Source organism: Mesorhizobium sp. M0830 (assembly GCF_040319965.1).
In the GTDB taxonomy this organism is placed as follows: Bacteria; Pseudomonadota; Alphaproteobacteria; order Rhizobiales; family Rhizobiaceae; genus Mesorhizobium.
In genome coordinates, this window is the sequence record NZ_JAMYOR010000001.1 from 171002 (window position 1) to 227482 (window position 56481).

Annotated in this window: 55 protein-coding genes; 19 read left to right on the top strand and 36 right to left on the bottom strand. The window is 62.5% G+C overall.

The window, feature by feature from the left end; translation table 11 throughout:
• Positions 1 to 45: 45 nt before the first annotated feature.
• From NKI20_RS00715 to NKI20_RS00815, 21 genes are all read right to left on the bottom strand, one after another.
• Positions 46 to 2187 carry a sodium-translocating pyrophosphatase gene (locus tag NKI20_RS00715; RefSeq protein ID WP_352605244.1) on the bottom strand — a complete coding sequence of 714 codons (2142 nt, stop codon included), beginning with the start codon at positions 2185 to 2187 and terminating at the stop codon, positions 46 to 48.
• Positions 2188 to 2428: 241 nt separating this feature from the next.
• On the bottom strand, positions 2429 to 3178 hold the full coding sequence (locus NKI20_RS00720) for an ABC transporter permease (RefSeq protein ID WP_352605242.1): 750 nt from the start codon (positions 3176 to 3178) through the stop codon (positions 2429 to 2431).
• Complete coding sequence (locus NKI20_RS00725; protein ID WP_352605240.1) at positions 3175 to 4113, bottom strand: ABC transporter ATP-binding protein; 939 nt, start codon at positions 4111 to 4113, stop codon at positions 3175 to 3177. Before NKI20_RS00725 ends, NKI20_RS00720 begins: the two co-directional genes overlap by 4 nt.
• Positions 4110 to 5273, bottom strand: a complete 1164-nt coding sequence (locus tag NKI20_RS00730; protein ID WP_352605238.1) for an ABC transporter permease — start codon at positions 5271 to 5273, stop codon at positions 4110 to 4112. Before NKI20_RS00730 ends, NKI20_RS00725 begins: the two co-directional genes overlap by 4 nt.
• 313 nt (positions 5274 to 5586) lie before the next feature.
• The gene (gene osmF / locus NKI20_RS00735; RefSeq protein WP_352605236.1) at positions 5587 to 6498 is read right to left on the bottom strand and encodes a glycine betaine ABC transporter substrate-binding protein OsmF; all 912 of its coding nucleotides are present in this window, start codon (positions 6496 to 6498) and stop codon (positions 5587 to 5589) included.
• Between the two features lie 178 nt (positions 6499 to 6676).
• A complete protein-coding gene (locus NKI20_RS00740; protein ID WP_352827414.1) occupies positions 6677 to 7894 on the bottom strand; it encodes an MFS transporter in 1218 nt (405 codons plus the stop codon).
• Positions 7891 to 8391, bottom strand: coding sequence for a transcription antitermination factor NusB (gene nusB / locus NKI20_RS00745; protein WP_023798402.1), 501 nt, complete (start codon positions 8389 to 8391; stop codon positions 7891 to 7893). Before nusB ends, NKI20_RS00740 begins: the two co-directional genes overlap by 4 nt.
• Entirely contained in the window at positions 8388 to 8882 is a 495-nt protein-coding gene (locus NKI20_RS00750; protein WP_023759900.1) for a 6,7-dimethyl-8-ribityllumazine synthase, read from the bottom strand. The genes nusB and NKI20_RS00750 overlap by 4 nt, the downstream gene beginning before the upstream one ends.
• Before the next feature lie 107 nt (positions 8883 to 8989).
• Complete coding sequence (locus NKI20_RS00755) at positions 8990 to 9193, bottom strand: type II toxin -antitoxin system TacA 1-like antitoxin (protein WP_352827416.1); 204 nt, start codon at positions 9191 to 9193, stop codon at positions 8990 to 8992.
• Complete coding sequence (locus tag NKI20_RS00760; RefSeq protein WP_352827418.1) at positions 9193 to 9810, bottom strand: riboflavin synthase; 618 nt, start codon at positions 9808 to 9810, stop codon at positions 9193 to 9195. The genes NKI20_RS00755 and NKI20_RS00760 overlap by 1 nt, the downstream gene beginning before the upstream one ends.
• 11 nt (positions 9811 to 9821) lie before the next feature.
• Complete coding sequence (ribD, locus tag NKI20_RS00765) at positions 9822 to 10937, bottom strand: bifunctional diaminohydroxyphosphoribosylaminopyrimidine deaminase/5-amino-6-(5-phosphoribosylamino)uracil reductase RibD (protein WP_352827421.1); 1116 nt, start codon at positions 10935 to 10937, stop codon at positions 9822 to 9824.
• A gap of 2 nt (positions 10938 to 10939) precedes the next feature.
• Positions 10940 to 11419: a transcriptional regulator NrdR gene (nrdR, locus tag NKI20_RS00770; protein WP_256750776.1), complete on the bottom strand. Its 480-nt coding sequence runs from the start codon at positions 11417 to 11419 to the stop codon at positions 10940 to 10942.
• Between the two features lie 95 nt (positions 11420 to 11514).
• A complete protein-coding gene (locus NKI20_RS00775) occupies positions 11515 to 11844 on the bottom strand; it encodes a GlpM family protein (protein WP_352605228.1) in 330 nt (109 codons plus the stop codon).
• 47 nt (positions 11845 to 11891) lie between these two features.
• Positions 11892 to 12482: a hypothetical protein gene (locus NKI20_RS00780; protein WP_352827624.1), complete on the bottom strand. Its 591-nt coding sequence runs from the start codon at positions 12480 to 12482 to the stop codon at positions 11892 to 11894.
• 81 nt (positions 12483 to 12563) lie between these two features.
• Positions 12564 to 13877, bottom strand: a complete 1314-nt coding sequence (gene glyA, locus NKI20_RS00785) for a serine hydroxymethyltransferase (protein WP_352827424.1) — start codon at positions 13875 to 13877, stop codon at positions 12564 to 12566.
• A 177-nt stretch (positions 13878 to 14054) separates the two neighbouring features.
• Positions 14055 to 15701, bottom strand: a complete 1647-nt coding sequence (locus NKI20_RS00790) for a Na+/H+ antiporter (protein ID WP_352827426.1) — start codon at positions 15699 to 15701, stop codon at positions 14055 to 14057.
• 144 nt (positions 15702 to 15845) lie between these two features.
• Positions 15846 to 17099 carry a L,D-transpeptidase family protein gene (locus tag NKI20_RS00795; protein WP_352605224.1) on the bottom strand — a complete coding sequence of 418 codons (1254 nt, stop codon included), beginning with the start codon at positions 17097 to 17099 and terminating at the stop codon, positions 15846 to 15848.
• Positions 17100 to 17449: 350 nt separating this feature from the next.
• Complete coding sequence (gene ldtR / locus NKI20_RS00800) at positions 17450 to 17965, bottom strand: transcriptional regulator LdtR (RefSeq protein WP_008875359.1); 516 nt, start codon at positions 17963 to 17965, stop codon at positions 17450 to 17452.
• 238 nt (positions 17966 to 18203) lie between these two features.
• Positions 18204 to 18626 (bottom strand): DUF6163 family protein, encoded by a 423-nt coding sequence (locus tag NKI20_RS00805; protein WP_352827428.1) that lies wholly within the window; start codon positions 18624 to 18626, stop codon positions 18204 to 18206.
• Positions 18623 to 19666 (bottom strand): enoyl-CoA hydratase/isomerase family protein, encoded by a 1044-nt coding sequence (locus NKI20_RS00810; RefSeq protein ID WP_352827429.1) that lies wholly within the window; start codon positions 19664 to 19666, stop codon positions 18623 to 18625. Before NKI20_RS00810 ends, NKI20_RS00805 begins: the two co-directional genes overlap by 4 nt.
• Positions 19667 to 19940: 274 nt before the next feature.
• Positions 19941 to 20177, bottom strand: coding sequence for a hypothetical protein (locus tag NKI20_RS00815; protein WP_352827648.1), 237 nt, complete (start codon positions 20175 to 20177; stop codon positions 19941 to 19943).
• Here NKI20_RS00815 and NKI20_RS00820 point away from each other — a divergent pair.
• The 4 genes from NKI20_RS00820 (at position 20091) to NKI20_RS00835 (ending at position 23440) form a co-directional block, all read left to right on the top strand.
• Positions 20091 to 20807: a DUF8605 domain-containing protein gene (locus tag NKI20_RS00820; RefSeq protein ID WP_352827626.1), complete on the top strand. Its 717-nt coding sequence runs from the start codon at positions 20091 to 20093 to the stop codon at positions 20805 to 20807. The two genes, NKI20_RS00815 and NKI20_RS00820, sit on opposite strands and share 87 nt — an antisense overlap.
• Positions 20808 to 20906: 99 nt before the next feature.
• On the top strand, positions 20907 to 21938 hold the full coding sequence (hemB, locus tag NKI20_RS00825; protein ID WP_023759912.1) for a porphobilinogen synthase: 1032 nt from the start codon (positions 20907 to 20909) through the stop codon (positions 21936 to 21938).
• A 48-nt stretch (positions 21939 to 21986) separates the two neighbouring features.
• On the top strand, positions 21987 to 22283 hold the full coding sequence (locus tag NKI20_RS00830; RefSeq protein ID WP_352485760.1) for a nucleotidyltransferase family protein: 297 nt from the start codon (positions 21987 to 21989) through the stop codon (positions 22281 to 22283).
• A 509-nt stretch (positions 22284 to 22792) separates the two neighbouring features.
• Positions 22793 to 23440 carry a dihydrofolate reductase family protein gene (locus NKI20_RS00835; RefSeq protein ID WP_352827432.1) on the top strand — a complete coding sequence of 216 codons (648 nt, stop codon included), beginning with the start codon at positions 22793 to 22795 and terminating at the stop codon, positions 23438 to 23440.
• A 60-nt stretch (positions 23441 to 23500) separates the two neighbouring features.
• Here the strand turns inward: NKI20_RS00835 and ppk2 are convergent, their stop codons facing one another.
• Positions 23501 to 24421 (bottom strand): polyphosphate kinase 2, encoded by a 921-nt coding sequence (gene ppk2, locus NKI20_RS00840; RefSeq protein WP_352827435.1) that lies wholly within the window; start codon positions 24419 to 24421, stop codon positions 23501 to 23503.
• Between the two features lie 280 nt (positions 24422 to 24701).
• Between ppk2 and NKI20_RS00845 the strand changes: the two genes are divergently transcribed.
• Positions 24702 to 25745 (top strand): aldo/keto reductase, encoded by a 1044-nt coding sequence (locus NKI20_RS00845; protein WP_352605214.1) that lies wholly within the window; start codon positions 24702 to 24704, stop codon positions 25743 to 25745.
• 33 nt (positions 25746 to 25778) lie between these two features.
• On the opposite strand, the gene NKI20_RS00850 is transcribed toward NKI20_RS00845, so the two are convergent.
• Positions 25779 to 26750: a glycosyl transferase family 90 gene (locus tag NKI20_RS00850; protein ID WP_352827436.1), complete on the bottom strand. Its 972-nt coding sequence runs from the start codon at positions 26748 to 26750 to the stop codon at positions 25779 to 25781.
• Positions 26751 to 27122: 372 nt separating this feature from the next.
• Between NKI20_RS00850 and NKI20_RS00855 the strand changes: the two genes are divergently transcribed.
• A complete protein-coding gene (locus tag NKI20_RS00855) occupies positions 27123 to 27275 on the top strand; it encodes a hypothetical protein (protein ID WP_023759918.1) in 153 nt (50 codons plus the stop codon).
• Between the two features lie 85 nt (positions 27276 to 27360).
• On the opposite strand, the gene NKI20_RS00860 is transcribed toward NKI20_RS00855, so the two are convergent.
• Positions 27361 to 27621 (bottom strand): DUF982 domain-containing protein, encoded by a 261-nt coding sequence (locus NKI20_RS00860; RefSeq protein WP_023759919.1) that lies wholly within the window; start codon positions 27619 to 27621, stop codon positions 27361 to 27363.
• A 100-nt stretch (positions 27622 to 27721) separates the two neighbouring features.
• Positions 27722 to 28387 carry a GntR family transcriptional regulator gene (locus tag NKI20_RS00865; RefSeq protein WP_352827438.1) on the bottom strand — a complete coding sequence of 222 codons (666 nt, stop codon included), beginning with the start codon at positions 28385 to 28387 and terminating at the stop codon, positions 27722 to 27724.
• A 199-nt stretch (positions 28388 to 28586) separates the two neighbouring features.
• On the opposite strand from NKI20_RS00865, the gene NKI20_RS00870 reads away from it, so the two are divergent.
• Positions 28587 to 29846, top strand: a complete 1260-nt coding sequence (locus tag NKI20_RS00870; RefSeq protein ID WP_352827440.1) for a multidrug efflux MFS transporter — start codon at positions 28587 to 28589, stop codon at positions 29844 to 29846.
• Between the two features lie 30 nt (positions 29847 to 29876).
• Positions 29877 to 30251 (top strand): DUF423 domain-containing protein, encoded by a 375-nt coding sequence (locus NKI20_RS00875; protein WP_352827442.1) that lies wholly within the window; start codon positions 29877 to 29879, stop codon positions 30249 to 30251.
• Positions 30252 to 30311: 60 nt separating this feature from the next.
• Here the strand turns inward: NKI20_RS00875 and NKI20_RS00880 are convergent, their stop codons facing one another.
• Entirely contained in the window at positions 30312 to 30461 is a 150-nt protein-coding gene (locus NKI20_RS00880) for a hypothetical protein (RefSeq protein WP_352827444.1), read from the bottom strand.
• Positions 30462 to 30816: 355 nt separating this feature from the next.
• Between NKI20_RS00880 and NKI20_RS00885 the strand changes: the two genes are divergently transcribed.
• Positions 30817 to 31896, top strand: a complete 1080-nt coding sequence (locus NKI20_RS00885) for a LacI family DNA-binding transcriptional regulator (RefSeq protein WP_352827447.1) — start codon at positions 30817 to 30819, stop codon at positions 31894 to 31896.
• Positions 31897 to 31910: 14 nt separating this feature from the next.
• On the opposite strand, the gene NKI20_RS00890 is transcribed toward NKI20_RS00885, so the two are convergent.
• Complete coding sequence (locus NKI20_RS00890) at positions 31911 to 33122, bottom strand: OpgC family protein (RefSeq protein WP_352827449.1); 1212 nt, start codon at positions 33120 to 33122, stop codon at positions 31911 to 31913.
• Positions 33123 to 33374: 252 nt separating this feature from the next.
• Here NKI20_RS00890 and NKI20_RS00895 point away from each other — a divergent pair, with 252 nt between their 5' ends.
• The gene (locus tag NKI20_RS00895) at positions 33375 to 34043 is read left to right on the top strand and encodes an alpha/beta hydrolase (RefSeq protein WP_352827452.1); all 669 of its coding nucleotides are present in this window, start codon (positions 33375 to 33377) and stop codon (positions 34041 to 34043) included.
• A 25-nt stretch (positions 34044 to 34068) separates the two neighbouring features.
• Here NKI20_RS00895 and sthA read toward each other — a convergent pair whose 3' ends face one another.
• The gene (gene sthA, locus NKI20_RS00900) at positions 34069 to 35457 is read right to left on the bottom strand and encodes a Si-specific NAD(P)(+) transhydrogenase (protein ID WP_352730641.1); all 1389 of its coding nucleotides are present in this window, start codon (positions 35455 to 35457) and stop codon (positions 34069 to 34071) included.
• 199 nt (positions 35458 to 35656) lie between these two features.
• Between sthA and NKI20_RS00905 the strand changes: the two genes are divergently transcribed.
• The 3 genes from NKI20_RS00905 (at position 35657) to NKI20_RS00915 (ending at position 38057) form a co-directional block, all read left to right on the top strand.
• Positions 35657 to 36127, top strand: coding sequence for an RDD family protein (locus NKI20_RS00905; RefSeq protein WP_352827454.1), 471 nt, complete (start codon positions 35657 to 35659; stop codon positions 36125 to 36127).
• A gap of 140 nt (positions 36128 to 36267) precedes the next feature.
• Positions 36268 to 37032 carry an arginyltransferase gene (locus NKI20_RS00910; protein ID WP_352605196.1) on the top strand — a complete coding sequence of 255 codons (765 nt, stop codon included), beginning with the start codon at positions 36268 to 36270 and terminating at the stop codon, positions 37030 to 37032.
• A gap of 128 nt (positions 37033 to 37160) precedes the next feature.
• Entirely contained in the window at positions 37161 to 38057 is an 897-nt protein-coding gene (locus NKI20_RS00915; RefSeq protein WP_352827456.1) for a DMT family transporter, read from the top strand.
• Between the two features lie 19 nt (positions 38058 to 38076).
• On the opposite strand, the gene NKI20_RS00920 is transcribed toward NKI20_RS00915, so the two are convergent.
• Together NKI20_RS00920 and parC are read right to left on the bottom strand one after the other, a co-directional pair.
• The gene (locus tag NKI20_RS00920) at positions 38077 to 39294 is read right to left on the bottom strand and encodes an AI-2E family transporter (protein ID WP_352605192.1); all 1218 of its coding nucleotides are present in this window, start codon (positions 39292 to 39294) and stop codon (positions 38077 to 38079) included.
• Positions 39295 to 39528: 234 nt separating this feature from the next.
• On the bottom strand, positions 39529 to 41781 hold the full coding sequence (gene parC / locus NKI20_RS00925; RefSeq protein WP_352827459.1) for a DNA topoisomerase IV subunit A: 2253 nt from the start codon (positions 41779 to 41781) through the stop codon (positions 39529 to 39531).
• Between the two features lie 325 nt (positions 41782 to 42106).
• Here parC and NKI20_RS00930 point away from each other — a divergent pair, with 325 nt between their 5' ends.
• Positions 42107 to 43297, top strand: coding sequence for an aq_1923 C-terminal domain (locus NKI20_RS00930; protein WP_352827461.1), 1191 nt, complete (start codon positions 42107 to 42109; stop codon positions 43295 to 43297).
• 114 nt (positions 43298 to 43411) lie between these two features.
• Here NKI20_RS00930 and aspS read toward each other — a convergent pair whose 3' ends face one another.
• Positions 43412 to 45202: an aspartate--tRNA ligase gene (aspS, locus tag NKI20_RS00935; RefSeq protein ID WP_352827629.1), complete on the bottom strand. Its 1791-nt coding sequence runs from the start codon at positions 45200 to 45202 to the stop codon at positions 43412 to 43414.
• Between the two features lie 215 nt (positions 45203 to 45417).
• Between aspS and NKI20_RS00940 the strand changes: the two genes are divergently transcribed.
• The 3 genes from NKI20_RS00940 (at position 45418) to rnd (ending at position 48422) form a co-directional block, all read left to right on the top strand.
• Positions 45418 to 45837, top strand: a complete 420-nt coding sequence (locus NKI20_RS00940) for a hemin receptor (protein WP_352608365.1) — start codon at positions 45418 to 45420, stop codon at positions 45835 to 45837.
• A 113-nt stretch (positions 45838 to 45950) separates the two neighbouring features.
• On the top strand, positions 45951 to 47195 hold the full coding sequence (locus NKI20_RS00945; protein ID WP_352827463.1) for an MFS transporter: 1245 nt from the start codon (positions 45951 to 45953) through the stop codon (positions 47193 to 47195).
• 75 nt (positions 47196 to 47270) lie between these two features.
• A complete protein-coding gene (gene rnd / locus NKI20_RS00950) occupies positions 47271 to 48422 on the top strand; it encodes a ribonuclease D (RefSeq protein WP_352827465.1) in 1152 nt (383 codons plus the stop codon).
• 49 nt (positions 48423 to 48471) lie between these two features.
• Here rnd and NKI20_RS00955 read toward each other — a convergent pair whose 3' ends face one another.
• Genes NKI20_RS00955 through guaB form a run of 3 tightly spaced genes read right to left on the bottom strand, consistent with a single transcriptional unit; the run spans position 48472 to position 50993 of the window.
• Entirely contained in the window at positions 48472 to 48891 is a 420-nt protein-coding gene (locus tag NKI20_RS00955; protein ID WP_352827468.1) for an MAPEG family protein, read from the bottom strand.
• 25 nt (positions 48892 to 48916) lie between these two features.
• Positions 48917 to 49540, bottom strand: a complete 624-nt coding sequence (locus NKI20_RS00960) for a hypothetical protein (protein WP_352827471.1) — start codon at positions 49538 to 49540, stop codon at positions 48917 to 48919.
• Positions 49491 to 50993 (bottom strand): IMP dehydrogenase, encoded by a 1503-nt coding sequence (gene guaB / locus NKI20_RS00965; protein ID WP_023762205.1) that lies wholly within the window; start codon positions 50991 to 50993, stop codon positions 49491 to 49493. The genes NKI20_RS00960 and guaB overlap by 50 nt, the downstream gene beginning before the upstream one ends.
• Before the next feature lie 548 nt (positions 50994 to 51541).
• On the opposite strand from guaB, the gene NKI20_RS00970 reads away from it, so the two are divergent.
• Entirely contained in the window at positions 51542 to 52963 is a 1422-nt protein-coding gene (locus tag NKI20_RS00970) for a DHA2 family efflux MFS transporter permease subunit (protein ID WP_352827475.1), read from the top strand.
• 6 nt (positions 52964 to 52969) lie between these two features.
• Here the strand turns inward: NKI20_RS00970 and NKI20_RS00975 are convergent, their stop codons facing one another.
• Positions 52970 to 53716, bottom strand: a complete 747-nt coding sequence (locus tag NKI20_RS00975) for an RlmE family RNA methyltransferase (RefSeq protein ID WP_352827478.1) — start codon at positions 53714 to 53716, stop codon at positions 52970 to 52972.
• Between the two features lie 31 nt (positions 53717 to 53747).
• Entirely contained in the window at positions 53748 to 55103 is a 1356-nt protein-coding gene (locus tag NKI20_RS00980) for a Ppx/GppA phosphatase family protein (protein ID WP_352827480.1), read from the bottom strand.
• 401 nt (positions 55104 to 55504) lie between these two features.
• Between NKI20_RS00980 and NKI20_RS00985 the strand changes: the two genes are divergently transcribed.
• Positions 55505 to 56437 carry a lysylphosphatidylglycerol synthase domain-containing protein gene (locus NKI20_RS00985; protein ID WP_352827482.1) on the top strand — a complete coding sequence of 311 codons (933 nt, stop codon included), beginning with the start codon at positions 55505 to 55507 and terminating at the stop codon, positions 56435 to 56437.
• The last annotated feature ends 44 nt before the right edge of the window (positions 56438 to 56481 follow it).

Genomic DNA, 56481 nt, shown 5'->3' on the forward strand with positions numbered 1-56481 from the left:
CGCGGGATCGCTCCCGCGGGTTTTGTTTCGACCAATGCTCTTCGATCAGCCGTGCGCGAGTACGGCCAGCAGCAGGAGAGCCACGATGTTGGTGATCTTGATCGCCGGGTTGACGGCCGGGCCAGCGGTGTCCTTGTAGGGATCGCCGACCGTGTCGCCGGTCACCGAAGCCTTGTGCGCCTCGGAGCCCTTGCGGTGCTTGACGCCGTCCTTGTCGACGAAGCCGTCCTCGAAGGACTTCTTGGCGTTGTCCCAGGCGCCGCCACCCGAGGTCATCGAGATAGCGACGAACAGGCCGTTGACGATGACGCCGAGCAGCGAGGCTCCCAGCGCTGCAAAGGCGGACGCCTTCGAGCCCGAGATCAGCAGCACGCCGAAATAGACGACGAGCGGCGCCAGCACCGGCAGCAGAGACGGGATGATCATTTCCCGGATCGCCGCCTTTGTCAGAAGATCGACCGCGCGGGCGTAGTTCGGCTTGGAGGTGCCGGCCATGATGCCCGGATCCTCGCGGAACTGCTTGCGCACCTCCTCGACGATGGCGCCGGCCGCACGGCCGACAGCCGTCATGGCGATGCCGCCGAACAGATACGGGATCAGGCCGCCGAAGATCAGACCGGCGACGACGTAAGGGTTGGAGAGATCGAAGGAGATCTCGCCCATGCCCTGGAAGTAGGGATATTTGTCGCCATTGGCGGCAAAGAACTTCAGGTCGTTCGAATAAGCGGCGAACAGCACCAGCGCGCCGAGGCCGGCCGAACCGATGGCGTAGCCCTTGGTCACCGCCTTGGTGGTGTTGCCGACCGCGTCGAGCGCGTCGGTGGAGTGGCGCACTTCCTTGGGCAGGCCGGCCATTTCAGCGATGCCGCCGGCATTGTCGGTGACCGGGCCAAAGGCGTCGAGCGCAACGATCATGCCGGCAAGGCCGAGCATCGTCGTGACCGCGATCGCCGTGCCATAGAGCCCGGCGAGCTGATAGGTCGAGATGATGCCGCCGACGATGACGATCGCCGGCAGTGCCGTCGATTCCAGCGAGACCGCAAGGCCCTGGATGACGTTGGTGCCGTGACCGGTCACCGACGCCTGGGCAATGGAGTTGACCGGGCGCTTGTTGGTGCCGGTGTAGTATTCGGTGATCACGACGATGAGACCGGTCACCGCGAGGCCGATCAGGCCGCAGATGAACAGGTTCTTGCCGGTGATGACCATGCCGGCGACAGTGCCGATCTCGCCCCAGCCAAGGCATACGGAGGTTGCGACGCCGAGACCGACGACGGACAACAGGCCGGTGACGATCAGGCCCTTGTAGAGGGCGCCCATGATCGAGCCGTTGGAGCCGAGCTTGACGAAGAAAGTGCCGACGATCGAGGTCAGGATGCAGGCGCCGCAAATGGCGAGCGGATAGAGCATCGCAGCACCCAGAACGGCGGTGCCGCCAAAGAAGATGGAGCCGAGAACCATGGTGGCGACAACGGTCACCGCATAGGTTTCGAACAGGTCGGCGGCCATGCCGGCGCAGTCGCCGACATTGTCGCCGACATTGTCGGCGATGGTGGCCGGGTTGCGCGGATCATCCTCGGGAATACCGGCTTCGACCTTGCCGACGAGATCGCCGCCGACATCGGCGCCCTTGGTGAAGATGCCGCCGCCGAGACGGGCGAAGATCGAGATCAGCGACGCGCCGAAGCCGAGCGAGACCAGCGAGTCGATGACGATGCGGTCATCGGGCTGAAGGCCCAAGAAGTGAGTCAGGACAAGGTAGTAGATCGACACGCCAAGCAAGGCCAGGCCAGCAACGAGCATGCCGGTGATGGCGCCCGACTTGAACGCGATGTCGAGGCCGGCAGCGAGGCTGTTTGATGCGGCCTGAGCCGTCCGAACGTTGGCGCGAACGGAGACATGCATGCCGATGAAGCCGGCGGAGCCCGAAAGCACTGCACCGATCAGGAAGCCGACCGCGGCAGTGATGGACAGCAACCACCAGGCGAGCACGAGGACGACGACGCCAACGATGGCGATGGTGGTGTACTGACGCGCCAGATAGGCTTGTGCGCCCTCGCGGATGGCCGCGGAGATTTCCTGCATGCGTGCATTGCCCTGATCGGCCGCAAGGACCGAACGTGTCGCCCAGATGGCGTAAAGGATTGAAAGCAGGCCGCAGGCGATGACGGCGGAGATAATTGTCATTGCCGGATTTTCCTCGATTGATGGCCCAAAAGAACCCCTCCCTGGGCCGTTGAGACAAAGATCGGATTCCGCGCACGGAATCCGCCTCTTCGCAGCGGTGTATGCGAAACAGGGCTGCGAACGTCAAGATATTGTTCGGTTTTTGCCCGGCTTTCGCCCAAATGGTTTGGACCAAGCGATGACCTGCCGTCAGTACCCTCCTATTAGATCGATTGAAATTGGCCCCTGACGCAGCACGAGGCTACTCTGCCTCCCGGCCCATGCGGCGCGCCGTGTAACGCTCGATCGCCGACAGGCCGTCATAGATCAGGACGGCCAGGGCCGCCACGATCAGGCCGCCCTGCAGGACGAAGGCGAGGTTGTTCGACAACAGCCCGGCGATGATCACTTCGCCGAGGGTCCTGGCGGCCACCGTCGAGCCGATGGTGGCGGTGGCAAGGCTGATCACCACCGACAGTCTGATGCCGCCGAGGATGATCGGGGCGCTGAGCGGCAGCTCGACCTTGGTGAGCCTTTGCCAGCCGGTCATGCCGGCACCGCGCGCCGCCTCGACGACATTGGCCGGCAGCGTCGTCAGGCCGGTCAGCGCATTTTCGAAGATCGGCAGCAGGCCGTAGAGAAACAGCGCGATCAGGGTCGGCCTCTCGCCGAAGCCGACGGCCGGCACGGCAAGCGCCAGTACCGCCACCGGCGGAAAGGTCTGGCCGATGTTGACCAGGCTGCGCGACAGCGGCAGGAATTCGGCGCCGGCCGGCCTGGTGACCAGGATGGCAAGCGCTACAGCGATGATGGTCGCGGCCACGGTGGCGATCAGGACGGTGCGCAAATGCAGCAATGTCAGCGTCAGCAGGCTGCCCTGGTTGTAGATTACCGGCGCGTTGTTCTCTGTCAGCGGCTTCAGCAGCGGCTCGAACCAGCCGGGATTGGTGACGAAAGCAACGAGCAGCACCACCAAGGCTAGCCTGAGCAGCGATGGAGGCCAGGCCTTCATGCCGGCCTCGCCGCGCGTTTCACCAGACCGTCGACCGTGACGCGGCCAAGCGGCTTGCCGTCGGCGCCTTTGACGGGCAGCGCCGGCCTGCCTGACCACAGCAATTCAGCCAGTGCATCGCGCTGGCTGGCGTCGCCGGGGATCGCTTCGCCTTCGGCGGCGCCTTTCTCCACGGCGTCGCGCACGCGGCCGAGAGACAGCAACCGGAACGGCCGCTCGCTGGCGCCGACCAGGGTTTCGACGAAGGCGCTTGCCGGCTTCGCCAGGATTTCGGCGGGCTTTGCGTATTGCACAAGCTTGCCGGCGTCCATCACCGCAATCTTGTCGCCCAAATGCACGGCCTCTTCCATATCGTGCGTGACGAGGATGATGGTGGTGCCGAAGCGCTTCTGGATCGCCAGCAGATCCTCTTGCGCCTTGGTGCGGATGATCGGGTCCAGCGCGCCGAACGGTTCGTCCATCAACAGCACGTTGGGCTCGGCGGCGAGCGCGCGGGCAACGCCGACGCGCTGCTGCTGGCCGCCGGACAGTTCGTGCGGATAGCGCGGCCCGAAGACTTCGGGATCGAGCTGGTAAAGCGTCATCAGTTCGTCGACGCGGGCCTTGATGCGGTCTTTGTCCCAGCCGAGCAGCACCGGCACGGTGGCAATGTTCTGCGCCACCGTACGATGCGGAAACAGGCCGTGGCCCTGGATCGCGTAGCCGATGCTGCGGCGCAGTTCGTAACCGGGCAGCGAACGATTGTCGGCGCCGTCGAGCTTGATGATGCCCGAGGTCGGTTCGACCAGCCGGTTGATCATGCGCAGGAGCGTCGTCTTGCCCGATCCGGACGTGCCGACGATAACGGCGATGGTGCGCGGCTCGATGACCATCGAGACATCATCGACCACCGTCGTTGCGTCGTAGCGCTTGGTAATGCCTTCGATCTCGATCATGCCGTTTCAACCCTGCGCTTGGTGGCGGTCATTTCGATCACCGCGTCGAGGACGATGGCGGCGGCGAAGGCGAGTGCCACCGTCGGCACCGCGCCGAGCAGCACAAGGTCCATCGCCGTCTGGCCGACACCCTGAAAGACGAACACGCCATAACCGCCGCCACCGATCAGAGCGGCAATGGTGGCAAGGCCGATGTTCTGCACCAAGACGATGCGGATGCCGGTGAGGATGACAGGAAAAGCCAGCGGAAACTCGACGCCGAACAGGCGCTGCCTCTCGGTCATGCCCATGCCGCGCGCGGCGTCGTTGGCGGCCCGCGGCACACCGGCGAGACCGACCACGGTGTTGGCCACAACCGGCAGCAGCGAATAAAGGAAAAGCGCGACGAAGGCGGGCGCGGTGCCGATGCCGCGAATGCCGAGGGCAGCAGCCCCCGGCACATGCGTGGCAACCCAGCCGAGCGGCGCGATCAGCAGGCCGAACAGCGCGATCGAGGGAATGGTCTGGATGATGTTGAGTACGTTGAGCACGCCGGCGCGCAGCCCTTCGACGCGATGGCAGAGGATGCCGAGCGGCAGGCCGACAACCACCGCGGCAAGCAGCGAACCAAGCGCCAGCGTCACGTGCTTGGAACCTTCGATCCAGAAACTGTCGGCGCGGTTGAAATATTCCTTCAGGATCGACAGATTGTCCCAGCTTCCCGAAATCAACAACAGACCGATCGCCAAAGCCGCGACCACGAGCGCGCCAACCCTCGCCCAGGGCGACAGATTCAGCCGTGTCAGCACGTCGGCGAGCAAGAGCGTGAAGGCAAAGATGAGACTCCAGAAACCGGAGGCCGGCGAAATTCTCGCAAAGGTGTTGCCCGCCGGCGTGAGAAATGTGCCGGCGACGCCGATCAGCAGCGCGAGTGCGGCAAGCGCCACCGCGCTGGCTGCCAGGCGCAGCGCGAGCGGTGTCCTGAACAGCGCGACAAGTGCCGCGGCGACTATGATGGCGAGCAGCATCGGCCCGGTCGCTGCCGGCAATGCCTCGATAATCGAGCGCGCCTGACCGGGGACGATGCGGTTGGCACGGAACGTGGCAAAGGGCGCCGCAAAAGCCGCGTAGGCTGATATCGCGGCGATCACCACGCCGAGCTTGTCGAAGCGGAGGGTCATGGCTGCCCCTCATGAGGAGCGATTTGCCACGTCTCGCAGCTCTCTCTGGGGATTAGCGAAAGCCGACGCGATATCCAATCTCCCCCCTTGCGGGGGAGATGGCCGGCAGGCCAGAGGGGGGTGTGAAGGATCGCCAACTTTCGAGCGGCTTGTTCAGAAGCAACCCTGTCGAGGCACGCACCTTTGACGGTTTGAGAGGTCGGCGGGGCAGCACCCCCCTCTGTCCTGCCGGACATCTCCCCCGCAAGTGGGGAGATCAGCAGCTTCCAGAGGGAGGTGCCTTGCACCGGTGTCACTATGAGCTAGGTGCAGACTATTTCAAAAACCCGTTCTTCTTGAGGAAGTCTTCGGCGACTCCCTTGACCGGCTCGCCGCCGACCTGCACGCGCCCGTTCAGTTCCTGCAGCGTGACGAGGTCGAGCTTGGCGAAGACCGGCTTCAGCAGCGTCTCGATCTCGGGGTGTTGTTTCAGCACCGCTTCGCGGATGATCGGCGCCGGCTGGTAGACCGGCTGGACGCCCTTGTCATCGTCGAGCACGACGAGGCCAGACGGCGCGATGCCGCCATCGGTGCCGTAGACCATGGCCGCGTTGGCGCCATTGGTCTGGTTGGCTGCCGCGGCGATGGTCGCCGCCGTGTCGCCGCCGGAGAGCGTGATCAGCTGGTCCGGCTTCAGTGTGAAGCCATAGGTGGTCTGGAACGCCGGAAGTGCTGCCGCCGAATTGACGAACTCGGCGGAAGCCGCCAGCACCACCTGACCGCCGCCCGCGACGTACCTGCCGAAGTCTGAAAGCGTGGCGAGCTTGTTGGTCTCGGCGACCTCCTTGCGCAGCGCAATCGCCCAGGTGTTGTTGGCGGGCGACGGCGACAGCCAGACGATCTTGTTGGCGTCATAGTCAAGCTTCTTGGCCGTCTCATAGGCCTTGGCGGCATCCTTCCACACAGGATCGTCGGCCTTCTCGAAGAAAAAGGCGGCGTTGCCGGTGTATTCGGGATAGATGTCGATCTCACCGGCGGTGATCGCCTTGCGCACCACTGGCGTGCCGCCGAGCTGGATGCGGTCTGATGTCTTGATGTTGTTGGCGTTGAGCACCAGCTGGATGATGTTGCCGAGCACGCCGCCCTCGGTGTCGATCTTCGAGGAGACAACTACCTGGGCACTGGCGGAAGCCGCCGTGATGCCGAGCGCCAATGCCGCGCCGGCCAGAACCTTGACTGAAAGCATCGTGAAAACCCCTTGCTAAGAACCGGAATGCGGTGGCCGCATATGAGCATGGCTTCAACGGCCAGTCGGGGCATACGGTTTCATAACAATACGCGCTGACGCAATATTTTTGTTGCGGTGCGGCAGATGCGGCCGGCCTTATGCTGACAGCGCTGTGTCCGGTGAAGCGACGGAGCGATCAGACTTCGACTTTGCGCAAGCCGGTCAGCTTGAGTGCGCCTAGCGCCACGAAACACAGAACGGTGACCGGGAATATCATCCAGTTCAGCATCTCCCAGCCCCAGGCGTTATAGACCATGCCAGACATCAGCGAGGCGCAGGCGACGGAGCCGAACAGGACGAAGTCGTGGAAGCCTTGCACCTTGCCCTTTTCGGACGGCCGGTAGCTGGCCGACACCATCGCCGTGGCGCCGATAAAGCCAAAATTCCAGCCAAGGCCGAGCAGGATCAGCGACGTCCAGAATTGCCACAACGCCAGGCCCGACAGGGCGACAATGGCGCAGCCAATGAGCAGGATCAGGCCGGTCGCCACAATGCGTTCGGGGCCGAAGCGATGGATCAACGAGCCAGTGAAGAAACTCGGCGCGAACATCGCCATCACATGCCAGGAGATGCCTAGCGTCGCATCGGTCTCCGATAGGCCGCAACCGACCATGGCCAGCGGGGCGCCGGTCATGACGAAGCTCATCAACGCATAGCTGCCGACCGCGCAGAAAAGCGCGGCGACGAAACGTGGTTGCGTCACGATTTCGGCCAATGGCCTGGCGTCGCTGTCGGTGATCTCTACCCTGCTGGATGTCTTCGCCGGCAGCCGTAGGAACGACAGGATGACGGCGCCGGCCGCGGCCAGCGGCAGGATGGCGGCGAACGAACCGGCAAACATCACCGGCGCCAACAATTCGCGGGTGAAGATGACGATCTGCGGCCCGAGGATGGCGGTGACGATGCCCCCGGCCAGCACGAAGGAGATGGCGCGCGCCTTGAATTCCGGCGGCGCATTGTCAGCGGCGGCGAAGCGGAACTGCTGGACGAAGGCGCCACCGACACCGATCGTGAGCAAGCCAAAGGCAAACAGCCAGAAGCTGCCCCGATAAAGCGCCAGCGTGGCGACCAAGCCGCCCAGCGCCGTGACGATCGTGCCGATCATGAAGCCGTCGCGCTGGCCCATGCCGCGGATAATGGCCGCTGCGGGCAGCGCGCCGAGCGCCACGCCGATGTTGAAGCCGGTGATCGGCGCCGTCGCCAATGATTTGTCGGGGCCAAGTAGATATTGCCCGGCCAGCGCCCCCATGGAGATGGCGATGGGGGCCGCCGAGCCGATGATCGCCTGCGAAGCGGCGAGGATCAGCGCGGTGCGACGCGCTTCCTTGCCTGCCTCAACGGCAATTGCCGTCATGATGCGTCCTTGCCGCGCCCCTCGCCTCGCACCCGGCGCGACACGCGGTCGAGCACGGCATTGACCAGCTTCGGCTCGTCTTCCTCGTAAAAAGCCTTTGCGATGTCGACATATTCGGAGACGATGACGGCGACAGGAACATCCTCGCGCTTCATCAGTTCATAGACGCCGGCGCGAAGAATGGCGCGCAGCGTCGAATCGAGCCGAGACAGCGGCCAGTCCTCTGTCAACGCCTGGCGGATGATGGGATCGATGGTCTTCTGGTTCTCGACGACACCCGCCAGGATGGCGCGAAACCATTGCGCATCGGCCTCGCGGTAGAGCGCACCGTCGACTTCCTTGCCGAGGCGAAAAGCCTCATATTCGGCCGTGATCTCGAAGACGCCGCTGCCGGCCACATCCATCTGATAGAGCGCCTGCACGGCGGCCAGACGGGCAGCACCGCGCTTGTTGGCGTGGCGCACCGCGGGCTGGCCGGGCGAAGCGGGTTCGCTCACGATAGCGCTCCCAATTGTTCTTTGAGGGCGATCATGGTCAGCGCCGCACGCGCGGCAAAGCCGCCCTTGTCGCCTTCCGAGCGCTTTGCACGCGTCCAGGCCTGGGCGTCGTTCTCGGTGGTCAGGATGCCGTTGCCGATGCAGACGGAGTCCTGCACGGAGATATCCATAAGAGCACGGCTGGATTCATTGGCGACGATGTCGAAATGATAGGTGTCGCCGCGGATGACGGTGCCAAGCGCAACAAAACCGTCGTAGTTTGTGCCGCCTTCGGCCATGCCGTCGAGCGCGAAGGAAATCACCGCGGGGATTTCGAGCGAACCGGGGACGGTGACAACGTCATAGGTCGCTCCAGCTTCATCGAGCGCGCTTGTCGCGCCATCGAGCAGCGCGTCGGCAAGGTCGTCGTGGAAGCGCGCCTCGATGATCAGAACGCGTGCCTTCTTCTTCGGACGGATAAACGCTTTGCCGTGTTGGGATGTGCCAGCCATAAAAGTCTCCGGGGATCGCCGGTGACTTAGGCCGAAGCCGGATTGATCGCAAGCAGAAGATTGCCCGCGACGCCGAAGGTCCGCAGAACCTATCGGGTTTCCAGTGCTCAGACGCCTGTAGGCTCACGGTAGCGACGCACCGTATCGCGCAGTCGATCGTTCGCCGATCGCGGATTGATCAAGGCCTCAATGAAGAATCTGCTGTCGTTGGGAGACAGATCGAGCCGCTCGTGCTCCTCGGCGTTCATGTCGGCCTGCGCCTCACGCATCAGCTTTTCGTCCTGCGGGGAATTCATTCTGTCCTTAGTCATCAAAGCCCCTCTTTCGCCGCCTCCGCCAGCCGCGCCGCGTAGCGGGCCATGGTGTCGATCTCGAGATTGACGCGGTCGCCGACCTTGCGCTCGCCCCAGGTGGTCACGGTCAGCGAATGGTGGATCAAAAGCACGTCGAAGCGCGTGCCTTCCACCTTGTTGACGGTGAGCGAGGTGCCGTCGAGCGCCACCGAGCCTTTTGGCGCGATGAATTTCGCCAAGTCGCGCGGCGCCTCCAGCGTGAAGCGCACCGCATCGCCCTCATCCTTGCGCTCGACGATCTCGGCCATGCCGTCGACATGGCCCGAAACGATGTGGCCGCCGAGTTCGTCGCCGATCTTCAGCGCCCGCTCCAGATTGATCCGCGTCCCCGATTTCCAGCCTATGGCCGTCGTCAGCCTGAGGGCCTCCTCCCAGGCCTCGACCTCGAACCAGCGCGCGTTCGAGCCGCTGTCGGGCAAGCCCGTGACCGTCAGGCAGACGCCGCCGCAGGAGATCGAGGCGCCGATGGCGATGGTCTCGGGGTCATAGGTGGTGTCGATGCGCAACCCCACCCCTTCCCTGAGCGGCTTGACGGAAGCGACAGTGCCGACATCGGTGACAATTCCGGTAAACATCGATGTTGATCCTAAATGTCTCTTTTCCACTCGGCATAGCTGTCTTCGCCGAAACGCATCTCGCGCAATTTGCGAAATCCTGCCGGGATATGCTCGGCGTCGATCGGCGATGCAATGCCGTCATCACCGATCGCTTCCGGCCCTTGGAACAGCACGATGCGGTCGACCAACCCATCGGCGAGGAAGGCGCTCGCCACCTTGGCGCCGCCCTCGACCAGCACGCTTGCCATGCCGAGCGCGGCGAGATCCTCAAGCAGTTCGGGCAGTGCGACACCGCCTTCATGTGTTTCGGTGCCGATGAAGCGCACCCCGGCGCGTTCCAGCATAGTCCGCCGCTGCGGATCGGCCTCCAGGCTAGCGGCGACATAGAGCGGTACCCGGTCCACGCCCGACACCAGTTTCGAGGCCTCCGGCAACCTGATCTGGCGGTCGAGCAGGATGCGCGCCGGCGAACGGTTCTCCAGCCCCGGCAAGCGTACCGTCAGGGCCGGATCGTCTTCAAGGGCTGTGCCGATGCCGATCAGTATGCCGTCCGCCTCGGCCCGCATCAGATACACCTCGCGGCGCGCGATATCGCCGGTGATCGACACCTGCCCCTCGCCCTCCCTGCCGATCTTGCCGTCGCTGGAAAGCGCAAGCTTGAGAACCACTTCGGGGCGTTTTCTCAGCGATCGAATCAGATAGCCGGCCATCTGCTCGGCAGCTTCCCCGGCCAAGACCTTCTCGACCACCTCGACACCGGCGGCACGCAGGATTGCGTAGCCCCTGCCGGACACGCGCGGATCGGGATCGCTGGCCGCGCCGACGACGCGCGCGACGCCGGCATTGACCAGCGCATTGGCGCAAGGCGGCGTGCGGCCATGGTGGGCGCAAGGTTCCAGCGTGACATAGGCGGTAGCACCACGCGTTAGCTCGCCGGCCTCGGCCAGGGCCTCGGTTTCGGCATGCGGGCGGCCGCCGACCGCGGTGACGCCGGTGCCGACGATCATGGGACCGTTGCCGTCATCGCGCACGATCAGCGTGCCGACAGACGGGTTGGTCGAGGTGCGCCCGGCGTTCTTCCGCGACAGCCTGAGCGCCGCTGCCATGAACCGGCGATCAAGGGCGGCCTGTTCGCTTGCGGTCATGCTCAGCTGGCGTCCTCTTCGCCTTTGACTTCGTCTCCCTTGAGTTCGCCCAGCAATTCGTGGAAATCCTTGGCCTCGCGAAAATTGCGGTAGACCGAGGCGAAGCGGACATAGGCGACATCGTCGAGCGACTTCAGCGCTTCCATGACCAGCCGGCCGACCTCCCCCGAAGCAACCTCCGTCTCGCCGGAGCTTTCGAGCTGGCGCACGATGCCGGTCACCGCGCGGTCGATGCGCTCGGGATCGACATTACGCTTGCGCACGGCGATCTCCACCGAGCGCAGCAGCTTGTCGCGGTCGAACGGCACTTTGCGGCCCGATTTCTTGACCACCACGAGGTCGCGCAACTGCACGCGCTCGAATGTGGTGAAGCGGCCACCGCAATCGGGGCAGACGCGCCGCCTGCGGATCGCCGCGCCATCCTCGGCTGGGCGAGAATCCTTCACCTGCGTATCTTCGGACTGGCAATAGGGACAGCGCATGGAGAGCCTTTGGTTGGCGAATCTGGCGAAGCGAAAGGCTTAGAGCCTTTCCGGCCCGGATTGAAGCATTTCCGTCCCTTCGACGGCCTGCCGCATCAGAGATAGCGAGGCGCGAGGAAGATTGCCAGCGCGGCAATCAGCCAGATGGCGATGCCGCCGGCAACAGCCAGCCGGTAGTCGACACGATCGATGAACAGCCAGCAGGCGCCAAGGAAAGCGAGATAGGCAGGAATGGTCTTCACGCCGGCGAGGCAGGCATCGCGAAAGCCGCCCGGTTCGCCCCTGGCGCCCACGGCGAGCAACGCGATGACGGCAAAGGTCGGTGCCAGCGGCAGGATCCCGGGCAAGATGTTACCGCGTTTGGATGCCCAAACGATCAGCGCCGTCATCAATCCGCCGACCACGCCTTTCCAGACGATATCCATTCAATGCTTCCCTCTAATGCCTGCCCAATGCCTGCCAGACAGCAGCTTCAAGGTGCGACGTCGGCTGTCGCGAAGCCACAGGACATGCCAAGGCTGCGGTAGGCCTTGTAGAAACCGTCCATCGAGATGGTCGCGACCGGCTGTTTGCCGAAGACCACGTCGAGCGTGGTCGCACGGCGCATGGCGCGCAGCAACGCCAGGCTGGTCTTGGGCTTGTTCTCGACCATCCAGGCGAGACGGCCAGCCACGGAATCGTGGGAATAGACGATTGCGGCAACCTGGCCGGCGGCATCGCCGAATTTTGCCGCGATCTTCTTGCCGGTCGGAAGATCCTTGTTGCCTATGGCGATCGTCACCGCCGGGTAAGCATCCGGCGGCAAGGCGTCACCATTCGAGATCGAAAGCGTCAACGTACCCGGATAGCCGCCGCTGTCGACGAAAGCGGTCGAGGCGACGCAGGTTTTGCGCGCATCCTGGCCCGTGTCCAGGACATCGACGATGGTGGCCCATCTGCCGAAGGTGCCGGTAGCAGGTACGTTTGGAGTGGGCTGGGTCTGCGCGAAGGCACTGCCGGACAGTGTCAGGAAAGCGACCAGCCAACCATGGGCCCCAAGGGTGGTGAGGCGGAAATTGCGCATCATCAGATCTCCTGTTCGGCGCGCCACCCAACAATGGGCAGGCGCGCCGCTGGCCGATAAGAGATGACGCCTCGCGTCAGGTCAACCGAGATAGGGATAGAGCGGGAAACGATCGGTCAGCGCCACGACTTTGGCCTTGACCGCCGCTTCGACAGCCGCATTGCCCTCGTCGGAATTGGCGACCTTGAGACCGTCCAGCACTTCGGCGATCAGCTTGCCTATCTCGCGGAATTCGGCCTGGCCGAAGCCGCGCGTGGTGCCGGCCGGGGTGCCGAGGCGCACGCCCGAGGTGACGAAAGGCTTTTCCGGGTCGAACGGGATGCCGTTCTTGTTGCAGGTGATGTTGGCGCGGCCGAGTGCCGCCTCGGCGCGCTTGCCGGTGGCGTTCTTGGGCCGCAGGTCGACCAGCATCAGATGGTTGTCGGTGCCACCGGAGACGATATCGAGACCGGTTTCCTTGAGACTGGAGGCGAGCGCCTTGGCGTTGGCGGCGACGCTTTCGGCATAGACCTTGAAGCTCGGCTTCAGCGCTTCGCCGAAGGCAACCGCCTTGGCGGCGATGACATGCATCAGCGGGCCGCCCTGCAGGCCGGGGAATACCGCCGAATTCATCTTCTTGGCGATGTCCTCGTCATTGCACAGGATCATCCCGCCGCGCGGGCCGCGCAGCGATTTGTGCGTGGTGGTCGTCACGACATGCGCGTGCGGCAGTGGCGACGGATGCACGCCGCCGGCGACCAGGCCAGCAATGTGCGCCATGTCGACCATGAGATAGGCGCCGACCGCATCGGCGATCTCGCGAAAACGCTTCCAGTCCCAGACGCGCGAATAGGCAGTACCGCCGGCCAGGATAAGCTTCGGCTTGGTCTCATGCGCGGTCTTCTCGATGGCGTCCATGTCGAGCAGATGGTCGTCCTTGCGCACGCCATACGACACGACCTTGAACCATTTGCCGCTCATGTTGACCGGCGAACCGTGGGTCAGGTGGCCGCCCGAATTGAGATCGAGGCCCATGAAAGTGTCGCCGGGCTGCAAGAGCGCCAGGAACACGGCCTGGTTCATCTGGCTGCCGGAATTCGGCTGGACGTTGGCGAAGTTGCACCCGAACAGCCTCTTGGCACGCTCGATGGCCAGTTCCTCGGCTACATCGACGAACTGGCAACCGCCATAATAGCGCTTGCCTGGATAGCCCTCGGCATATTTGTTGGTCATGATCGAGCCCTGCGCCTCAAGTACAGCGCGGGAAACGATGTTTTCCGAGGCGATCAGCTCGATCTCGTGGCGCTGGCGGCCAAGTTCGTTGCGGATGGCGCCGAAAATCTCCGGATCGGCATCTTCCAACGTGGTTTCGAAGAAAGATTCGAACTTGTTCGACACTGCCGCTGCTGTTGCCATGGGCTGAAATCCTCGAGGGTTCGGGGGCAATTTTGTCTAGGCATGTCGTTGCCCCATAACCGCTGCACACTTTTGGGCGACATGCATTTGCCGGGCCATTAACACAGTTGTTTTCGCCCCGCCACGTTTACGGCGCGAAATTTGCTGGCCGGTTTGCGCCAGCGAGGCAACAAGAGACTATTTCCTCGCCTTCCGACCTTTCAGCAAGGCTTCGGTGAGTGTGATCTCGGTAAACAGCGCCTGCGACGTATGGTCGTTGATCTCGCCGGCGCGAAACATGTCACGCACGGCCGCGCGCTCGGCATCGATGCCGGCGAGCCGCAGTTCCAGCTCCAGCCTTCCGGATTCGCGGGCCTCGGCGCGGGCTTCATCCGCTTCATCCGAGGCGGCGATGCGACGCCGGTAACCGGCGACGATATTCTCGGCGACGGCAAGCCTGGCGCCGAGCACTTCGCCTTCGCCCTCATCCTCCGCCGCCGCAATGCTCCCGATGCGCGCTATTGCCGCCTTGGCGGCGCCGACACGCGCAAGGCGTTCCTCGGCGGCACCGATATCCTCACCCGGTTGGACCAGCCCCTTGGCGATTGCCGGCAGAGCGAGACTGGCGAAGACCAGCGAGCAGATGATCACGCCGGCGGCGAGGAAGATAACCAGATTGCGCGCCGGAAACGGCGAGCCGTCCGGCATGGCGAGCGGCAGCGACAATATGCCGGCCAGCGTGATCGCGCCGCGCACACCGGCCACGGAACCGGCGAGCCGCACGCGCAGCCCGAACGGCTCCGCCTTGCGCTTGCCCAGACGCGCGGCGATACCGGCCGCGATATCGCCGATCCAAATCCACAGGAAGCGTAGCGCGATCAGGCACAGCGTCAGCGCAATAACAGTCGCGATCGGTTGGATGATCGGATGCAGGCTCATCAGTTCCGGCGGCACATGGCGGATGATGTCGGGAAGCTGCAGGCCGAGCACGATGAAGAGAGCGCCGTTGAAAACGAAGGAAAGCGTCATCCACAGCGACATCGTCTGCATGCGCGCCGAGACGCCGAGGAAGCGGAACACGCCGGAGCCACCGGCGAGCAGGCCGGCGGCGACCGCCGCCAGGATGCCGGACGCTCCGACGTGCTCGGCGCCGAGATAAGCTATGAAGGGCAGCAGGATCATGACCAACACCTGCGCCTCGGCTGGCACGCCGCCGATGCGGTTGAGCACTTGCAGCAGCTTGGCGGCGACGAACAACGCCGCGACGCCGATCAGGATGCCGATCGCCACGGCGTAGAGGAAACTCAGTGATGCCGCGGCAAAGGAAAAGCTGCCGGTCAGTGCTGCTGCCACGGCGAAGCGGAACATGACGAGGCCCGACGCATCGTTGAGCAGCGACTCGCCTTCGAGAATGTGCATCAGCCGCGCCGGAACGACATTCTTGTCGACGATCGAAGACACAGCCACAGCATCGGTCGGCGACAGCACCGCGGCCAGCGCGAAAGCGACAACCAGTGGGATGCTCGGCACCAGCCAGTGCAAGGCGTAGCCGAAGCCGACGATGGTGAAGAAGACGAGCCCGATGGCAAGATCCAGGATCGGTCCGCGCAGAGCCACCAATTCACGCTTCGGCGCGCCATAGGCATCGCCAAACAGCAGCGGCGGGATGAACACCAGCAGGAACAGTTCCGGATCGATCTCGACATGGATGCCGTGCACCGGCCATGCGAGTGCGGCGCCCATGGCAATCTGCAGCACCGGCAGCGGCACCCGAACCAGGCGCACCAACGCGCCGGAAAGCGCGACGAAGGCGAGCACAACCAGAATGAAGACGGCGACTTCCATGTTCCGGTTCCAGACTTTCCCGCCGACCATGCTCAAAGCCGGCTGATCCGTCCAGCCGCGCCTCCCCCGCGAAAAACGCAGTGGGACCCGAGCAACGAAAAGGCCGCCCCGAGCGGCGGCCTTTTTTATAAAAAACTCAACAGTTTAAAGCGAAGACGTGATCTGCAGCTCGTTGGCGCCGTCGAGCGCGTAGACGTCGTCGCGGAACTGCACGACGCCTGGGCCGGTCGACCAGGCCGAGAGATAGAGGAAGTGGACCGGCACCGGGTTGGTGACCTGGATCGGCGTGTTTTCGCCAGTCTTGATCGCCGCCTCGAAATGCTGGCGGTCCCAGCCGGGGGTGTCGCGCAAGATCCAGGTGACGAGATCGCGCACATTCTGCACGCGCACGCAGCCCGAGGAATCGAAACGCATCATCTTGCCAAACAGGCTCTGCTGCGGGGTGTCGTGCATGTAGACGCCGTCGGGGCTCGGGAAATTAATCTTGACCGAAGCCATCGCGTTGCCCGCACCCGGGTCCTGGCGGAAGCGATACTTGGCGGCATCGTCGGTCGACCAGTCGACATTGAGAGGATCGACCTCGCTGCCGTCCGGCGCGAACAGGCGGATATGGCTGTCCTTCAGATAATCGGGATTCTTCCGCATCAGCGGAATGATGTCCTTGCGCACGATCGAAACCGGCGCGTTCCAGTACGGGTTGACGATGATCTCGTTGATCTTGGAATTGACGATCGGCGTCTGGCGATCGATCTTGCCGACGATGGCGGTGTGGCGAAGCACGACGCGGTCGTTCTCGACGGCTTCGATTTGTGCCGCCGGAATGTCGACCAGCACATAGCGGTTGCCCAACGTGCCGGCCTTCTCGCGCAGCCGCTGCAGATTGGTCTGCAACTGGCCAAGCCGGATCTGCGCCGAAACGTTCATCGCCGCGTAGGTGTATTTGCCGAGCGAACCGTCGGCAGGCAGGCCGTGCCGCAACTGGAAACGCTTGACCGCCGAGTCGACATAGGAATCGAAGGCCGTCGAAATGCCGGCGCCTTGTGCCAGGTCGCCGGAAACCATCAACCGCTTGCGCAACGGCACCACATCGGGATCATCGACGCCGAGCTGCAGTTTCTTGGTCGCGGGAACCTCTACCCAGCCGCCCTGCCCGACGATATTCTGATATTGCGCGACCGCCTGTTCGGTGAAGGCGACGGTCTGCAGGCTGAAGATCGGCAGCGTCGAGGCCACCTTGCCGCCCTCGCTGGCGCGGGCATCGAACTGATCGTCCCAATTGCCGCGCGCCGAGGACTTCAGGATATCACCGATCACATCCTGCGCATTGGCGCCGCCGGCAACCAGCGCAGCTGCGAGCGCGGAGGCCCCGGAGAGGAAAAAACGACGGCTGGTCTTCATGGACGTTCCAGACATTTGTAGCAGTTCGATCACTTGCTGCGTTGATCACCGGGCGATCTCGCCCGCACTCTAAAATTGGCAATCTTAACAATTAGCCAACCATGCTCCGCATCACCTTGGTGCAACGCACGAGGCGCGATACGGATTGGGGGTGAACGCAGGGTCTTCACCACAGCATCACTGCCACTCTCGGTTCCATTGGAATATGGCGGCAACGTGGCCTGGCGTCCAAATCCGACCGGCTGGCATCCCGAAAAGAAATGGACCGATGCTTTTCGGCACCGGCCCTGACTGAAGGTCGATATTTCGGCCGCGCTTCTGTGGCGCGGGCCGGATACGATGTTTGCGCCTTACATCCGGTAGGCGATCGTATCATTCCAGAAGCGGTCGAGCCGCTGCAAAGCGCGGTTCATCTGCTTGAACTCGTCGGTGTTGATGCCGCCGACCTGCTCGATCGAGCCGACATGGCGCTCGTAGAGACCGGCGACGACTTCCGCGACCTCGTTGCCCTTCGGGGTCAGCGAGACGCGGACCGAACGGCGGTCGATGCGTGAGCGCTGGTGATTGATGAAGCCGAGATCGACCAGCTTCTTCAGATTGTAGGAGACGTTGGAGCCGAGATAGTAGCCACGCGAGCGCAGCTCTCCGGCTGTCAGTTCGGAATTGCCGATGTTGAACAGCAGCAGCGCCTGGATGGCATTGATGTCGGAACGGCCGTTGCGGTCGAACTCGTCCTTGATGACATCAAGCAGGCGGCGGTGAAGCCGCTCAACAAGCTGCAGCGATTCCATGTACAGGGAACGGATAGCCTCGCGGCGATCGTCGGATACGTTGGCGGTCTTCGCCGCCGGACGCGAATTGATCATTGTCTTTGCCTCTCGTTTGTCGCCCTGGTGATTTTTTGTTTTTCACCTTGATCGCGACACTATCGAATACTCATAAAATTCGACTTAAACGCTAGGGCTAACAAGAGCTTACCGGTAATAGGTTTCGAAAGAGGCTTAACGAACGGTCACCCGAGCAAGGATAATTAACCTAAAGATTTCGGCAGTGATTTCGGGGCTGAATTCAGGCAGCCGCCAGGTCGCCAATGTGCTCAAGGGCTTAGTGGCGGACGGGGCGCTTCTGCAGGTAGATGATGACGCGGAAGACGATGTAAAGCACCGCCACCGCGGCATGCGAGACGACAATCAGCAGGTGGTGGCCGAAAAGCTCGGGAAAGCCGGCATACATCACTGTCTCGGTCGCCGCGCAAATGAACCAGATCACCGGGCCCCAGGACGCCAGCATCCACAGGCCCGCAGCGGCGAAGGGAAAGAAAACGGCGAGGACCACGGCAGCGACTTGCCAGTGCACGGGCATCAGGTCGAAACGCCACAGCGGGCCCGGGTAGAAGCCGATCAGCTTGATCCAGTACAGAATGCCGAACAGCAGGCAGTAAGCTGATATGACCCGCTGAAACCAGGCAAAGATCACCTCCACCCCGGAAGGCTGCAGCACGACGCGTCTCGAGGTCACCTCGCTCAAAGCACGAGCTCCCGTTCCCCGAGCGGAGCGAAATAGGCGTCGACATCCGCCTCGCTGATCGCATCGAGGCTAGCCGGACGCCATTGCGGTTTTGCGTCCTTGTCGATGACGGCGGCGCGGATGCCCTCGTAGAAATCGTGGCCGACAAGCATCCTGTTGAGGATGCGGAACTCCATCTTCATGCAAGCGTCCATCGACAGTGTCAGCCCGGCGCTGATCTGGCGCCAGGCGACGCGCAGGCTGGTCGGCGAGCGAGTGCGGATCGTCGCCAGCGTCTTGGCGGCGAACTCGTCGGTGTCCGCCGCGTGCTCCAGGCTGTCGATGACGCGTTTCAAGGATGGTTGCGAAAAATGGCGAGATATCGCCTCCAGCGTCGGCCCGTCGGTCTCTCGCCTAGCGTGAGAGAAGAAGCCGCGCAGCGCCGGTTCCGGATCGCCGGTCAACGTCAGCCGTTCGAGGAAGCTGCCCTGATCCTCGGCCTTGATGGTGTGGGTGGCCAGCCCCGACCACAGCGCATCGCCATAGCGGATACGATTGCCCGTCAGCGCCAGATACATCCCGAACGAGCCACTGAGATCGGGCAGCAGGTGGCTGGCACCGACATCCGGGAAAAAGCCGATGCCGACCTCCGGCATGGCGAACTGGGCATTTTCGGTCATCACCCGGTGCGAGCCGTGGAACGAGATGCCGACGCCCCCGCCCATGACGATGCCGTCGATGAGCGCGACATAGGGTTTCCTGAAGCTGTTGATGCGGGCGTTGAGCCGGTATTCGTCGGCGAAGAAATCGACCGGCGGTTTTCCCGCCCGGCCGGTCTCATAGATATGCAGTATGTCGCCGCCTGCCGAAAAGGCCCTGCCCTCGGCCTTGACGACGACGATATCGACGCCCTGGTCGGCTTCCCAGGCGGAAAGGGCAGCGTCGAGCGCCCTGATCATGCGATGCGTCAAGGCATTGAGCGCCTGCGGCCGCGTCAACGTAATGACGCCGGCACGGCCCAGATGTTCGAAGCGGATCTCGTCGCCTCCGCCAAAATCCATCGTGAAAGAATCCCTTCTCCCGCGCCGCCGGGATTGAAGTGCTAGAGCGTGGCGCATGGGCGCGTCAATGCCAAGCCCTGCCGGTCGGGGTCAGTTTGGATCTCGAGGGCAGAAAGAGGCCATCCTTTGCGGCCCAGCCAAATCGGTGCGCATCAGCATTGGAACCTCCAACCGACTTCAGGACATTCGTCGAAGACGCAGCCGTGTCCGGATCCAGGATAAAGTTAAAACTGGGCCGCCAGCGCGTCGTCTTGGCCACCGGCGGCAGCCGATGCTAGAGAGTGGCTGACAGCCTCGAACCGGACGGTAAGACATGCGGCCGTTTTTGCGCCTTGCCCTTGTTCTGGGTGGCCTGCTGGCCATCTGCGCCGCCAATGGTCTGGCCAAGGCGGCTGATATCGACGATCTCTATAAATCCCAAACCATCGTCACTGGCCAGGGCGAGCCAAACCGCCAGGCAGGTTTCAAGATCTGCCTCGATGAGGTCCTGGTCCGGGTTTCCGGCGACCAACGCCTGCTGGAAAAACCAGAGATGACGGCACTGCGCGACAAGGCCGGCAGCTTCGTCACCGGCTTCCGTTACCGCGACCGCATGGAAGGCATTCCGGTTCATGACGAGCAAGGTACTCATGACCGGCCGCATGACCTTTATTGCCAGTACACGCCGGCGACGATCGACCCGGTTCTGGCTTCGCTCGGCAGCAAGCCCTGGCTGACCGAACGGCCGACGCTCTCCATCGTCCTGGCTGTAGACGACTCGCGCCGACATTTCGTCCTTGCCAGTGATGGGAACGAAAATCCGTACATGATAGAGTCTTTTCAATCGGCCGCCGGCTCCATGGCGATGTCGATTGTCGTTCCGAACAAGGCCACGCTCGCCAAGGCCGGACTCACTTTCGAAGAGGTGGGTCCTATCTCACCCGAACTGCTAGGCAATGTTGCAAGAAGTATCGGCAGCCGCCAAGTCTTGGCCGGCAGCATCGTGTGGAGCGACAAGGACCTCGGCTGGATCGCCGATTGGCGGCTTAAAGCGGACGGGAAGACCTATCATTGGCAAGTGCGCGGCGTTAGTTTCGATGAAGCGTTTCGTGTCGCCATGCGGGGTGCTGCTCAGATCCTTTCGGGCAATGGATCGCCTTGACAGGCCGTGCTGCCCTCCGGGCGATCTGCTGGCACAAACGTGTCGCATTGGTCAGCGGCAAGGGCTCGTGATAAAAGCCGCCGATCTGGAGTTTTGGCGATGAACAAATTCACCCCCGCAAAGCCAGCCGGCGCTCGCAGCGTCGACGACATCACCGGCAGCCGCCGCTTGCGCCGCATGCGCAAAGCCGACTGGTCGCGCCGTCTGGTGCAGGAGAACAGGCTCTCGGTCGATGATCTGATCTGGCCGATCTTCGTCGTTGACGGCAGACAAGTGCGCGAGCCGATCGCCGCCATGCCGGGCGTCTTCCGGCTGTCGATCGATCTCGCGGTCAAGGAGGCCGAACGCGCGGCAAAGCTCGGTATTCCCGCACTCGCCACCTTCCCGAATGTCGACATCTCGCTGCGCGACCAGACCGGCTCGCACATCCTCGACCCCAACAACGTCATCAACCGCGCCACCCGCGCGATCAAGGACGCGGTGCCGGAGATCGGCATCATCACCGACGCCGCGCTCGACCCGTTCACCAGCCACGGCCATGACGGCATCCTGCGCGACGGCATCGTCGTCAACGACGAGACGGTGGAACAGGTGACCGCCGCGGCCGTCATCCAGGCGGCGGCCGGCGCCGACATCATCGCACCGTCCGACATGATGGACGGCCGCATCGGCGCTATCCGCGACGCGCTGGACGCCAACGGTTTCCAGGACGTGGCGATCATGTCCTACGCGACTAAGTTCGCCTCGGCCTTCTACGGCCCCTATCGCGAGGCGGTCGGCACCGCCGGCCTGCTCAAGGGCGACAAGAAGACCTATTACATCGACCATGCCAATTCCGACGAGGCGGTGCGCGAGGCCGAACAGGACGTCGCGGAAGGCGCCGACATGCTGATGGTCAAGCCCGGCCTGCCCTATCTCGACATCATCCGGCGGCTGAAGGACGAATTCCAGATGCCGACCTTCGCCTACCAGGTGTCCGGCGAATATTCGATGATCAAGGCCGCTGCCGCCAATGGCTGGATCGATGGCGAGAAGGCGATGCTTGAAAGCCTGCTGGCCTTCAAGCGCGCCGGCTGCGACGGCATCCTCACCTACTTCGCCCCCGAAGTGGCGAAGCTGTTGAAGGGATAGACCGCTAAGTCGTTTTGGAATTTTAACGCAATCCGTTAGAATGAATTCATGAGCAGGAATGAGGTCATAGAGCGGTTGCAGAGAAATGCAGATGCCATCAAAGGCATGGGCGCGACTTCGCTTTATCTCTTCGGATCGACTTTGCGGGGCGACGCAGGGCCCGACAGCGATCTCGACCTCTTCATCGATTATGATCCTGCAAGGCACTTTTCGCTGATCGATCTGGTCGGCATCAAGCAATTTCTTGAAGAGAAGATGTCAGCGGAGATCGATATCACCACCCGTGACAGCCTTAATCCCATGTTGAAGGCCGATATCGAACGATCTGCTGTGCGCATATTCTGATGGCAGTGCGCCGGATCGACCGATTCTAGCCGAAATCATAGCCTTGTACGGCATCGCAGCTGCCACCGCAGGCAACATTTTGCGTCACGAATATCACAAGCCCTCCGGAACGATAGTATGGGCTGTAGTGACCGACAGCCTGCCGCCACTACGTCTTGCTGTCGAACGCATGCTCGAAGCATCGCGGCGCCAATAATTGTGGCCAGCAGCCAGGCTGCGGGGGCATCCTGTTTCGAGTCGGGGAAGTGTGAGATTTATCTCGTCATACGCTATCGCATCCAGAAGGAGCATTTTTGCGCAACGTGACCGCCGGATCTTTCTTGTCTGCACATGTAACTACCGCGTGTAACTAGCGCGGCAGCAACGACCGGTTCTCGCCAGCGAGGCCGCTGGCTTGTCTTCAGAGCCGACAGTCCGATCGTCGCCCTAGAATACCACTTGCACTTCACAATCAGTTTGCTATAAGAAACTGATTGTGAAGTGCAACTGGTTATTGAGAGGAGGTTCGCATGCCCAAACTTCGTGTCAACGCTTTCACCCTATCGCTCGACGGTTATGGCGCCGGTCCCGATCAGGATCTGCAAGATCCGCTCGGCGTCGGTGGGGAATCCTTGCACAAGTGGTTTGTCGACACTCGCACCTTCCGTGAGATGGTGCTCGGACAAGATGGCGGCACCACCGATATAAACGAGGCGTTCGCGGCGCGCAGTTTCGAGAATGTCGGCGCATGGATCCTCGGCCGCAACATGTTCGGACCGATCCGCGGCGAATGGCCCGATGACAGCTGGAAGGGCTGGTGGGGCGATAACCCGCCCTACCATGTGCCGGTTTTCGTGTTGACCCATCACAAGCGCGAACCGATCGTCATGGAGGGCGGCACGACCTTCTATTTCATCACCGACGGCATCCATTCGGCACTTGAACAGGCAAAAGCAGCGGCTAATGGCAAGGACGTGCGGGTGGGCGGCGGCGTCGCCACCATCCAGCAATATCTCCAGGAGAAGCTGATCGATGAGATGCATCTGGCGATCGCGCCGGTGCTGCTCGGTACGGGCGAGAACCTTTTTGGCGGCCTGGACATGGTCAAGCTCGGCTATGTCTGCAGCGAGCAGGTTGCGACGCCGCTCGCCACGCACGTCACCATCAAGCGGGCTTAGGTGGAGAGCCAATCTCCCCCCTTGTGGGTCCGCGAGGGGGAGATCGCAGCTTCGTCTATCTCAATACTTCTCCGGCACATAAAGCTCGCGCGGTAGCGTCTGGCGCTCGTATTCGGGGTTGAAGACGCGCTCGGGCAGTGTGATCTCCTCGTGCGGCACCTCCTCATATGGCACCTGCTTGAGCAGGTGGTCGATGCAGTTCAGCCGCGCCCGCTTCTTGTCGTTGCCCTCGACGATGAACCAAGGGGCCTCCGGGATGTTGGTGCGGATGAAAGTTTCTTCCTTGGCCTTGGTGTACTGTTCCCAGCGCACACGCGACTGCAGGTCCATCGGCGACAGTTTCCACTGCTTCATGGGATCGTGGATGCGCATCAGAAAGCGCATCTGCTGTTCCTCGTCGGTGATCGAGAACCAGTATTTGACGACGGTGATACCCGAGCGGACAAGCATGCGCTCGAACTCCGGTACGTCGCGGAAGAATTCTTCGACCTGATCGGGCTGAGCAAAGCCCATCACCCGTTCGACGCCCGAGCGGTTGTACCAGGAGCGGTCGAACAGCACGATTTCGCCGCCGGCCGGCAGATGCGGGACATAGCGCTGGAAATACCATTGCGACTTCTCGCGCTCGGTCGGCGCCGGCAGTGCGACGACACGGCAGATGCGCGGGTTGAGCCGCTGGGTGATGCGCTTGATGACGCCGCCCTTGCCGGCCGAATCGCGGCCCTCGAAAATCACCACCAGCTTTTTCTTGTGGTATGCGACCCAGGACTGCAGCTTGATCAGTTCGGACTGCAAGGTGATCAAGTCGCGAAAATACTGCATGCGTTCGATCGAAGGCGGATGCGCGTTCTTGTAGATCTTGGCGATCTCCATCGACAGCGCCGGCTCCGATATTTCGAGCTCATAGTCCTCGTCTAGCGTGTCGGCGAGCTCGGCTTCAAGCCAGTCCCTGGCTGGAGAATTCTGCTTTAGCTCGGTCATATCAGTTGCTCCGCTTGCAAGCGCTGTCGGTCCACGTCGGCGCCCCTAGTTGCTGGCTTGCGTCTCGGAGCGGCAACACCTGAGCCGACTTCAATATAGGCCGGTAATGACGGTTTTATTGCAGCCTGGAACATGACGTCGCCGCTGCAAACCCCGTGAGGCACGATCGATCCGTTGTCGTGGCATGGCGACAAGCTGCTCAAATTGTCCTACAAATAGCGGCCACATTCGGGGTGGCCTTCCCCAACGCCCCTTCCCTAATGCAATCGCGAGGACTGACATGGAATACCGCACTCTCGGCCGTTCCGGCCTGAAGGTTTCGACGCTGACAATGGGCACCATGACTTTCGGCGGCGCCGGCGCGTTTTCGGCTGTCGGCAAAACCGACCTCGACGAGGCGCGCCGGATGATCGACCTCTGCATCGATGCCGGCATCAACGTCATCGACACCGCCAATGTCTATTCGAACGGCATTTCGGAAGAGATCATCGGCGAAGCCCTCGGCGGCAAGCGCAAGGGCGACGTGTTGATCGCATCGAAGGCACGGATGCGGATCGGCAAAGGTCCCAACGATGAGGGCCTGTCGCGCCATCACCTGATCCGCGAATGCGAAAAGAGCCTGAAGCGGCTCAAGACCGACGTCATCGACATCTACTTCCTGCATGAATGGGATGGCGTAACGCCATTGGAAGAAACCATCGCCGCGCTCGACACGCTGGTTGCCCAGGGCAAGATCCGTTACGTCGGCTGTTCCAACTATTCCGGCTGGCAGGTGATGAAGGCGCTCGGCATCAGCGACAGCCATCACCAGCCGCGCTTCGTCACACAGCAGATCCACTACACGCTGGAAGCGCGCGAGGCGGAGTATGAATTGCTGCCGATTTCCGTCGACCAGGGGCTGGGCGTTCTGGTCTGGAGCCCGCTTGCCGGCGGATTGCTGTCGGGCAAATACCGCCGCGACAGCCCCACCGCCCGCCAGCTCGCCGGCTGGTCCGAACCGCCGATCCGCGACGAGGACCGGCTGTGGCGCATCGTCGACGTGCTTGTCGAGATCGGCACGCAGCGCGGTGTGTCGGCGGCGCAGGTGGCACTGGCCTGGCTGCTCGGCCGGCCGGCGGTCAGTTCGCTGGTGATCGGCGGTAGAACCGAAGCGCAGTTCCAGGACAACATCGCGGCGGCGAGCCTGGTGCTCACCGGCGACGAACGCGGTCGCCTCGACGCGGTCAGCCGGCCGCCCTTGCTCTATCCCTACTGGCACCAGCAGCTGACGGCAAAGGACCGCTTCGGCCCCGCCGATCTGGTGATTGACCGAAGCGGCATCTGACGAGCGAAATTCGGCGCCAAAGCCCGCGACGCTCTAACTCTGGATAAAGCGCCAGACCTCGGGATCAGGCTCGATCTGGCCGCTGAGGACAAAATATTTGTAGAGCACGAGCAGCGAGATCGCCTGCTCGTGCTGCTGGTTGGAGAATTGGCGGCAATAGGCATTTGCCGCTGCGATAATGCGTTGCGCCTCGGCCGGGTGTCGTTCGAAATAACGCACCTTATCGGCGACATCGGCGAAATCCGGGTCGAGCGGCACATAGTGGACACCAGCCTCGAGTTGCCTTTCCGCAAACCATGTCTCGTATGTCGGCGGCGGCATCAGGCAGAGCGAATTCGAATTCAGGATCCATTTGAGGTTGGTCGCCACGTCGTTGCCTTCGATCGAGACAATGTAGCGGTAAAGCAGCTGCTGGCTGACGCTGAGAAAAGGCTTGCTGTATTCGGCCGGCGCGTTCGGCTTGTGCGAACCGGCGTCGCAGAAAGGCAAGTCTCGCACGGCGTCGATAAACCTTGTCCGTTTGGGATTGTTGAGATCGCCGCGCCAGACGACGGTCGGGCGCTTGTCGGCGAATGCTGTTGTATCGGCCGGCATGTGGAAATGCCGGAACTTGTTGAATTTCATGATCACAGCATTTTTGTCGTCAGCGCGGATCGGCCGATCCTTGACGAGCGTCGGCACCTTCGGCACCTCGATGACGTCGCCGAATTCGACGTCGACGAGCAATGCCGGATCGAAATAGCGGGCAAACTCCTTGAGGTCGTAATAGTACATGGTCGGCGTCGAAGGCAGCTTGTCGATCCGCACCGCGGCCGGGCTGGGCGCAAACGTGTCGTACAGCTTGTTGTAATAGTTCAGCCGCCGCTGCACCGCCTCATTCGAGAGCCTGGCCTGTTCGAGACGGCCCGCCAACCGTCGGCGAAAGAGTGCCTGTGGAGCGATGTCGCGCAAGACGTTTCGCGCGTAGTAGAAAACTTTCGCCGTCGTTCGGGGAATCGTAGCCATAGTTCACTTGATCAAAACAAACGGGGCAGCATCAAAACAAACGGGGCAGCGCTCAAAATGTTGGATATCCTGGCACCCAGGCTCACCCTACATCATTGTGCCGCGCATCTTGCAAGTCCCGCATCTTGCAAGCCCCCCGGCTATCATCGACGCGAACGGCGCGGGGACTATCGCTTAAGCTGTTGTGTTTGACGGCTAATGCTCCTAGGCAGGACCAGAGCCGCTAAAAGCAATTCCAGGAAAAGTGTGAAACGGTTTTCCCGGAAAAAGCGTATAGCGCTTTCCCTCAGGGGGATTGCGCCAAACAAAGAGCTGGAGCGATTCTGCGTTTCCGTGAAACGACGAACCGGTCCAGCAGTGAAAGGAGCCGATATGGCGCGACCACCAAATTACGATCAGGAACGCAAGGAACGCGACCGCCAGAAGGCGGCCAAGAAGGCCGAGAAGCTGGCGGCCAAGGTTGCGGCGAGAGAACGTTCGAAGCCCGAGGACGAGACCGAAACCGAGACCGACACCGAAAAGTGACGGCAAGCGGCCCGCGAAAGCGGGCCCCGCCACAGTCCAGATTGTCTGCCTAGATTATCGCGCTCGTATCAGGGGCGCTTGCATATCAGGCTGGCGCCTTGTCGCTGACAAAGACATCCACTTCGCGCGCTGCCGCAATGAAGGCGCGCCTGGCGTTCATGGCCGGCTTGTCGCCGGCCAGCGCATCGTGGCACGCCTGCAGCGCCGCGCGATGCTTGGGGCTGCGCTTGCCGGGCCAGCTGTTGAGGAGGTAGTCGGAAGCCTCACGCACCGTGCGCAAGAGCTGAGTGCTTCCCGCTGCGGCTGACTTCACAGTCACAGGTGTTTCAAATCGATTGTTTTCCATCGCCGCTCCTTACGCCATCGGCGTCTGTGAAGCGAGGCCGAAAGTGCGCACACATCCAGCCGCCGCCTTTTTGCGCGGCAATTCCGGACGGAAAACCGCTTTAGGCGGCGACGACGGCAAAGCCTCTGGCGCGAAGACCGCGGCGATCGTTGGCCAGCGACGTCACCAGCCGGTCGCGGCTGCCGACGATGTGGGTCGAAAGCAGGTGCGCGGCTTGATCGGCATCGCCGAGACGTACCGCCGCCAGGATAGCGCTATGTTCGGCCCAAGCGCGGCTGAGGGCGGCTTCGTCGCGAACCTCCAGCCAGCGCGCCCGCGACAGGCGTGTCATGGCATCGCGGACCGCCCGGAACAGGAATTCGTTGCCCGACAGACGCGCCAGTTCGATGTGAAAATCCATGCCGACACGATGCCATTCCTCGCGCGGCGTTTCGTTGTCGCAGGAGTCGAGCATCGCCTCGATGACATCGACGGCGCTGCGGTCCGCCAAGCCGCATGTCAGGCGAAGTGCCGCAACCTCGACCACCTCCCTGTAGACGGCGATCTGCTCGAGTTCGGCCAGATTGATGGGCGACACCGTCCAGCCACGCCCGTCCCTGCCGACCAGGCCCTCGGTCTCGAGCCGCAACAGGGCTGCCCTGACCGGGGTTCGCGACGCGCCGAAACGGCTTTCGATCCAGCGCTCCGTCAGTTTCTCGCCGGGACCGATCTCGAGGCCCAGGATCATCTGTCGAAGCTGTTTTTCGACGCTCTGCATCTGCGACATTGTCGTTTCCATTTTCGGGCCGTTGCGGCTTTGGACCGTTTGCCCGCGATCGGCTTGCCGGATGCGGTTTCCGTTCACGTTTGAGAGGGTTGCATTGACAGCGGCCAGGCTTGCGTTCATGACGGATACCATCTTGGTATCCCAAATTGGTATCCGCAGCAACCCGCCGAGACGGTATTGCTCGGACAGGACATATGACATGCCGCAGAACGCGCCCCCGGCGACCGACAGCACCTACAACATTCACTGGCGGCGCAATCTGTTCGTGTGTTTTGCCGGTTCGTTCTCGACGCTTGTCGCCATGACGCTGCTTCTGCCGTTCCTGCCGCTGTATATCGAGCAGTTGGGCGCCGAGGGTCACGCGGCAATCGTGCAATGGTCGGGGATCGCCTATGGCGCGACCTTCCTCGCTGCGGCACTGGTAGCGCCGCTCTGGGGACGTCTCGGCGACCGCTACGGCCGCAAGGTGATGCTGGTTCGTGCCAGCTTCGGCATGGCCATATGCATGTCGCTGACTGGCATGGTGCAGACGGTCTGGCAATTGGTGCTGCTGCGGCTGCTGATCGGATTTGCCGGCGGCTATTCCTCGGGATCGACCATCCTCGTCGCCATGCAAACGCCCAAGGAGCGTTCCGGCTGGGCACTGGGCCTGCTGTCGGCCGGCATCACCGGTGGTGCACTGGTCGGCCCGCTGGTTGGCGGCGCCCTGCCGCCGCTGATCGGCATCCGCGCCACCTTTCTCCTGTCGGGCGGCGTCATCTTCCTGGCATTCCTTGCGACCACGTTTCTGATCAAGGAAAATCCCCGGCCGAAATCAGTAGATGCGGCTGCGAAGCAGAAGCCGAAAGGCGGCTGGGCGCAAATACCGGACAAACGTCCTGTTATCGCCATGCTGGCGACCGGCATGCTGTTGAGTTTCGCCACCATGTCGATCGAGCCGATCATCACCGTCTACGTGCAGCAGCTCGTCGAAGACCAAAGCCGCGTGACGTTGATATCAGGCGTCGTCATGTCCGCGGCCGCGCTTGGCGCCATCCTGTCGGCTTCGCGTCTTGGCAAGCTCGCGGACCGCATCGGTCACTGGAACGTCGTCATCGGCGCGCTTGCCGTGTCGGCGCTGCTGCTGATCCCGCAGGCCTTCGTGACGCAGAGCTGGCAACTCATCGGCCTGCGCTTCCTGATGGGCCTGGCGCTGGGCGGCCTTTTACCCTGCATCACCAGCGTCATCCGCCACAATGTTCCCGATGGCGTCGGCGGCAATGTGCTCGGGCTGTCGATCTCCGCCCAGTATGTCGGGCAGGTCGCCGGCCCTTTCCTTGGCGGTTTTGCCGGTGGCCATTTCGGCATGCGCTCGGTGTTTCTGGGCACATCGGTCTTGATGGCCGGCGGTGCGGTGTATAATTGGCTGGCGCAATCGCGCCGCGAGCAGGACATGCTTGCCAACGCCGGCAAGCCCTAACGGGGTTGGCGTATCAAGGGAGCCCTGGACATGAGCACAGCCGAGCAGTTTTCCGGCAACAGCAGCCGTATCCTCGTCCTGGCCGGCGGTCTCTGTGGCGCCGCCGGCGTGGCGCTGTCGGCCGCGGCGGCGCATCTGGGCGGAGCCTTCGTCGGCACTGCCGCATCCTTCCTGCTCATGCATGCGCCGGTCTTCCTCGCCGCCGGATTGCTTGGCGCGAACCGGATCCTGCGAATGGGAAGCCTGACCCTGCTGGTTGGCCTGCTCTTGTTTTGCGGCGATCTGCTGGCCCGTGATTTCCTCGGCTCACGGCTGTTCCCGCTGTCGGCGCCGATCGGCGGCACCTTGCTTATCGTCGGCTGGCTAACGATCGCTGCATCGGCGCTGGCGCGGGCGCGTTCCTGACGCCCCTGGCCCCCTGCCCGATACCAGGTCCTGCGCCAGCCAAACATGTCTGCGGAGCAATTAGTCCTGCCGGCGTTCGGGCTGGATGAGCAATTCGCGAGTTGGGCGTCGCAGCCTCGCCAACCGACGCGCCGCCGGCCGCTCGGACGCCGGCGCGATGCCCCAGTAGTTGCGGTAGATGTCTTCGAACAGATAGCTCACGGGATGCATGATATGCACTCCTTTCAATATTTGAATCGATCCAATCTGGCGCCACGAAAAAGTAGCGCCGATCAGTTCCGCTTGCGCTCCACAAGGAACCGCAGCTCGCGAGTCCATGGGCTGGAGGCGGCACGGCGCCTCCGCCTCGCTGCGTCTGACGAGACGCTCCAGTCGTTGCGGTAGATGTCTTCGAATAGAAAATTGACGGGATGCATGACACACCTTCCTGCTTGAATCGATCCAATCAACAGCGGCATCATTTATTGGATCGATTCAACCATACGCTTCGTCTGGCCTGCCATCAAGCCAAAATTTGAACCGATCCAACGAAAGTGTTAGATGGGGTGAATTCAGGGAGACGGAGATGGCGCCATTGACCTCTGCAAAGACAAGACCGGTGCGGCTGGCAGACATTGCAAAGGCGGCCGGCGTGTCGCACGGCACCGCCTCCAATGTGTTCGCCCGCCCGGAGATAGTGCGCGAGGAGGTTCGCGATCGGGTCAAGGCGGCAGCCGAGGCAATGGGATATGGCGGACCTGACCCCAAGGGTCGGCTGCTGCGCGCCGGCAAGGTGAACGCCATCGGCGTCGCCACCGCGGAACCGTTGTCCTATTTCTTCGAAGACCCTTTCGCCCGGGTGATGATGGCCAGCATCTCGCAGGCCTGTGACGCGACCGGTGCGGGGATCTCGCTGGTCTCGGCCGCCAACAGCGAACAGCTCGCCTGGAACATCCAGAGTGCGCTCGTCGATGGCTTCATCGTCTTCTGCGTCGAGGGCGGTTCAAAGCTGGTCGAACTGGCGCGCGACCGCAAACTCCCCTTTGTCGCACTTGATCTCGATTCAGACGACGACGAGGCGGTCGCGGCGATCGGCGTGGACAATATCGCCGGGGCAAGCCTGGCGGCGCGTCATCTGACCGAGCTCGGGCATCGTCGCTTTGCCGTGCTTGCCCTCCCATGCGCCGATTCCGGCTTCGGTCCGACCACGCAGGAGCAGATGGAGAAGGCCCTCTATTCCGGCACGCGCGACCGCCTGCGTGGCTACTTCGCGGAACTCTCGCGCGTCGGCATCGACGTCTCGCGTGTACCGATCTACGAGACGGAAAATAACGAGGAGAGCGTTTGGGCGGGCCTCGATCATATTTTCGCCGCCGCCGAGACACCGACTGCAATCCTGGCCATGTCGGACAGGATTGCGCTCCATGCACTGGACTGGCTGCGGCAGCATGACATCACTGTGCCGGGTGACGTTTCGATCGTCGGGTTTGACGGCGTCCCGGAAGGAGCCGTTTCCAAGCCGCCCCTGACCACAATCGTCCAGCCGATCGCCGAGATGGGCCGCCTTGCCGTCAAGGCGATCCTTGAAAATGACGGCTCGTTCAGCCGGCAATTGCTGCCGGTGGACCTCGTGGTGCGGGCCTCATCCGGCCCCTCAGCCGCCTGACGCCTCAACGCCCATCACCGGCCCATTCTTGCCGCCATCGACATGCCGAAGGACGGATGGAGGGGCGGTGCCACGTTGCGAACCGGCCTGCTTTTGCCGGACCAGCCAAGGCCCGAAATCCATTCGAGATAGTAGGCGAGCGCGAACTGCATGGCGATGCCGGCTGATATCAGCAGGCAGTCATAGGCAAATCCGCCGGGATTGATCAGTTTGAGCACCTGCGCTGCCATTGCAAGCACCGTGCCGGCAATGAAAACCGGCAGCGATCGTTTGCCCAATATGGCAAGCGGATGATCGCGGCCGGTACGGAAAATGTTCGAAACGGCCGGGAAGGCAACGATCAAATAACTCACCGCCAAAATATGCAGCAACCTCGGCAGTGAAAGAAAGGTCTTGTCGAAGCCGGTCAGCACCGGAGGCAGGCCTAGCCAGGAGATATGGCCCCAGAGAGGGCTGTGCACCCAGACCAGCGCCATGAAAATGTAAGCCAAGGCAGCGCCAACCAGCCAGCGATTGACCGGAATGGCGCCACCGCGACGCACATGCAGCGTGCCTGCCAGGCCGATGTTGAAAAGGAACTGCCACGACAGGGGGTTGAGGAACCAGAAGCCGGGCTCCGGATAGTTCACCGGAGCGATCTGGTAAATTCCCGCGACCAGCCACAGCGCGCCGGATGCGACCAGCGCCAAGACCGGCCGATAGCTGACGCAGAGCAGGAAGACCGGCGCCAGCAAGAGCAGCACCGCATACACCGGCAGGATGTTGTTGTAGCCGAGCTGGTGGCCGAGCGTCACGATGCCGATCAGCACTTGCGGTGCATTCTTGATCAACGGCTCGATGTTGATCATCGTCAAAAGCTCCGGTCGCCTGGCGAACACCGCCGCCGCGCAGAAGATCGCCATCACCACCATGGTGGTGACGATGTGGGCGGTATAGAGCACACCGGCGCGGCGCCACATCTTCAACGTCGCCAGCAGCCGGTTTCCAGGCTGGAACTTCTTGCCATAGGCGAGCGCGACCGCCATGCCGGAGATCAGAACGAAGACCTCTGCCGCATCCGAAAAGCCGAAATTCTTGTAGGTCAGATACTCGAAAGCCGTACCCGGCACATGGTCGACAAAGATGGTCAGCAGCGCGAGAGCGCGGAACACATCGATACGCGTGTCGCGGTCCGAGACACGCAAATCGCGATCTGGGACACGCTCAGCGCGGTCTGGGACACGCATATCGCGGTCCGGGACACGCGTGCCGCGGTCTGGGGATATTGGGGTGGTCATCGACAAAAAGGCCTCAAAGCTGGTTGTTCATTCCGGCAATGCGACCCCCGGCGCACCGCATCGATTCCTCCCGAGGAATGTTATCGGCGAGGAAACGGACTGTAATGCGCCTAGTTCAATCAACTTTCGCGGAACTTGAAAATATTACGTTTTGAAGCCGGCAAACTGACCGAAGTCATCATGAAATCAAAAGGATGAGGCATGACTGAAGAGACCGCACAAGATGGTGCATTACAGCGTGACCTCGCCTTCTCCTATCGCCTTTACTGCCCAGTGGATTCATCTGGCGACTGCTTCTTCCTGCTGCATGGGTCGGGCGTCGACGAGACGACATTGGTAACGCTGGCACAAGAGATATCGCCGCGTGCGATGCTGATCGCCGTGCGTGGCCGCATTGTCCAGGAGGATGGTTTCCGCTGGTTCGCACGCATCACGCCAACCCGTTTCGAGCAGCACAGCATCCGCACCGAGAGCGATGCCTTTGCAAGCTTCGTCACCGACGTGGCCAAGCGCCACCATCTCGACCTCACCCGCACGACATTCCTCGGCTATTCGAACGGCGCCAATCTGATTTCGAGCCTGATGCTGCTGCATCCCGGCTTAGTCGAACGCGCCGCGCTGCTGCGGCCGATGCCGGTGCTCGACGACGTGCCGGCGACGGATCTGTCAAAGGTGCGGGTGCTGATCATCGCCGGTGCCGCTGATCTCACCTATGCGCCCTTCGCCCCTGCTCTGGTGACATTGCTCAGCCAGCATGGCGCCGAGATCGACGCCCGGATTGTCCCATCAGGTCATGAATTCGGCAGCGTCGACGCGGCTATCGTCAGGCAATGGCTGTCGGGATCGGCGGCGGTGGCGCAGGCAGGCTGACGGGCTCACCAGCATGACCAGCCGCCTACCCTCGTCCCATCCGGTTCCAGGCGTCCAGTCCGGCGATCTTGTAGGCTTCGGCGAGCGTCGGATAATTGAAGGTGTTGTTGACGAAAAAGTCGACCGTGCCGGCGAGATTGATCACCGCCTGGCCGATGTGAATGAGCTCGGTGGCGCCCTCGCCGACGATATGCGCGCCGAGCAGGCGGCGCGTTTCGATCGAAAACAACAGTTTCAGGAAGCCGGTGTTGACGCCCATGATGTGGCCGCGCGAGGTCTCACGAAAACGCGCCACGCCGACTTCATAGGCGGCACCGCTCTCGCGCACCTGTTCCTCGGACTGGCCGACGGTCGAAATTTCCGGCACCGCATAGATGCCGTAGGGGAAGGTTTCCGGCGGCGGCGGCAAGGGCACGCCGAAAGCATGGCAGGCCGCCACCCTGCCCTGCTCCATGGAAGTCGAGGCCAGGCTCGGAAAACCGATGACGTCGCCGGCGGCATAGATGTTGGGCACGCTGGTCTGGAAGGATTGCGGATCGACCTTGATACGTCCTCTGGAGTCGGCCTCGATGCCGACTATATCCAGGCCAAGGCTGCCGACATTGCCGGTGCGGCCGGCGGCGTAGAGCACGACCTCGGAACGGATGGTGCGGCCATCGGCCAGTTCGACCTCGGCAGCATCCGGCTTGGAGCGGATTTCCTTGACTGCGCTGCCAAGCCGGATGGTCATGCCGCGATCGCGCATCTGGTGGATGAAATCGTCGACGATCTCGCGGTCGACGAAATCGAGTATGGAGTTGCGCGGCTCGACCAGCGTCACCGGCACATCCAGCGCGGAAAAGATCGTCGCATATTCGACCCCGATGACGCCGGCGCCGATCACCGTCAGCGTGCGCGGCAAACGATCCAGCTCCAGCATCTCGTCGCTGTCGAAGACGCGCGTCTTGTCGAAAGGCACCTCGCGTGGCCGGTGCGGCCTTGTGCCAACCGCGATCAATGCATTGGCAAAACCGACCTCACTGTAATCGCCGGTGTCGGTAGTCAGGCTGACCCTGTTGGGGCCGAGAAATTTTACCGCGGCGCGGGCGCTCTTGACCGTGTTGCGCATGAACTGGTGCTGCAGCACCTCGACCTCGTGGTCGAGCGTCTTATGCAGGCGCTCGACCAGATCGCCGACCGAGATATCCTGCTTGACCCTGTAGCCGCGCCCGTAAAAACCACGCTCGCGCCAGCCGGACAGGTTGAGCACCGTTTCACGCAGCGTTTTCGACGGAATGGTGCCGGTATGCACGGAGACACCGCCCAGGCGCCGGCCGCGGTCGACCACCAGAACCGATTTGCCGAGCTTGGCCGACTGCACCGCGGCGCGGCGGCCGGAAGGGCCGCTGCCGATGACCAGCATGTCGTAGTCCATATTGCCCCCTCGAGCGCTTTGTTGCGCCGCAGCAAGCTAATGCCATCCGCACCGCAAATTCAACCAATTCAGATTGCATCTGACGCCGTATGAGCTTGCGCGCCGCAAAAAGCCCGATCTTGATTCCGCTACAGGTCTTCACCATTTCACTACTGAGCGGCCCGCACCCTATGCCGGGTCCCTGTCACGAGGAAATGACATGAACGCGCGCGTTCTCGACGGGGAAATTATCACCAGCAGGCTCGACGATGTCAGGGCCTATGATGGCGTGCGCACGCGGCGCATCTTGGCCTTCGTGATCGACTATGTCATCGTCGCGCTGCTCACCATTCCGTTTGCCATTCTGGTGTTCTTCCTCGGGCTTTTGACCCTCGGACTCGGCTGGATGCTGTTTGGCGTCCTGGTCCCGGCCGTCGCCATCCTCTACATCTGGAACACGCTTGGCAGTGCCGATCAGGCCACCACGGGCATGAAGCTGATGGGCATCCGTCTCGACCGGCTCGACGGCAGGCCGATCGACGGCCTCACCGCGGTCGTCCATTCGGTGCTGTTCTGGGCTGGCAACGTCATCCTGTCGCCGCTGGTACTGCTGGTGACGCTGTTTTCCGACCGCAAGCGCACCTTGCACGATCTTTTGCTTGGCACGGTCGTCAGTCGTACCGACCGCTGAAACGGCCCTCCGGAGAGCAGTCGCAACCGACAAAGCGCAAATGTGAAGGCGTCGAGTCAGCCACGCCCTCACAATCCTGTTGAATTTTTCGCCGTCCGCGCCAAAGGTAGAGTGATTCGAAGGAGTGTTTCCAAGGCTCGATGACGCAGCATCCGACCCAGTCGCCGCAGTTCTTCCTGACCGCGCCATCGCCGTGCCCCTATCTCGATGGCCAGTTCGAGCGCAAGGTGTTCACGCACCTGGTCGGCGACAAGGCCGCCGAGATGAACGACCTGTTGACGCAAGGCGGCTTCCGGCGCTCGCAGAACATCGCCTACAGGCCGGCATGCGAGACCTGCCGCGCCTGTGTCTCGGTACGCATCCTCGCCCAGGAATTCGTCGCCAGCCGCAACATGAAGCGCGTGCTGCAGCACAATTCCGACCTCGTCGGCCACATGCACAATGCCGAGCCCTCGACCGAACAATATTCCCTGTTCCGCAGCTACCTCGATGCCCGCCACCGCCGTGGCGGCATGTCCGACATGACCGTGCTCGACTACGCCATGATGGTCGAGGACACTCATGTCGACACCAAGGTGATCGAGTACCGGCGGCGCGGGCCCGACACCTTCATCACCGGCAAGGGACAGGGCGAGCTGATCGCGGTGGCGCTCACCGACAAGATGGCCGACGGCCTGTCGATGGTCTATTCATACTTCAATCCCGATCTCGAGGAGCGGTCGCTCGGCACGTTCATGATCCTCGATCACATCGCCCGCGCCAGGGCGATGGGCCTGCCCCATGTCTACCTCGGCTACTGGGTCAACGGCTCGCGCAAGATGAATTATAAGATGCGCTTCATGCCGCAGGAGCATCTCGGCCCCAAAGGCTGGGAGCGCTACACCAACGAAGCGGTTTCACGCTGAGTCTTTCCACGATCCGCGCTTAACACTGTTTCAAGGCAGGAGATGCTGGTCGTTCAGCCGGTTGGCTGGAGAGAGTGCGCCATAGCACCGGCGGCCGCCAGCCTGCTCTTCATTGCGAAAGTTCCTGCATGTCCTCTCACCGTGATCACCAGAAAGGTCTTCTGATAACCGCCATCGGCGGGCTGACGCTGACTGCCGACATACCGTTGATCCGCCTCGCCGACGGTGGAGCATGGACGATCATGCTGCTGCGCACCGGCACTACATTCGTCGCGGCGATGGTGATCTGGTCGGTCTGGCGCACCCTGAACCGGAACGCCCCGCCACTTATCCCCGGCTGGTCCGGCCTGATTGTGGCGATCTGTTATGGGCTGACCGGGATCTCCTTCGTCACCGCTGTCTATACGACCTCGACCGCCGACCTGGTGTTTATCCTGGCCTTCAACACCGTGTTCGCGGGGTTGCTGTCCTGGATATTCCTGCGGGAGAGGCCGCGGCTGGTGACGATCGCCGCCATGCTTATCATGATCGTCGGCGTGCTGATCATCGTCGGCGGTTCCGTCGGCACCGGAAAGTTGTTCGGCGATTTCATGGCGCTGTGCTCGGCCTTCTTCATCGCCGTGGCCATCACCATCTCGCGCGCCAGCGGCAAGGACATGGGATTCACCTCGCTCGTCGGCGTCCTTCTGCCGCTTGGGCTGGCAGCCTTCATGCTGACAGGCGAAGGCTTCCATGTGAACGCGCCGTGGTGGATCATCTTCAATGGCGCCGTCATCATGCCGATCTCGTTCTTCTGCCTTGCCGCCGGGCCGAAATACATTTCGGGGCCGGAAGTGGCGATGTTCTACCTGCTCGAAACGGTGCTGGCGCCGGTCTGGGTGTGGATGATCTTTGCCGAGACACCGAGCCGCAACAGCCTGATTGGTGGTGCGATCCTGGTCGTGACGCTGATCGCACATTCGGCCTGGCAACTGCATGACGGGCGCAAGCGCCGTAGCGACTTTGCGGTGCATCATCCGGTGTAGGGCAAGCCGGCTTCCGAGATCAGGCGCTGGCCTTCTTCTTGGCCAGGTCGGGTTCCGGCAGGGCCTCGATTTGCGGGCCGGCTTCAATTTCGGCCGGCGAACCAAGTGCGATTTCGTCGGCCAGTTCCACCTCGCGCAGCCATTCGCGCCAGATTGCGACCAACAGGGCCATCAACACGGGGCCGATGAACAGGCCTAGGAATCCCATGGTCTTGACGCCGCCGATCAGGCCGAAGAACGTCGGCAGGAAAGGCAGTTTTATCGGCCCGCCGACCAGCTTCGGGCGCAGTGTCTTGTCGACGATGAACAACTCGACCGCGCCCCATAGAAACAGTGCCAGCCCGGCCATCGGCGATCCGCTGGCGGCGAGGTAGATCGAGACCAGGGTGAAGGATAGTGGCGCACCGCCGGGGATCAGCGCCATGACGCCGGTCAGGGCGCCGAGCGTTACCGGCGACGGCACGCCGGCCAGCCAATAGGCAATACCCAGCACCAGCCCCTCGCCGATGGCGATGACGGTCATGCCCGTCACCGTCGACGATATCGTCGCCGGCACGACGCGCGAGATCCGCTCCCATCTGGTCGGCAGGATGCGTTCGCCGAGACGGTCGACCTGGCCGGCAAAGTGCTCGCCGTCGCGATAGGCGAAGAACAAGGCGATCATCATGAACAGCAGCGTCAGGAGCAGGCCGAAGGCGCTGCCGCCGGCGGCCAGCACGCCGCGGTAGATGCTGCCGATATTGGCGCCACTGACCAGCTGGATCAGTTCACCAATGCCACCAGGATGGCCAAAATTCGTCGTCCATTGCTCATTCAGCCACTCGCCCACGACAGGCATGGTGGCGATCCAGTGCGGCGTCACCGCACCGTGCCGGTTGGTCTCGATGGCCCAGGCGACCCACTCGCGGACCTCGTTGATCGCATAGGTGCCGGCGAAGGCGATCGGTATCACCAGGAAGGCGAGGATGAAGAGGATGGCAAAGGTTGCGGCGATGGTGCGGTTGCCGCCAACTGCGACAAGCAGGCGGCGGTAGAGCGGCCAGCTGGCGAAAGCGATGACAAGCGCCGCCAGCACCGGAAACAGGAAGCCATGAAAAAAATAGACGCCGGCGGCGACGATCAGCACCAGCAGCCAGCGCGCCGCCGACAGTGGCGGAATGACGGCGGCCCGCAGCGGCGTCGACAGGCCGAACAGGCGCTGCTGCCGTTCCGGTTTCTGGATTTTTGCTTCCTTCAAACGCCTGCCTCTCTCAAACACCCTTCCCGCTTATGCACTGACATAGTGCAGCAATCGTGACGATAGTCCAATTGTTGGGATCTCCCCCCTCGAGGGGGAGATGGCCGGCAGGCCAGAGGGGGTCGCCGCGCATGAAGCGCCAGCCTCCTTCGTCTGCGATAGGAGGTCGCGTCAGGACGTACCGACCCCCTCTGTCGCCTTCGGCGACATCTCCCCCTCAAGGGGGGAGATTAGCTATCCAAATTTCCCCGTCCTCGGGAAGCCCTTCGGCACCATGCGTCCGGCCGAGGCGCGCGCGCCGATCCATTCGGCCAGTTCCTCGCGCGACCGGGTGAAGGTGCGGTCGGCCGAATCCTGCCAGGTGAGACCGCTCTCCAGCGCGAACGGCTTAAGGTCGAGAAGGCCGCCGTCCTTGTATTTCTGCAGCCGCACGCCCTTGCCGCGGCCCATCTCCGGAATCTCGGAGAGCGCGAACACCAGCATCTTGCGATTCTCGCCGACGATGGCGAGATGATCACCCGTCACCGGAATGCAGCGCTTGGCTTCGTCCGGCGCCTTGACGTTCATCACCTGCTTGCCCTTGCGGGTGTTGGCGACGACTTCCTCCTCAGGCACGATGAAGCCGTTGGCGTCATGCGAGGCCAACAGCAGCTTGCGCTTCGGATCGTGAACGAAGGCGGTGACGATGTCCTGATCATTGTCCATGTCGACGATGATACGGATCGGCTCGCCATGGCCGCGGCCACCAGGCAGCCGGTCGGCGCCGATGGTGTAGAACTTGCCGCCGGTCGTGAAGACCAGCACTTTGTCGGTGGTCTGGGCATGGAAGGCGAGCTTGAGGCTGTCGCCTTCCTTGAAAGTCAGTGTCGAGAGATCGGCCAGATGCCCCTTCATTGCCCGCAGCCAGCCCTTTTCAGAAACGACCACGGTGACCGGCTCGCGCTCGATCATGGCATGGGCAATGTCGGTCAGATCGTGCTCGGGCGCGTCGGCGAACTGGGTGCGGCGCTTGCCGAGCTCGGTCTCCGGACCGAACTTGTCGCGGATGTTGGTGACCTCCCACTTGATCGTGGCCCACTGCTTCTCGTTCGAAGCAAGCAGCGCCTCGATCTGCTTCTTCTCGGCGCTCAACCCGTCGAATTCCTTGCGGATCTCGAATTCTTCCAGCTTGCGCAGGGCGCGCAGCCGCATGTTGAGGATTGCTTCGGCCTGCGTGTCAGTGAGCGACCAGCGGGCCATCATCACCTGCTTTGGCTCATCCTCCTCGCGGATGATCCTGATCACCTCGTCGATGTTGAGATAGGCGATCAGATAGCCGGCAAGAATCTCAAGGCGCCGTTCGATTTCACCGAGCCGATGTTTCGAGCGGCGGATCAAAACCTCGCGGCGATGCTCGAGCCACTCCTGCAGCACGCCCTTCAGCGACAGCACGTTAGGCACCTTGCCGCGCGACAGGACGTTCATGTTGAGCGGGAAGCGGCTTTCGAGCTCGGTCAGCTTGAACAGTGATTCCATCAGGATGCCGGGGTCGACCGAGCGGCTCTTCGGCACCAGCACGACGCGGATGTCCTCGGCGCTCTCGTCCCTGATATCCTCAAGCAGCGGCAGCTTGCGCGCCATCAACAGCTCGGCGATCTTCTCGATCAGCCGGGCCTTCTGTACGCCGTAGGGAATTTCGGTGACGACGATGCTCCAGGTACCCCTGCCCTGATCCTCCTGGATCCATTTCGAGCGGACGCGAAAGCCGCCGCGGCCGGTCTCATAGGCTTCGAGGATCGAAGCGCGGCTGTCGACGATGATGCCGCCGGTCGGGAAATCCGGCCCCTGGACGAAATCCATCAGCTTGGCCACCGGCGCGTCCCGATGCTCGATCAGGTGAAGTGCCGCATCGCAAAGCTCGGCCGCGTTGTGGGGCGGGATCGATGTCGCCATGCCGACGGCGATGCCGGACGAGCCGTTGGCCAGCAGGTTCGGGAAAGCGCCGGGCAAAACCACCGGCTCTTCGTCTTCTTCATTGTAGGTCGGCCGATAGTCGACGGCGTCCTCGGTGATGCCGGACAACAGCTCGGTCGCCACATCGGTCATGCGCGCTTCGGTGTAGCGCATGGCGGCGGCGTTATCGCCGTCGATGTTGCCGAAATTGCCTTGCCCGTCGACCAGGGGATAGCGCATCGAAAAATCCTGCGCCAACCGCACCAGAGCGTCATAGATCGACTGGTCGCCATGCGGGTGGAACTTGCCCATCACCTCGCCTACGATGCGGGCGCATTTGGCAAATCCCTGGTCCGGATTGAGCCGCAACAGGCGCATGGCGTGCATGATGCGGCGATGGACCGGCTTCAGTCCGTCGCGCACGTCTGGCAGCGCCCGGTGCATGATGGTCGACAGCGCATAGGCAAGATAGCGCTCTTCCAGCGCCTTCTTCAGATCGACCGGCTCGATATGATCGCCACCGCCATTTTCAGGCGGCAAAAGCCTTTTTCCCATGGGCTGGGACTAGCCGAGCGGGTGATTCGCGGCAAGAGGCAGGCAGCTATGCCGGACCTTCTGCAACATGAAACCGTACGCCAAGGGATATCGACCAACATCAGCCTGTTACATGCGGGTTCTAAGGCCAAGCGCGATGATATCGCCCACCGGTTCTTCATGATAAATTAGCCGGTTCGCACGTAGACGGTGGGATCGGGTTTGCCTTTCGCCGTGATTTTTGGCCATTGTGCCGGGATACGCCTTTTTCCGGTCCAGTTCGTCACGGAATGGTGATGGCGCAAAGAATTGAAAAACAATTTCAGAACACTCTCAGGGATCTGCGATGACAATCAAACGCTCAACTCTCCAGAAATTTGCCTTTTCGACCTTTTTGCTCACGCTGCCGCTGAACGCCGCCCTTGCGCAGGACGCGGCAGTCGCCGACCGGCTGAAGGCAGCCCTTGCTGCCCAGGGCGTCGACATTTCCTGGACCGGCGTGACCGGTGACAATGCCAGCATGGTGCTGCAGGGCGTTGCCGTCAAACCGGCGGCGGAAAAGGAAGCCCTCACGATCGGCGACGTCAAACTCGAAGGCATCACCGAGGCCAATGGCGGCTATGACATCGCCACCGTGTCGACGGCGGCCTTCGAACACAGCAAGGACGGCGTCACCCTCGATCTCAGCCCGTTCGTCATCCACGACATGACCGTTCCGGCCGACGGCGCGACCAGCCCCTTGGGCTCGCTGATGATGTACAAGTCTGCCGAACTCTCGAACATGACCGTCAAGGTCGCCGACAAGACCGCCTTCTCGATGGACGGACTGGCCATCGAGATCACTCCGCCGGCGGACGGCAAGGCGATGGAATTCAGCGCCACCACGGAAAAGTTCAACGCCGACCTGACACTGGTCGACGATCCCAAGTCCAAGGAAGTCATCAACGCGCTCGGCTACCAGAACATCGCGGGCAATCTTGAGATGGCCGGCACCTGGCAGCCTTCGGACGGAAAGATAGAACTGTCGAAATATGACATCTCCGTCGAGAATGCCGGCACGTTCGGAATGACCTTCGATCTCGGCGGCTACACGATGGATTTCATCAAGTCGCTGCAGGAAATGCAGAAGAAAATGGCGGCACAACCTGAAGGCGCCGACAATTCGGCGCAAGGCATGGCGATGCTCGGCCTGTTGCAGCAGCTTTCTTTCAACGGTGCCTCGATCCGCTTCGACGATGATTCGCTGACCAACAAGGTGCTGGACTATGTCGGCAAGCAGCAAGGCATGTCCGGCAAGGACATTGCCAACCAGGCCAAGGCGATCGTGCCGTTCGGCATGGCGCAGCTCAACAACCCGGAACTGACGGCACAGGTCACGGCCGCGGTCGGCAAATATCTCGACGATCCGAAGAGCATCGAGATCTCGGCAGAGCCACCGGCTTCGGTGCCGTTCGCGCTGATCATGGCGGGCGCCATGTCCAACCCGCTCGACCTGCCGAAGACGCTCGGCGTCACCGTCAAGGCCAACGAAGACTGATCGAAACGACCTCAAGACGCGAAAAGCCCGGCAGCGATGCCGGGCTTTTCATTGGGATTAGCGAACCAAACGAATCGTTTCGGGTGGTTTATTAAAGCAGAGCCCGAAGTGCGATCAGGCGTCCTTCTTGGGCACAGCCACGCGCAGCGCCAGTTCGCGAAGCTGCTGTTGGCTCGCTTCCGAAGGCGCGCTCATCAACAAATCATAAGCCTGCTGGTTCATCGGGAACATGGTCACTTCGCGCAGATTCTTCGCCCCGACCAGCAACATGACGACGCGGTCGATACCGGCAGCCATGCCGCCGTGCGGCGGCGCGCCATATTGGAAAGCGCGGTAGAGGCCGCCAAAGCGCTCCTCGACCGTGGCGCGGTCCAGCCCGACGGTCTCGAACGCCTTGACCATGGTTTCGGGCAGATGGTTGCGGATACCTCCGCTAGCGATCTCGAAACCGTTGCAGACCATGTCGTACTGGAACGCCTTGATACCGAGCAGATCCTCGCCATTCAGAGCATCGATGCCGCCTTGCGGCATCGAGAACGGATTGTGAGCGAAGTCGATCTTCTTCTCTTCCTCGTTCCATTCGAAGAACGGGAAGTCGACGATCCAGCACAGTTCGAAGCGCTCACGGTCGACAAGGTTCAGCTCCTCGCCGGCGCGCGTGCGCGCCGCACCTGCAAAGGAGACGAACTTCTTCGGATCGCCGGCGACGAAGAAGGCGGCATCGCCTTCGGCAAGGCCGAGCTGAAGGCGGATCGCCTCGGTGCGCTCCTCGCCGATGTTCTTGGCGAGCGGGCCGGCGCCTTCGAGCTTGTCGCCCTCCTTGCGCCAGAAGATATAGCCCAACCCCGGCTGGCCCTCGCCCTGCGCCCAGGAGTTCATGCGGTCGCAGAAGGCGCGGCTGCCACCGGTCTTTGCCGGAATCCCCCACACCTCGGCCTTCAGATCGTTGGCAAGGATGTTTGCGAACACCTTGAAGCCGGAATCGCGAAAATGGTCGGAGACGGCTTGCATCTCGATCGGGTTGCGCAGATCCGGCTTGTCGGTGCCGTATTTGCGCATGGCGACATCATAGGGGATGCGCTGGAAGTTCTGCGTCACCGGCTTGCCATTGGCGAAGGTCTCGAAGACCTCGCGCATGACCGGCTCCATGGTCGACAGCACGTCGTCCTGCTCGACGAAGCTCATTTCGAGGTCGAGCTGGTAGAATTCGCCGGGCAGACGGTCGGCGCGCGGATCCTCGTCGCGGAAGCACGGCGCGATCTGGAAATAGCGGTCGAAGCCCGACACCATGATCAGCTGCTTGTACTGCTGCGGCGCCTGCGGCAGCGCGTAGAAGGTGCCGGGATGGATGCGCGACGGCACCAGGAAATCGCGCGCGCCTTCCGGCGACGAGGCGGTGAGGATCGGAGTCGAGAATTCGGTGAAACCAACCTCGCCCATGCGCCTGCGCATTTCGGCGATGATTTTCGTCCGCGCAATGATGTTCTTGTGCAGCGTCTCGCGGCGCAGGTCGAGGAAACGGTATTTCAGCCGGATATCCTCGGGGTAGTCAGGCTCGCCGAACACCGGCAGCGGCAATTCCTTGGCCGCCGACAGCACTTCGATCTCGCGGGCGAAAATCTCGATCTCCCCGGTCGGCAGGTTGGCATTGGTTGTCTCGGGCAAGCGCGCCTTGACCTCGCCGTCAACGCGGATGACCCACTCGCCACGCACGGTCTCGGCAACCTTGAAGGCCGGCGAATCGGGATCGGCGACGATCTGGGTCAGGCCATAATTGTCGCGCAGGTCGATGAACAGCAAGCCGCCATGATCGCGCACGCGATGCACCCAGCCCGACAGGCGAACGGTCGAGCCGACGTCGCTCTTCCTCAACTGGGCACAGGTATGGCTGCGGTAACGGTGCATTGTCATTGGTACAGTCCGGGGTGCTGGGTTGCGGCCGACGGGCCGGCTCGAAAATTTGCGCGAAAAGCGCATGAGAGGCCGCCTTTGTCAAGGCAAGCGGCTTTGGTTGCCTGTTGGTTCGACCTTGAGGGATCCAAGTCTCTGCCGGTCTTCATGCATTGCCGTCAGAAGCATTTCTTGCAACGATGCAGCCATCACGATTTGGGAGATGCTTTGTGCCGAAACGCTCTTCGCAAAAGGGCATCGGGCCACATAATGGCCGCGAGTTGGAACTGATGCTGCGGGGCGACAAGCCGATGGCGTTGTTCGCGGCAGAACCAGGCGTGGACGCCGAAGATATTGGTGAAGCGCATTTCAAGCAGTTTGTCGACGAAGGCCGAATTCTGAAGTTCTCCCAGGTTGATCCCAAAACGTCCGTGGAAGAACGCAGCTACTGCCTGCCGACAGAGGAGTGGCGCTGCAAGCTCAGCCTGCTGATCGCTCGCATGTGCCGCAGCGGAGAAGCCTTTGACGTCTTCACATCGAATGATCTGGCGAGACTGGAGGGTGCTCTCCTTGGCTATTCAAAGGAGAGTGTTGAAGCGTTCGTTGCACATGCAGCGTCGCTGAAGCTGCAGAATTCCAGCACGGATTGAACGGCCTACCCATTCCCGACCCAGGCCGAATTCGAACTATGCCACCAGGATTGCCGCTGGCAATAACTAAGGCGATAGTTCAAGAAGGGTCACCGACACGTGATCACCCCTTCATGTCCTCCATCCGTCCGCTGATCCCGCTCCTGCTCGCCGCCGGCATTCTGCTTGGCGGCAATGGGCTGCAGAGCACGCTCATCGCGCTGCGCGGCGCGCAGGAAGGTTTTTCCGCCTCCGTCATCGGCCTGATGGGCACGTTCTATTTCGCCGGTTTCCTGCTCGGCTGCCTGGCCATCACCCGCATCATGAAGGCCGTCGGCCATATCAGGGCATTTGCGGCACTGGCGGCAATCGCCTCGGTCGGCACCCTTTTGCTGGTGCTGGTTCTCAATCCGGTAATGTGGTGCGCGGTGCGCTTTGCCGGCGGTTTCTGTTTCGCCGGGCTGTTCACGATCGTCGAAAGCTGGCTGAATTCCGGCGTCAGCAATCGCGACCGCGCGCGTGTGCTGGCGATCTACCGGATGGTCGATATCGGCTCGGTGACGGGCGCCCAGTTCCTGATCCCGATCTTCGGCGCCGGCGGATTCGCCATCTTCGCCATCATGTCGATGATGATCACGTTCTCGGTTGTGCCGGTCTCGCTCGGCGACCGCTCCAACCCGACGCCGCCCGAGGACGTCAAGCTCGACCTGGCGCGCGTCTGGCGGATTTCGCCGTTGGGCTGCTTCGGCTGCATCGCCGTCGGCGTCACCAACAGCGCCTTTCGCACGTTGTCGCCGGTTTATGCCGAGCAGATCGGCATGTCTGTCGCCGATGTCGTCACCTTCGTCAGCGTCGGCATTTTCGGCGGCGCCATCATCCAGTATCCGCTTGGTTACCTCTCCGACCGCTGGGACCGGCGCCGGGTGCTGTTGATGACGACCTGCTGCGCGATGCTTTCAGCATTGGCGCTGGTGTTCATCGCCGGCAGCAATCCGGCGCTCAACTTCGTCCTCGTCTTCGTCTTCGGCTGTTTCGCCATGCCACTCTATTCGCTGTCAGCCGCGCACTCCAACGACCGCGCCGATACCGGCGAATTCGTGCTGATCAACGCGGCGCTGATGCTGTTCTATTCCTTCGGCGCCATTGGTGGGCCGTTCGCCGCCTCAGCCGTGATGCAATATTTCGGACCGAGCGCGCTGTTTGTGTTCAGCGCCGTGGTCTATGCAATCTTCATTGCTGTTATTCTCTTTCGGATGCAGGCCCGTTCCGGCGTGCCGGCAGGCAGGCGCCGCCGTTTCACCGCGCTGTTGCGCACCTCGACGGCATTCGCACGGCTAGCCAGAAGAAACAGCGATTCCGACGGGCCGGCTGGCTCGTGAAGATGGCGCCAAAGCTTGACGAAAGCCCCGCCGGCTGAAATCTAGGAAAACCTTACTCCTGCCAAAAGCGATTTGATGCACGTCATCACCACCCAGAAAGAACTCGAGACCGCTCTCGCCGCTTTCGAAAAGTCGGCGTTCGTCACCGTCGACACCGAATTCATCCGGGAGACGACCTTCTGGCCGATCCTGTGCCTGATCCAGATGGCCGCACCCGGCGTGACGGCGCTGATCGATCCGCTGTCGCCCGATATCGATCTGAAGCCGTTCTTCAAGCTGATGGCCAACGAGGCAGTGGTCAAAGTCTTCCACGCCGCGCGGCAGGACATCGAAATCATCGTCCATCTCGGCGACCTGGTTCCGCACCCGGTGTTCGACACGCAAGTCGCGGCGATGGTCTGCGGCTTCGGCGACAGCGTTTCCTACGACCAGCTGGTGCAGCGGATCACCGGTGCGCGGCTCGACAAGTCGTCGCGCTTCACCGACTGGCGCCACCGGCCGCTTTCCGACAAGCAGCTCGACTATGCGCTGGCCGACGTCACCCATCTGATCGAGGTCTATCAGCACCTCAGCGCCGAGTTGGAGCGGGAAAACCGTGCCCATTGGCTCAACGAGGAAATGGATGTCCTGACCTCGCGCGAGACCTATGATCCGCATCCCGAGGACGCCTGGAAGCGGCTGAAGATGAGGCTGCGCAAACCGCAGGAACTGGCGATCGTGCAGGCTGTGGCCGCATGGCGCGAGCGCGAGGCGCGCGAACGCGACGTGCCGCGCGGCCGCGTGCTCAAGGACGATGCGATCTACGAGGTGGCGCAGCAGGCGCCGCGCGACGCGACAGGCCTTGGCAAGCTGCGTACCACGCCGAAGGGTTGGGAACGCTCCTCGACGGCCACGGCGCTGCTGGGCGCGGTCAATACCGCCCTTGCCTTGCCCAAGGAGCAGATGCCGAAACTGCCGAAGAGTTTTCAGCCGCCGGAGGGCTCGAACGCTGCCGCGGAACTGTTGAAGGTGCTGCTGCGGATCGTCGCCGAAAAGGAAGGCGTCGCCTCGAAAGTGCTGGCCTCAAGCGACGACATCGATCGCATCGCAGCCGAAGGCGAGGATGCTGACGTACCGGCCCTGCAGGGCTGGCGGCGCGCGGTGTTCGGCGAGGCAGCGCTCAAGCTGGTGCGCGGCGAGATCGGCATCAAGTTCGACAAGCGCAAGATTGCACTGTTTGATCTTTAGCTTCAGTCTCGTCCTCCTCCTCCGATTTGGGAAAGGCAGTTGTCCCGGCTCAAACCACTCCGAGCAGATGCAGCGCAAGCCAGATCCATCCCAGCAAAAGGACCACCGCGCCGAACGAGAAAGAGCGGCTGCGCAGCAGCAGATGGTTGCTGGTCAGGTGAATCCAGGCATGGAAATACCGCGACGCGACAAAAATCCACATCAGCGCCAGAGTCAGATAGTTTACGCCGTTGGTCAGGTGCAGCATCAGGCACAGCACATAAAACAGCACCGGCAGCTCGAACTGATTGATGAGATTGGCGGCAACGGCAGAGCTGGAACTCGGCTCGGTCGAGCGCGCCTGGTACTGACTCGGCTTGGCTTCGCCTGACCTGACCGCGCCATATCTGCGACGACCCAGGACGACATAGACGATGTAGATCAGCAGCACATGCGCGAGAACAGGCCAGAAGATCGTGGTCTGGTTCATGAAGCGCCCCCTGCCCCGTCTGGCATCAAGGTTGGTGTTTCTGGCCTGTCAGCCAGAAGGCGGCAATGACAACCACCGGAATGGCGAAAAGCGCGAATTTGGTGACGATAAGCGCAGAGGCGAAAGACAGCGAGTCCGGGTTGGCCGACAGGAAATCCGACAGCAGCCGCGCCACCGCGATGTTCTGGGCGTAGTCGGCAAGCGTGTAGGGCAGTACCAGGACCAGCGCGACGATCGATTGCAGCTGTCCCGGCAGCACGCGGAAGTTCTTCAATCGCCGGCCCGTGGCCAGGATCAGGCTGATCAGCGTCACCGACAGCAGCGCCGGGAACAGGAGATCGAAGGTCAGATAGTGCCAGACGAGAATGATCTCGCCGCCGCGCCGGCCGAGCGCCGTCAGCCAGGCCATGCCTTCGTCGGGCGTGAAGCCCAAAACGCGCATGTCGAGTGACGACAAGCCGCCGCTCAACCGCCGGAAGTAGAAGAATTCCATCGCCGTCATGGCTATGAAAACCGCCGCCGACAGAAAACATAGCGCGGCCGCGTGACGCGACAGCCGCAGGATCGATGCGGTCAGGTTTCGTCCAATCCCGTACTGGTCAGGCTCCGCCCGGATAGTTCGGGCTTTCGCGGGTGATCGTGACGTCATGGGCGTGGCTTTCACGAAGTCCGGCGTTGGATATACGCACAAAAGTGGCGCGTTCGCGGAAATCGGCAAGATCGCGACCACCAACATAACCCATAGCGGCTTTCAAGCCGCCCGCAAGCTGGTGCAGCACGCCAGACACAGGTCCTTTGTAGGGAACCTGCCCTTCGATGCCTTCCGGGACCAGTTTCAGCGTGTCGCGCACCTCAGCCTGGAAGTAGCGATCGGCGGAACCGCGGGCCATGGCGCCGACCGAGCCCATGCCGCGATACGCCTTGAAGGAGCGGCCCTGGTGCAGATAGACCTCACCGGGGCTTTCGTCGGTTCCGGCCAGCAGCGAACCGATCATGGCGGCACTTGCACCGGCGGCGAGCGCCTTGGCGAGATCGCCGGAGTACTTGATGCCGCCATCGGCGATCACCGAGACACCTGATTTGTGCGCCGTTTCGACCGCCGACATGATCGCCGAAAGCTGCGGCACGCCGACGCCGGCAACGATGCGCGTGGTGCAGATGGAGCCCGGACCGATGCCGACCTTGACGGCGTCTGCGCCGGCATCGATCAGCGCCTGCGTGCCTTCGGCGGTGGCGACGTTGCCGGCCAGGATGCGGACCGAGTTGGAAAGCTTCTTGGCGCGCGTGACCGCGTCCAGCACGCGCTGCGAGTGGCCATGCGCGGTGTCGATCACCAGAAGATCGACCCCGGCGTCGATGAGGCGTTCGGCGCGCTCGAAACCGTCATCGCCGACGCTGGTGGCGGCGGCGGCGCGCAAGCGGCCCTGCACGTCCTTGGTGGCGTGCGGGTTGAGCTGCGACTTCTCGATGTCCTTGACCGTGATCAGCCCGACGCAATTGCCCTGCCTGTCCACCACGACCAGCTTTTCGATCCTGTGCTGATGGAGAAGCCGCTTGGCCTCGTCCTGGTCGACGTTCTCCTTGACGGTGATCAGGTTGTCGCGGGTCATCAGTTCATGGACCTTCTGCGCCGGATCGGACGCAAAGCGAACGTCGCGATTGGTCAGGATGCCGACCAGCCGCCCGACCTTGTGGCCGCCACTGCCGCCATTTTCGACCACTGGAATGCCCGAGATCGAATAGCTGCGCATCAGGCCCAGCGCGTCGGCGAGCGTCGCGTCGGGGCCGATGGTGACGGGATTGACCACCATGCCGGATTCGAACTTCTTGACCTGCCGCACCTGCTCTGCCTGTTCAGCCGGCGAGAAATTGCGATGGATGACGCCAATGCCGCCGGCCTGGGCCATGGCGATGGCAAGCCTCGCCTCGGTGACGGTGTCCATAGCCGCCGATAGGATCGGCACGTTGAGGTCAATGTCGCCGGCGATGCGGGTGCGGACATCGGTCTCGCCAGGCATGACCTCGGAGTGACCGGGCTGCAACAGCACGTCGTCAAAGGTCAGCGCCAGTGCGCCGGTGGACGTTTCGATGATTTTTGCCATGGCCAGTCCTCGGAATACAAAAAAGCGCTTGACCGGAATGGACAGCGCCGACTCGTCTTCTTCCCTTTCAGGATTGGCGCTGGCTCGTAACACGTCCCGGCGCCGATGAAAAGCCGATGATTTCACGCCCCAGGCTCCGAAGTCAGGTTAACAAAAGACCTGACGACAGCCAGTTCAGTGTCGGCAGCTTTTGTGCCGGCAGCTTTTCAGGATAGGAATTTTTTCTTGATTTCGTGCCCTCAGCTATGGTACATATTCCCCTATGGTGCTGATTTGCGCCAGTGACCCGCCGCTCAGGCGGGTTTTTCGTTTAATGCTCCGTCAGCCAACGCGCCGGCAAAGGCTGCGAAGGAACCCGTCAACCCGAGTTCGTTGCCGTGTTTCACGCTCCCGGAAAGCTGACGTTTCGTCCAGAGAATGCCACCTGTGGTTGCCGGTCGCACAAAAGTCACAGCAAATTAATGCGACATCCCGGCGAAGGCATGATACCCGCCCTCCTGAAGCCGACATGCTAGCGGCGACGCAACATTCACGTCTGGACGCGTTCCTTGAACCGCACCATTCCGCTCATACTGGCGGTCGCTCTTTTCATGGAAAACATGGATTCGACCGTCATCGCGACATCGCTGCCGGCGATCGCAATCGACATCCACACCAGCCCGATTGCGCTCAAGCTTGCGCTGACCGCCTATCTGGTGTCGCTGGCGATCTTCATTCCGATCAGTGGCTGGATGGCCGACCGTTTCGGCGCCAAGAATGTCTTTCGTGCCGCGATCGCGGTCTTCATCGTCGGCTCGATCGCCTGCGCTCTTTCCCGTTCGCTGCCGGCCTTCGTCGTGTCGCGCTTCCTTCAAGGCATCGGCGGCGCCATGATGACGCCGGTCGGGCGGCTGGTGCTGGTGCGCGCGACCCCGAAGAGCGAACTCGTCGCGGCAATGTCCTGGCTGACCGTTCCGGCACTGGTCGGGCCGCTGGTCGGGCCGCCGGTCGGCGGCTTCATCACCACCTACTTCACCTGGCACTGGATCTTTCTGATCAATGTGCCGATCGGCGTGGTCGGCATCTGGCTGGCGACGCGCTTCCTGCCGGAGACCGAACCCGCGCAGACCCCACCGCTTGATTTCATCGGCTTCGTGCTGAGCGGGCTGGCGGCATCCGGCGTGGTGTTCGGCCTGTCGGTGGTCAGCCTGCCCTATCTGCCGCCAATCGTCGGTGTCGTCACCGTGACGGTTGGCCTGCTGTCGGGCGCGCTCTATCTGCTGCATGCGCGCCGTGCCAAAAACCCGCTGCTGGCGCTCGAACTGTTCCGCAACCGGGCATTCCGCTCCTCGGTACTTGGCGGCGGACTGTTCCGCATAGGCATTGGCGCCGTGCCGTTCCTGCTGCCGCTGATGTTCCAGATCGGCTTTGGACTGACGCCGTTCCAGTCCGGCATGATCACCTTCGTCTCGGCGATCGGCGCCATCGGCATGAAATTCGTCACCGCACTGATCTTCCGCGTCGCCGGCTTCCGCCGTGTGCTGGTCATCGGTTCACTGGTCGCCGCGGCCTCGATCGCCATCAACGGCCTGTTCACACCCGACACACCCTATCTGCTGGTGCTGGCCATGCTGCTGGTCGGCGGCTTCATCCGCTCGATGTTCTTCACCGGCGTCAATGCGCTCGCCTATGCCGAGGTTTCGGCTGAAGACACCAGCAAGGCGACGCCGATTGCCGCCGTCTTCCAGCAGCTGTCGATCGCGCTTGGCGTGGCGGTGGCCGGCGGCATCCTGGAAGTATCCACGAGCCTGAATGGCAGGTCACTGACACTGGCGGATTTCCACACCGCGTTTTTCGTCGTCGCGGCGATTTCCGCCGCCGCATCGCTATCATTCATGCGGCTGGCGCCCGATGCCGGCAACGCCGTCTCCGGCCATGGCCGGTTGACGACGCCCAAGACGCTGGAAACGGTAAGCCCGCCCGGCAACTGACGCGAGTCACACTTCGGGCTCGCCCTCTGGACGTTCCGATTCACCTGACGGCGGCTCTCGCCCCTTGAAGTCCTTGGCCAAGAGATAGAGTTCGACCGATTCGTCGCGTGATGCCGGCGGCTTGACGTGATGGACGGAGCGAAAATTCCGCTTGAGCATCGAGAGCAGCTCGTTTTCGGCGCCACCTTGGAAGGTCTTGGCGAGGAAATGCCCACCCGGCTTCAGGACCGACAGAGCGAAATCAGCCGCCACCTCGCACAGATGCATGGTGCGGATATGGTCGGTTCGCTTGTGGCCTGTGGTGGGTGCCGCCATATCGGACAGTACGATATCGGGGTCGCCGCCGAGCGCCTCGGCCAGCTTTTGCGGAGCCAGCGGATCGAGGAAATCCATCAACAGCACCGGTGCGCCGGGCACGGCGTCCATTTCCAGATAGTCGATGCCGATGACATGCGGCTTGTCGGCCGTCGATTTCGTCCGCGCTGCCGCGACCTGGCACCAGCCGCCGGGGGCGGCACCGAGATCGATCACCTTCATACCGGGCTTCAACAGATGATGCTTGTCGTCGATCTCGATCAGCTTGTAGGCCGCGCGCGAGCGATAGCCGTCAGCCTTGGAGCGCTGGACATAGGGATCGTTGATGTGGCGCTGCAGCCAGCGGCGCGACGATTCCTTCAGCCCACTCTTCTTCTTGATCCGCGTCTTCAGCACGCGAATGCTGGCAGATCCTGGTTTTTCCGGCTTCTTGGTCATTACCTGATTTCTTGTTCGTCACTTTTCGGGATCATGCCCTGCTGCGCCCATCGTAGCGCCAGACGCCATCATCGGCCATCAGCTCGCTCAATATGCCTTCGCGCAGGCCACGGTCGGCGACGCGCAATCGCTCCGACGGCCATACGGCGCGGATCGCTTCGAGGATAGCACAGCCGGCCAGCACCAGATCGGCGCGATCCGCACCGATGCAAGGGTTGGCGCAGCGCTGCTGGAAATCCCAACCGACCAGTCGTTCGACCATGCGGTCGACGCTGTCGCGATCCATCCACAGCCCGTCGACGCGGCGGCGGTCGTAGCGTTCGAGGTCGAGGTGAACGCCGGCCAGCGTCGTCACCGTTCCGGACGTGCCGAGCAGATGGAAATTCGGGCTGGCCTTGAGATGGCTCAGCCGGTCGCGCCCATCGAAGCTGGCCAGCCGACCGGCGACGTCGTCGACCATGGCGGCGAAAACCTCGCGCGTCACCGTGCGGCCGCCGAAACGTTCGGCCAGCGATACGACGCCGACCGGCAGCGACGTCCACGAGACGATATGGTTGGCGAGCCTTGGCGAGCGGCGGCCGGCGAGATCGATCAGCGCGATTTCGGAGGAGCCGCCGCCAATATCGAACAGCACGACGCCTTGCGTGTCGCGCTCGACCAGCGAGCCGCAACCGGAAACCGCGAGCCGCGCTTCGGTCTGGCGATCGATGATCTCGAGCTTCAGGCCGGCTTCGCGCTCGACGCGGTCGAGGAACTCGAGGCCGTTATCGGCAGTGCGACAGGCTTCGGTGGCGATCAGCCGGGCTTTCCGGATCTTGCGGTTGCGCAATTTGTCGCCGCAGATCTTCAGCGCCTCGACCGCGCGGTCCATCGCCGGCTGGCCGAGCCGACCATTGGCGGTGAGCCCCTCGCCCAGCCGGACGATACGCGAAAAGGCATCGATGACGCGGAACTGGCCATGCCGCGTCGGCACGGCGACCAGCAGCCGGCAATTGTTGGTGCCGAGGTCAAGCGCCGCAAAGACGGGAAGTTCATGCATTGGCGGCCGGCGGGCGCCCTGTTCGAAGCGCGCCGGCGCAGCCACGGGCGAGGCCGCCAATTCCGCCGGTCTGTGCGCCTCCGCCGCCGGGGTCCCGGTTTTGCCTGGCGCCGGAGATCGATTCTGCGTGGGACGCGCGTCATCGCGCGCAAAAACCTTGCGCCCGCGCCTTCGCTTGCGTCGCTTCTTGGGCTTGCCCTTCTGGGTCGCGTCGCCCGCCTGCCCATCTGCGGAGCGGGACTCCGTCGGGCGGCGCTGGCGCCAGCTCGCGGTCCCGGGAATTGGCCCTGGGGAAGCGCTGGACGCGCCCACCTCCGGCGCGCTGGCGCCGGTGTCGCGGTCTTCCACTGTCGTTCCTTCCGGCACCGCGCGAACCGATGACGGACGCTGCAGGCGCTTCAGTGTTTTAAGTTGCCGCCAGACTAACAGCGCCGCGCCCGATCACCAAGAGCCGCGTGCTGAATTTTGCCGGCTGGGTCCGCAAACCACCGTTCCGGTCACGCCGCGCAATTTTTCTGCAGGCCTGGACCGGTACGCCCAATGCCTGTCGGTGCCCTCTTGAGCCGCTTGCAAGATGGACAAATCGGCCCGGTTGTCGGCGCGAAAAACGTTCGCGGTTGAATAGCCGGCTTCAATGAGGCATTTCTGAAATGGGCGGAAGGATCCGGCGTGGCCGGCCTCCTCGCACCACCAGCAGAAGAGGAAGCGGACCCGCAACGCATGGCAATCCGGCAATGAATTGGCAGGCAATGAACTGGAGGCGCTATTTCTGGCCGGTCGTCGGCATCGCGGCGGTGATCTTCTCGCTGCTGCTGCTCTGGCACGAACTGCGTGGCATTTCGCTCGACGATGTCTGGGACGGCATATCGGCCATTTCGGCACCCGGCTGGATTCTTGCAGCCGTGAGTGCGGTCATCGCCTATGCCTCACTCGCCGGCTACGACCACATCGCACTCCTGCATATCGGCAAGCGTGTGTCGTGGCTGTTCGTCACGCTCTGCTCGTTCACGACCTATGCGCTGTCGCACAACATAGGCGGTTCCGTGTTCTCGGGCGCCGTCATCCGCTACCGCGCCTATGGCACCAGGGGCCTGAGCGGGCAGGATGTCGGCGTGCTGGTGGCGGTCTGCTGGATCACCTTCGTGCTGTCGATGATTTTCATCTCTGGCCTGGTATTGGTCTTCGAGCCTGAGATACTCGACCGGTTTTCCGGCCTTGCCCATCATGGCCTGTCGGAGGCAGCGGGAATAGCGATGCTGCTGCTGGTCGCCGCCTACATATTCGGCAGCTGGCTGCACCTGCGCCCGCTGAAGATCGCCAGCTTTCAACTGCACTATCCGGCGCTGCCTATTGTCGCGCGGCAATTGCTGATCGGTCCGATCGAACTTCTGGCGGCCGCCGCGATCATCTTCTTTGCCCTGCCCGAGGCCCACAATCCCGGCTATTTCGTCGTGCTCGGCGTCTTCCTCGTCTCCTTCTCGATCGCGCAGATCTCGCACGCGCCGGGCGGCCTGGGCGTGTTCGAGGTCGTCTTCCTCGCCGGCCTCTCCGACATGGACCGGGTTGGCGTGCTGGCGGCGCTGCTGGTGTTCCGGCTGTTCTACCTGATTATCCCGTTGTTCCTCGGCCTGGGCATCGTGCTGTTCTTCGAACGCTCGCAGTTCAGCCGGACAGAAAGCTGAGCACGAGATTGAACGCGGAGCCGGGCGCGACGTTTGAAACGCGG

Bases quoted from the DNA above. Each gene is read 5' to 3' on its own strand.
- NKI20_RS00715 (WP_352605244.1), bottom strand. From the start codon at position 2,187: ATGACAATTATCTCCGCCGTCATCGCCTGCGGCCTGCTTTCAATCCTT.
- NKI20_RS00720 (WP_352605242.1), bottom strand. From the start codon at position 3,178: ATGAAGGCCTGGCCTCCATCGCTGCTCAGGCTAGCCTTGGTGGTGCTG.
- NKI20_RS00725 (WP_352605240.1), bottom strand. From the start codon at position 4,113: ATGATCGAGATCGAAGGCATTACCAAGCGCTACGACGCAACGACGGTG.
- NKI20_RS00730 (WP_352605238.1), bottom strand. From the start codon at position 5,273: ATGACCCTCCGCTTCGACAAGCTCGGCGTGGTGATCGCCGCGATATCA.
- osmF (WP_352605236.1), bottom strand. From the start codon at position 6,498: ATGCTTTCAGTCAAGGTTCTGGCCGGCGCGGCATTGGCGCTCGGCATC.
- NKI20_RS00740 (WP_352827414.1), bottom strand. From the start codon at position 7,894: ATGACGGCAATTGCCGTTGAGGCAGGCAAGGAAGCGCGTCGCACCGCG.
- NKI20_RS00750 (WP_023759900.1), bottom strand. From the start codon at position 8,882: ATGGCTGGCACATCCCAACACGGCAAAGCGTTTATCCGTCCGAAGAAG.
- NKI20_RS00755 (WP_352827416.1), bottom strand. From the start codon at position 9,193: ATGACTAAGGACAGAATGAATTCCCCGCAGGACGAAAAGCTGATGCGT.
- NKI20_RS00760 (WP_352827418.1), bottom strand. From the start codon at position 9,810: ATGTTTACCGGAATTGTCACCGATGTCGGCACTGTCGCTTCCGTCAAG.
- ribD (WP_352827421.1), bottom strand. From the start codon at position 10,937: ATGACCGCAAGCGAACAGGCCGCCCTTGATCGCCGGTTCATGGCAGCG.
- nrdR (WP_256750776.1), bottom strand. From the start codon at position 11,419: ATGCGCTGTCCCTATTGCCAGTCCGAAGATACGCAGGTGAAGGATTCT.
- NKI20_RS00775 (WP_352605228.1), bottom strand. From the start codon at position 11,844: ATGGATATCGTCTGGAAAGGCGTGGTCGGCGGATTGATGACGGCGCTG.
- NKI20_RS00780 (WP_352827624.1), bottom strand. From the start codon at position 12,482: ATGCGCAATTTCCGCCTCACCACCCTTGGGGCCCATGGTTGGCTGGTC.
- glyA (WP_352827424.1), bottom strand. From the start codon at position 13,877: ATGGCAACAGCAGCGGCAGTGTCGAACAAGTTCGAATCTTTCTTCGAA.
- NKI20_RS00790 (WP_352827426.1), bottom strand. From the start codon at position 15,701: ATGGAAGTCGCCGTCTTCATTCTGGTTGTGCTCGCCTTCGTCGCGCTT.
- NKI20_RS00795 (WP_352605224.1), bottom strand. From the start codon at position 17,099: ATGAAGACCAGCCGTCGTTTTTTCCTCTCCGGGGCCTCCGCGCTCGCA.
- ldtR (WP_008875359.1), bottom strand. From the start codon at position 17,965: ATGATCAATTCGCGTCCGGCGGCGAAGACCGCCAACGTATCCGACGAT.
- NKI20_RS00810 (WP_352827429.1), bottom strand. From the start codon at position 19,666: ATGGATTTTGGCGGAGGCGACGAGATCCGCTTCGAACATCTGGGCCGT.
- hemB (WP_023759912.1), top strand. From the start codon at position 20,907: ATGAACAAATTCACCCCCGCAAAGCCAGCCGGCGCTCGCAGCGTCGAC.
- NKI20_RS00830 (WP_352485760.1), top strand. From the start codon at position 21,987: ATGAGCAGGAATGAGGTCATAGAGCGGTTGCAGAGAAATGCAGATGCC.
- NKI20_RS00835 (WP_352827432.1), top strand. From the start codon at position 22,793: ATGCCCAAACTTCGTGTCAACGCTTTCACCCTATCGCTCGACGGTTAT.
- ppk2 (WP_352827435.1), bottom strand. From the start codon at position 24,421: ATGACCGAGCTAAAGCAGAATTCTCCAGCCAGGGACTGGCTTGAAGCC.
- NKI20_RS00845 (WP_352605214.1), top strand. From the start codon at position 24,702: ATGGAATACCGCACTCTCGGCCGTTCCGGCCTGAAGGTTTCGACGCTG.
- NKI20_RS00850 (WP_352827436.1), bottom strand. From the start codon at position 26,750: ATGGCTACGATTCCCCGAACGACGGCGAAAGTTTTCTACTACGCGCGA.
- NKI20_RS00855 (WP_023759918.1), top strand. From the start codon at position 27,123: ATGGCGCGACCACCAAATTACGATCAGGAACGCAAGGAACGCGACCGC.
- NKI20_RS00860 (WP_023759919.1), bottom strand. From the start codon at position 27,621: ATGGAAAACAATCGATTTGAAACACCTGTGACTGTGAAGTCAGCCGCA.
- NKI20_RS00865 (WP_352827438.1), bottom strand. From the start codon at position 28,387: ATGTCGCAGATGCAGAGCGTCGAAAAACAGCTTCGACAGATGATCCTG.
- NKI20_RS00870 (WP_352827440.1), top strand. From the start codon at position 28,587: ATGCCGCAGAACGCGCCCCCGGCGACCGACAGCACCTACAACATTCAC.
- NKI20_RS00875 (WP_352827442.1), top strand. From the start codon at position 29,877: ATGAGCACAGCCGAGCAGTTTTCCGGCAACAGCAGCCGTATCCTCGTC.
- NKI20_RS00880 (WP_352827444.1), bottom strand. From the start codon at position 30,461: ATGCATCCCGTGAGCTATCTGTTCGAAGACATCTACCGCAACTACTGG.
- NKI20_RS00885 (WP_352827447.1), top strand. From the start codon at position 30,817: ATGGCGCCATTGACCTCTGCAAAGACAAGACCGGTGCGGCTGGCAGAC.
- NKI20_RS00890 (WP_352827449.1), bottom strand. From the start codon at position 33,122: ATGCGTGTCCCAGACCGCGCTGAGCGTGTCCCAGATCGCGATTTGCGT.
- NKI20_RS00895 (WP_352827452.1), top strand. From the start codon at position 33,375: ATGACTGAAGAGACCGCACAAGATGGTGCATTACAGCGTGACCTCGCC.
- sthA (WP_352730641.1), bottom strand. From the start codon at position 35,457: ATGGACTACGACATGCTGGTCATCGGCAGCGGCCCTTCCGGCCGCCGC.
- NKI20_RS00905 (WP_352827454.1), top strand. From the start codon at position 35,657: ATGAACGCGCGCGTTCTCGACGGGGAAATTATCACCAGCAGGCTCGAC.
- NKI20_RS00910 (WP_352605196.1), top strand. From the start codon at position 36,268: ATGACGCAGCATCCGACCCAGTCGCCGCAGTTCTTCCTGACCGCGCCA.
- NKI20_RS00915 (WP_352827456.1), top strand. From the start codon at position 37,161: ATGTCCTCTCACCGTGATCACCAGAAAGGTCTTCTGATAACCGCCATC.
- parC (WP_352827459.1), bottom strand. From the start codon at position 41,781: ATGGGAAAAAGGCTTTTGCCGCCTGAAAATGGCGGTGGCGATCATATC.
- NKI20_RS00930 (WP_352827461.1), top strand. From the start codon at position 42,107: ATGACAATCAAACGCTCAACTCTCCAGAAATTTGCCTTTTCGACCTTT.
- aspS (WP_352827629.1), bottom strand. From the start codon at position 45,202: ATGCACCGTTACCGCAGCCATACCTGTGCCCAGTTGAGGAAGAGCGAC.
- NKI20_RS00945 (WP_352827463.1), top strand. From the start codon at position 45,951: ATGTCCTCCATCCGTCCGCTGATCCCGCTCCTGCTCGCCGCCGGCATT.
- rnd (WP_352827465.1), top strand. From the start codon at position 47,271: ATGCACGTCATCACCACCCAGAAAGAACTCGAGACCGCTCTCGCCGCT.
- NKI20_RS00955 (WP_352827468.1), bottom strand. From the start codon at position 48,891: ATGAACCAGACCACGATCTTCTGGCCTGTTCTCGCGCATGTGCTGCTG.
- NKI20_RS00960 (WP_352827471.1), bottom strand. From the start codon at position 49,540: ATGACGTCACGATCACCCGCGAAAGCCCGAACTATCCGGGCGGAGCCT.
- guaB (WP_023762205.1), bottom strand. From the start codon at position 50,993: ATGGCAAAAATCATCGAAACGTCCACCGGCGCACTGGCGCTGACCTTT.
- NKI20_RS00975 (WP_352827478.1), bottom strand. From the start codon at position 53,716: ATGACCAAGAAGCCGGAAAAACCAGGATCTGCCAGCATTCGCGTGCTG.
- NKI20_RS00985 (WP_352827482.1), top strand. From the start codon at position 55,505: ATGAACTGGAGGCGCTATTTCTGGCCGGTCGTCGGCATCGCGGCGGTG.